General features: G+C 61.7%; 50 protein-coding genes, 1 other RNA gene and 3 pseudogenes (1 of these 54 cut by a window edge). 25 read left to right on the plus strand and 29 right to left on the minus strand.

The features are described from left to right. The 7 genes and pseudogenes from ACF8FB_RS08890 to ACF8FB_RS08920 all read left to right on the plus strand — a co-directional run. Positions 1–203 (plus strand): annotated as a pseudogene (locus ACF8FB_RS08890) (hypothetical protein); the annotation flags it as partial. Positions 204–241: 38 nt separating this feature from the next. After that, complete coding sequence (locus tag ACF8FB_RS08895) at positions 242–1,180, plus strand: 2-hydroxyacid dehydrogenase (RefSeq protein WP_392511222.1); 939 nt, start codon at positions 242–244, stop codon at positions 1,178–1,180. A gap of 52 nt (positions 1,181–1,232) precedes the next feature. Further along, positions 1,233–2,021 (plus strand): PhzF family phenazine biosynthesis protein, encoded by a 789-nt coding sequence (locus ACF8FB_RS08900; RefSeq protein WP_392511223.1) that lies wholly within the window; start codon positions 1,233–1,235, stop codon positions 2,019–2,021. Positions 2,022–2,088: 67 nt separating this feature from the next. Next, positions 2,089–2,496 (plus strand): GFA family protein, encoded by a 408-nt coding sequence (locus ACF8FB_RS08905; protein WP_392511224.1) that lies wholly within the window; start codon positions 2,089–2,091, stop codon positions 2,494–2,496. Between the two features lie 127 nt (positions 2,497–2,623). Then, positions 2,624–2,962: an FKBP-type peptidyl-prolyl cis-trans isomerase gene (locus tag ACF8FB_RS08910; RefSeq protein WP_392511225.1), complete on the plus strand. Its 339-nt coding sequence runs from the start codon at positions 2,624–2,626 to the stop codon at positions 2,960–2,962. 234 nt (positions 2,963–3,196) lie between these two features. Next, entirely contained in the window at positions 3,197–3,859 is a 663-nt protein-coding gene (locus ACF8FB_RS08915; RefSeq protein ID WP_392511226.1) for a histidine phosphatase family protein, read from the plus strand. 44 nt (positions 3,860–3,903) lie between these two features. Further along, on the plus strand, positions 3,904–5,100 hold the full coding sequence (locus ACF8FB_RS08920) for an FAD-dependent oxidoreductase (RefSeq protein ID WP_392511227.1): 1,197 nt from the start codon (positions 3,904–3,906) through the stop codon (positions 5,098–5,100). Between the two features lie 112 nt (positions 5,101–5,212). Here the strand turns inward: ACF8FB_RS08920 and ACF8FB_RS08925 are convergent, their stop codons facing one another. From ACF8FB_RS08925 to ACF8FB_RS08935, 3 genes are all read right to left on the minus strand, one after another. Then, the gene (locus tag ACF8FB_RS08925; RefSeq protein ID WP_010955048.1) at positions 5,213–5,941 is read right to left on the minus strand and encodes an aspartate/glutamate racemase family protein; all 729 of its coding nucleotides are present in this window, start codon (positions 5,939–5,941) and stop codon (positions 5,213–5,215) included. 16 nt (positions 5,942–5,957) lie between these two features. Further along, positions 5,958–7,490, minus strand: a complete 1,533-nt coding sequence (locus ACF8FB_RS08930; RefSeq protein WP_010955047.1) for an NCS1 family nucleobase:cation symporter-1 — start codon at positions 7,488–7,490, stop codon at positions 5,958–5,960. A gap of 496 nt (positions 7,491–7,986) precedes the next feature. After that, the gene (locus tag ACF8FB_RS08935; RefSeq protein ID WP_003254357.1) at positions 7,987–8,424 is read right to left on the minus strand and encodes an Lrp/AsnC family transcriptional regulator; all 438 of its coding nucleotides are present in this window, start codon (positions 8,422–8,424) and stop codon (positions 7,987–7,989) included. 133 nt (positions 8,425–8,557) lie between these two features. On the opposite strand from ACF8FB_RS08935, the gene ACF8FB_RS08940 reads away from it, so the two are divergent. Both ACF8FB_RS08940 and ACF8FB_RS08945 read left to right on the plus strand, forming a co-directional pair. Then, positions 8,558–9,481, plus strand: coding sequence for a DMT family transporter (locus tag ACF8FB_RS08940; protein ID WP_392511228.1), 924 nt, complete (start codon positions 8,558–8,560; stop codon positions 9,479–9,481). Positions 9,482–9,512: 31 nt separating this feature from the next. Beyond that, the gene (locus tag ACF8FB_RS08945; protein ID WP_392511229.1) at positions 9,513–10,439 is read left to right on the plus strand and encodes a class I SAM-dependent methyltransferase; all 927 of its coding nucleotides are present in this window, start codon (positions 9,513–9,515) and stop codon (positions 10,437–10,439) included. Positions 10,440–10,497: 58 nt separating this feature from the next. Here the strand turns inward: ACF8FB_RS08945 and ACF8FB_RS08950 are convergent. Continuing rightward, positions 10,498–11,315: pseudogene (locus ACF8FB_RS08950) on the minus strand (mechanosensitive ion channel family protein); the annotation flags it as partial. An 81-nt stretch (positions 11,316–11,396) separates the two neighbouring features. Here ACF8FB_RS08950 and ACF8FB_RS08955 point away from each other — a divergent pair. Continuing rightward, positions 11,397–11,564 (plus strand): annotated as a pseudogene (locus ACF8FB_RS08955) (class I SAM-dependent methyltransferase); the annotation flags it as partial. Positions 11,565–11,759: 195 nt separating this feature from the next. Further along, positions 11,760–13,271, plus strand: coding sequence for an MFS transporter (locus ACF8FB_RS08960; protein ID WP_392511230.1), 1,512 nt, complete (start codon positions 11,760–11,762; stop codon positions 13,269–13,271). Positions 13,272–13,597: 326 nt separating this feature from the next. Here ACF8FB_RS08960 and ACF8FB_RS08965 read toward each other — a convergent pair whose 3' ends face one another. The 8 genes from ACF8FB_RS08965 to gcl form a co-directional block, all read right to left on the minus strand. Further along, the gene (locus tag ACF8FB_RS08965) at positions 13,598–14,596 is read right to left on the minus strand and encodes a sulfate ABC transporter substrate-binding protein (RefSeq protein ID WP_392511231.1); all 999 of its coding nucleotides are present in this window, start codon (positions 14,594–14,596) and stop codon (positions 13,598–13,600) included. Positions 14,597–14,813: 217 nt separating this feature from the next. Continuing rightward, on the minus strand, positions 14,814–15,635 hold the full coding sequence (locus tag ACF8FB_RS08970; protein ID WP_392511232.1) for an ion transporter: 822 nt from the start codon (positions 15,633–15,635) through the stop codon (positions 14,814–14,816). 45 nt (positions 15,636–15,680) lie between these two features. Then, a complete protein-coding gene (locus tag ACF8FB_RS08975) occupies positions 15,681–16,553 on the minus strand; it encodes an urea transporter (RefSeq protein ID WP_392511233.1) in 873 nt (290 codons plus the stop codon). A 206-nt stretch (positions 16,554–16,759) separates the two neighbouring features. Further along, positions 16,760–18,175: a pyruvate kinase gene (gene pyk, locus ACF8FB_RS08980; protein ID WP_003254349.1), complete on the minus strand. Its 1,416-nt coding sequence runs from the start codon at positions 18,173–18,175 to the stop codon at positions 16,760–16,762. After that, on the minus strand, positions 18,172–19,446 hold the full coding sequence (locus ACF8FB_RS08985; RefSeq protein ID WP_003254348.1) for a glycerate kinase: 1,275 nt from the start codon (positions 19,444–19,446) through the stop codon (positions 18,172–18,174). Before ACF8FB_RS08985 ends, pyk begins: the two co-directional genes overlap by 4 nt. 233 nt (positions 19,447–19,679) lie before the next feature. Next, the gene (locus ACF8FB_RS08990; RefSeq protein WP_010955040.1) at positions 19,680–20,573 is read right to left on the minus strand and encodes a 2-hydroxy-3-oxopropionate reductase; all 894 of its coding nucleotides are present in this window, start codon (positions 20,571–20,573) and stop codon (positions 19,680–19,682) included. Between the two features lie 152 nt (positions 20,574–20,725). Continuing rightward, positions 20,726–21,508 carry a hydroxypyruvate isomerase gene (gene hyi / locus ACF8FB_RS08995; protein WP_010955039.1) on the minus strand — a complete coding sequence of 261 codons (783 nt, stop codon included), beginning with the start codon at positions 21,506–21,508 and terminating at the stop codon, positions 20,726–20,728. Positions 21,509–21,562: 54 nt separating this feature from the next. After that, positions 21,563–23,338: a glyoxylate carboligase gene (gene gcl / locus ACF8FB_RS09000; protein WP_010955038.1), complete on the minus strand. Its 1,776-nt coding sequence runs from the start codon at positions 23,336–23,338 to the stop codon at positions 21,563–21,565. Between the two features lie 257 nt (positions 23,339–23,595). On the opposite strand from gcl, the gene ACF8FB_RS09005 reads away from it, so the two are divergent. Further along, a complete protein-coding gene (locus ACF8FB_RS09005; RefSeq protein ID WP_010955037.1) occupies positions 23,596–24,036 on the plus strand; it encodes a heme-binding protein in 441 nt (146 codons plus the stop codon). Between the two features lie 122 nt (positions 24,037–24,158). Here the strand turns inward: ACF8FB_RS09005 and ACF8FB_RS09010 are convergent, their stop codons facing one another. Further along, positions 24,159–24,770, minus strand: a complete 612-nt coding sequence (locus tag ACF8FB_RS09010) for a TetR/AcrR family transcriptional regulator (RefSeq protein ID WP_010955036.1) — start codon at positions 24,768–24,770, stop codon at positions 24,159–24,161. A gap of 132 nt (positions 24,771–24,902) precedes the next feature. Between ACF8FB_RS09010 and ACF8FB_RS09015 the strand changes: the two genes are divergently transcribed. After that, complete coding sequence (locus ACF8FB_RS09015; protein WP_350298135.1) at positions 24,903–25,817, plus strand: DUF808 domain-containing protein; 915 nt, start codon at positions 24,903–24,905, stop codon at positions 25,815–25,817. A 128-nt stretch (positions 25,818–25,945) separates the two neighbouring features. Here the strand turns inward: ACF8FB_RS09015 and ACF8FB_RS09020 are convergent, their stop codons facing one another. The 7 genes from ACF8FB_RS09020 to puuE form a co-directional block, all read right to left on the minus strand. Beyond that, positions 25,946–26,728 carry an outer membrane protein OmpK gene (locus ACF8FB_RS09020; RefSeq protein WP_003254339.1) on the minus strand — a complete coding sequence of 261 codons (783 nt, stop codon included), beginning with the start codon at positions 26,726–26,728 and terminating at the stop codon, positions 25,946–25,948. A 353-nt stretch (positions 26,729–27,081) separates the two neighbouring features. Further along, positions 27,082–27,867, minus strand: a complete 786-nt coding sequence (locus tag ACF8FB_RS09025) for an outer membrane protein OmpK (RefSeq protein WP_003254337.1) — start codon at positions 27,865–27,867, stop codon at positions 27,082–27,084. A gap of 139 nt (positions 27,868–28,006) precedes the next feature. Further along, on the minus strand, positions 28,007–29,362 hold the full coding sequence (locus ACF8FB_RS09030) for a nucleobase:cation symporter-2 family protein (RefSeq protein ID WP_010955033.1): 1,356 nt from the start codon (positions 29,360–29,362) through the stop codon (positions 28,007–28,009). Between the two features lie 186 nt (positions 29,363–29,548). Next, positions 29,549–30,877, minus strand: a complete 1,329-nt coding sequence (locus tag ACF8FB_RS09035) for a urate hydroxylase PuuD (RefSeq protein WP_392511234.1) — start codon at positions 30,875–30,877, stop codon at positions 29,549–29,551. Between the two features lie 44 nt (positions 30,878–30,921). Next, positions 30,922–31,425: an ureidoglycolate lyase gene (locus ACF8FB_RS09040; RefSeq protein ID WP_003254333.1), complete on the minus strand. Its 504-nt coding sequence runs from the start codon at positions 31,423–31,425 to the stop codon at positions 30,922–30,924. Positions 31,426–31,474: 49 nt separating this feature from the next. Continuing rightward, positions 31,475–31,990 carry a 2-oxo-4-hydroxy-4-carboxy-5-ureidoimidazoline decarboxylase gene (gene uraD, locus ACF8FB_RS09045; RefSeq protein WP_010955031.1) on the minus strand — a complete coding sequence of 172 codons (516 nt, stop codon included), beginning with the start codon at positions 31,988–31,990 and terminating at the stop codon, positions 31,475–31,477. Next, complete coding sequence (puuE, locus tag ACF8FB_RS09050) at positions 31,990–32,916, minus strand: allantoinase PuuE (protein WP_010955030.1); 927 nt, start codon at positions 32,914–32,916, stop codon at positions 31,990–31,992. The genes uraD and puuE overlap by 1 nt, the downstream gene beginning before the upstream one ends. 399 nt (positions 32,917–33,315) lie before the next feature. On the opposite strand from puuE, the gene uraH reads away from it, so the two are divergent. Beyond that, the gene (uraH, locus tag ACF8FB_RS09055) at positions 33,316–33,669 is read left to right on the plus strand and encodes a hydroxyisourate hydrolase (protein WP_003254328.1); all 354 of its coding nucleotides are present in this window, start codon (positions 33,316–33,318) and stop codon (positions 33,667–33,669) included. Between the two features lie 302 nt (positions 33,670–33,971). Here uraH and ACF8FB_RS09060 read toward each other — a convergent pair whose 3' ends face one another. Further along, the gene (locus tag ACF8FB_RS09060; protein WP_010955029.1) at positions 33,972–35,321 is read right to left on the minus strand and encodes an NCS2 family permease; all 1,350 of its coding nucleotides are present in this window, start codon (positions 35,319–35,321) and stop codon (positions 33,972–33,974) included. A gap of 280 nt (positions 35,322–35,601) precedes the next feature. Between ACF8FB_RS09060 and ACF8FB_RS09065 the strand changes: the two genes are divergently transcribed. Both ACF8FB_RS09065 and aqpZ read left to right on the plus strand, forming a co-directional pair. Further along, positions 35,602–36,357 (plus strand): GntR family transcriptional regulator, encoded by a 756-nt coding sequence (locus ACF8FB_RS09065; RefSeq protein ID WP_392510458.1) that lies wholly within the window; start codon positions 35,602–35,604, stop codon positions 36,355–36,357. Between the two features lie 151 nt (positions 36,358–36,508). Next, entirely contained in the window at positions 36,509–37,207 is a 699-nt protein-coding gene (gene aqpZ / locus ACF8FB_RS09070; protein ID WP_014590205.1) for an aquaporin Z, read from the plus strand. Here aqpZ and guaD read toward each other — a convergent pair. The 4 genes from guaD to xdhA form a co-directional block, all read right to left on the minus strand. Further along, a complete protein-coding gene (gene guaD / locus ACF8FB_RS09075; protein ID WP_010955026.1) occupies positions 37,204–38,508 on the minus strand; it encodes a guanine deaminase in 1,305 nt (434 codons plus the stop codon). The genes aqpZ and guaD overlap by 4 nt on opposite strands. Positions 38,509–38,518: 10 nt before the next feature. Beyond that, entirely contained in the window at positions 38,519–39,364 is an 846-nt protein-coding gene (gene xdhC, locus ACF8FB_RS09080) for a xanthine dehydrogenase accessory protein XdhC (protein ID WP_010955025.1), read from the minus strand. A 119-nt stretch (positions 39,365–39,483) separates the two neighbouring features. Beyond that, positions 39,484–41,883, minus strand: a complete 2,400-nt coding sequence (xdhB, locus tag ACF8FB_RS09085) for a xanthine dehydrogenase molybdopterin binding subunit (RefSeq protein WP_392511235.1) — start codon at positions 41,881–41,883, stop codon at positions 39,484–39,486. After that, positions 41,876–43,330, minus strand: a complete 1,455-nt coding sequence (xdhA, locus tag ACF8FB_RS09090) for a xanthine dehydrogenase small subunit (protein WP_392511236.1) — start codon at positions 43,328–43,330, stop codon at positions 41,876–41,878. The genes xdhB and xdhA overlap by 8 nt, the downstream gene beginning before the upstream one ends. Positions 43,331–43,598: 268 nt before the next feature. On the opposite strand from xdhA, the gene ACF8FB_RS09095 reads away from it, so the two are divergent. The 6 genes from ACF8FB_RS09095 (at position 43,599) to ffs (ending at position 52,909) form a co-directional block, all read left to right on the plus strand. Beyond that, on the plus strand, positions 43,599–44,258 hold the full coding sequence (locus ACF8FB_RS09095; RefSeq protein WP_010955022.1) for a GntR family transcriptional regulator: 660 nt from the start codon (positions 43,599–43,601) through the stop codon (positions 44,256–44,258). 3 nt (positions 44,259–44,261) lie between these two features. Then, positions 44,262–47,750 carry a chromosome segregation protein SMC gene (gene smc, locus ACF8FB_RS09100; protein ID WP_010955021.1) on the plus strand — a complete coding sequence of 1,163 codons (3,489 nt, stop codon included), beginning with the start codon at positions 44,262–44,264 and terminating at the stop codon, positions 47,748–47,750. Positions 47,751–47,954: 204 nt separating this feature from the next. Beyond that, complete coding sequence (gene zipA / locus ACF8FB_RS09105) at positions 47,955–48,848, plus strand: cell division protein ZipA (protein WP_049588192.1); 894 nt, start codon at positions 47,955–47,957, stop codon at positions 48,846–48,848. Between the two features lie 236 nt (positions 48,849–49,084). Continuing rightward, positions 49,085–51,415, plus strand: a complete 2,331-nt coding sequence (gene ligA, locus ACF8FB_RS09110) for an NAD-dependent DNA ligase LigA (protein WP_350298132.1) — start codon at positions 49,085–49,087, stop codon at positions 51,413–51,415. 488 nt (positions 51,416–51,903) lie between these two features. Beyond that, positions 51,904–52,626, plus strand: a complete 723-nt coding sequence (locus ACF8FB_RS09115) for a heparin lyase I family protein (protein ID WP_350298131.1) — start codon at positions 51,904–51,906, stop codon at positions 52,624–52,626. Between the two features lie 186 nt (positions 52,627–52,812). Continuing rightward, positions 52,813–52,909, plus strand: an RNA gene (ffs, locus tag ACF8FB_RS09120) — signal recognition particle sRNA small type. Positions 52,910–52,937: 28 nt separating this feature from the next. On the opposite strand, the gene ACF8FB_RS09125 is transcribed toward ffs, so the two are convergent. Then, positions 52,938–53,357 (minus strand): helix-turn-helix domain-containing protein, encoded by a 420-nt coding sequence (locus ACF8FB_RS09125; RefSeq protein ID WP_010955018.1) that lies wholly within the window; start codon positions 53,355–53,357, stop codon positions 52,938–52,940. An 83-nt stretch (positions 53,358–53,440) separates the two neighbouring features. Between ACF8FB_RS09125 and ACF8FB_RS09130 the strand changes: the two genes are divergently transcribed. Further along, positions 53,441–53,929 carry a DUF2938 domain-containing protein gene (locus ACF8FB_RS09130; RefSeq protein ID WP_049588270.1) on the plus strand — a complete coding sequence of 163 codons (489 nt, stop codon included), beginning with the start codon at positions 53,441–53,443 and terminating at the stop codon, positions 53,927–53,929. Between the two features lie 15 nt (positions 53,930–53,944). Here ACF8FB_RS09130 and ACF8FB_RS09135 read toward each other — a convergent pair whose 3' ends face one another. Both ACF8FB_RS09135 and ACF8FB_RS09140 read right to left on the minus strand, forming a co-directional pair. After that, a complete protein-coding gene (locus tag ACF8FB_RS09135; RefSeq protein WP_010955016.1) occupies positions 53,945–54,124 on the minus strand; it encodes a hypothetical protein in 180 nt (59 codons plus the stop codon). A gap of 32 nt (positions 54,125–54,156) precedes the next feature. Beyond that, positions 54,157–54,351: a hypothetical protein gene (locus ACF8FB_RS09140; protein WP_020193510.1), complete on the minus strand. Its 195-nt coding sequence runs from the start codon at positions 54,349–54,351 to the stop codon at positions 54,157–54,159. Positions 54,352–54,815: 464 nt separating this feature from the next. On the opposite strand from ACF8FB_RS09140, the gene ACF8FB_RS09145 reads away from it, so the two are divergent. Beyond that, positions 54,816–55,082, plus strand: a complete 267-nt coding sequence (locus tag ACF8FB_RS09145; RefSeq protein ID WP_392511239.1) for a hypothetical protein — start codon at positions 54,816–54,818, stop codon at positions 55,080–55,082. 195 nt (positions 55,083–55,277) lie between these two features. Here the strand turns inward: ACF8FB_RS09145 and ACF8FB_RS09150 are convergent, their stop codons facing one another. After that, complete coding sequence (locus ACF8FB_RS09150) at positions 55,278–56,084, minus strand: substrate-binding periplasmic protein (RefSeq protein ID WP_392511237.1); 807 nt, start codon at positions 56,082–56,084, stop codon at positions 55,278–55,280. 121 nt (positions 56,085–56,205) lie between these two features. On the opposite strand from ACF8FB_RS09150, the gene dnaX reads away from it, so the two are divergent. Next, positions 56,206–57,127, plus strand: partial view of a DNA polymerase III subunit gamma/tau gene (gene dnaX, locus ACF8FB_RS09155; RefSeq protein WP_392511238.1) — the 5' end (the start) only. The gene runs 1,154 nt beyond the window's last position; the window shows 922 of its 2,076 coding nt (coding positions 1–922); its start codon is at positions 56,206–56,208; the stop codon falls past the right edge of the window.

Here is a 57,127-nt window from a genome sequence, read left to right on the forward strand (position 1 = left end):
CGTTCGGCCTCCTGAAGTCGCGAAGATCAAGATCAAGATCAAGATCAAGATCAACAGCAACAGCAACAGCAACAGCAACAGCAACAGCAACAGCAACAGCAACAGCAACAGCAACAGCAACAGCAACAGCAACAGCAACAGCAACACAGTACAGTACAGTACAGTTTTGCCTTGTTATTTCCATTGACTGTACCGGCCGGTGACTCCGCATAATGACGCCTCCAATTCACCCGGAGGTGGCATGAGCAAGACAGTCCTGGTACTGGTGGAAACCGTCGACGATTACCTGCCTATGCTGGAGCAGGCCGGTTACCACCTGATCCGTGCCCCTTCGCCGCAACTGCGCGCCGATGCCATTCATCGCCACGCCGAAGAAATCGATGCGGTACTCACCCGTGGGCCGCTGGGGCTATCCGCCACCGAAATTGACGCATTACCCAGATTGCAGATCATCTGCGTGATCGGCGCCGGCTACGAGCAGGTCGACCTGGCCGCCGCCGCTGCCCGCGGCATAACCGTCACCAATGGCGCCGGGGCCAATGCCGCAGCCGTCGCCGACCACACCCTGGCCCTGCTGCTGGCGCTGCTGCGCGACATCCCCCGTGCCGATGCCAGCACGCGGCGCGGTGAATGGAACCGGGTGATCAGCCCCTCGGTGAGTGGCAAGCGCCTGGGCATTCTCGGCCTCGGCGCAGTGGGGCTGGCGATCGCCAAGCGGGCCCACTTGGGCTTCGACATGCCCGTCAGCTACCACAGCCGCACACCACGCCAGGATGTGCCCTATGCCTGGTTCGACAGCCCTCGGCACTTGGCTGAAGCCGTCGACATTCTGGTGGTGGCCACCCCCGGTGGCGCCAACACCCGGCATCTGGTCGATGCCCACGTCCTTCAGGCCCTGGGGGCTGAAGGCTATCTGGTGAACATCGCCCGTGCCAGCGTGGTCGACACCCAGGCCCTGATTGCTGCATTGCAGCGTGGCCAGCTGGCTGGCGCCGCGCTGGATGTATTCGATGACGAGCCGACAGTGCCCGATGCACTCAAGGCCTTGCCCAACACCGTGCTCACACCCCACGTGGCTGGCCAGTCGCCAGAAGCCGCGCGCGACACGGTGGACTTGGTGCTGCGCAACCTGCAGGCGTTCTTTGCCGGTGAGCCAGTTTTGACCCCGGTACGCCCTTAACCCTTTTTCCAGATATCTGCCTGGCAGCGCCCGGGCAACAAGGAGTGTGTGCATGCAACTTGAAATCTTCCAGGTCGATGCCTTTTCCACTGAACCGTTCGGTGGCAACCCGGCCGCAGTGATCCCGCTGGACAGCTGGCTGCCGGACGATGTGCTGCAGCGCATCGCTGAAGAAAACAACCTGTCAGAAACAGCCTACTTCGTGCGCAAAGGCGAAACGTTCGACCTGCGTTGGTTCACCCCCACCGTGGAAGTCGACCTGTGCGGCCATGCTACCTTGGCCTCGGCTTACGTGCTGTTCGAGCAACTGGGTGAGCAGGCGCAAGTGCTTCGCTTCAATACCCGCAGTGGCGAGTTGCGCGTCAGCCGTGGCGCTGATGGCCTGCTGGCCATGGACTTCCCCGCCAAACAACCCGTAGCGGTCGACATGCCAGCGGGCCTTTTGCAGGCGCTGGGCTTGAGCCAGGCGAAGGCGGTGTACCTTAGCGACGATTATGTCGTGGTGATCGATGACGCCATGCTGCTCGAAACGTTGAAACCAGACTTTGTTGCGCTGTCGGCCTTCGACGTCCGTGGCATTGCCGTGACCGCGGCAGGGCGTGGCTTTGACTTCGTCACCCGCTGGTTCGGCCCGCGGGTTGGTGTGAATGAAGACCCGGTAACCGGTTCGGCACACACCTCGCTGGCGCCGTTATGGGCCCAAAGGCTGGGCAAGAACGTGCTGAGCTGCGAGCAGGGCGGGGCACGCAAAGGGCAGTTGCAGTGCGAAGTGCCGGGCAATGGCCGCGTGATCATCAGTGGGCGGGCGGCGTTGTACCTGCGGGGCGATGTGTACATCTAGTACGGCGTGCGATGCCCTGGGGGGCTTCTATAATTGCAGGCCCATCTTTCCGTTCAAGGAGCCACCCATGGCCCTGGAAAAACACGGCACCTGCCTGTGCGGCGACACGCGGCTGACGGTCACCGTCGACAATACCCATATCAGCGCTTGTCATTGCAGCATGTGCCGCAAGTGGACCGGCGGCCCGCTGCTGGTGGTGCACTGCAGCAAGCCTCCGCTGATTCAAGGGCGTGCGCCCAGCGTCTATGATTCGTCCGACTGGGCCCAGCGTGCTTTCTGTGGCCGCTGTGGTACGCACCTGTACTACCGGCTCAAGGCCAACGACTTCCATGCCGTGCCGGTCGGCCTGCTTGATGGCGACCAAGCCTGGGATTTCGACCTGCAGATCTTCGTCGAAGAGAAACCCGCGTGGTACTGCTTCGCCAATCAGACCAAGGAGCTGTCCGGCCAAGAGGTGTTCGAGCAGAACAGCTGATTCAACGTCATGTCTGTACGGAGGCATTCCGTCGGCGAATGCCTCCGTACAATTCTGCGTGAACTTGCCAAACCGGTGCATTCCTGAGAAAAGGGCGGTTTTGTTTTTCAGCGTTTGGAGTGTACCCGTGAGCCAAGAACTGCAGATCATCGACCTGGTCGAGGGAGACGGCAAAGCTGCCGTCAAAGGTGCCCTGATCACCACCCAGTACACCGGCTGGCTGGCCGATGGCAGCGAGTTCGACTCGTCCTGGTCGCGCGGTAAGCCGTTCCAGTGCGTGATCGGTACCGGCAGGGTAATCAAAGGCTGGGACCAAGGCCTGATGGGCATGCGCGTTGGCGGCAAGCGCAAGCTGCTGGTACCGGCGCACCTGGGGTATGGCGAACGCAGCGTAGGGAAGATCCCGCCGAATTCGGACCTGACCTTCGAGATCGAACTGCTGGAAGTGCTCACGCGGGATGATTGAGTGGTCACGTTGCAACCCGAGGTTCTTGCACCTTACACAATTGCGCAACACCCAGCCCCTAACCTAGGCCTTGCCTAGGGAACGGCATCCACCTCCAGGGAGGAACCAAACGGGTTCGGGGCACTCTGACCCTCACGCGTTGCCAAGGATGGCATTCACTGCACGGGCGCCCTGCAACTGGCCGGGCGATGTGGCGGGTAAACCCGATATTCTCTGCCACACGAGCCTGCCTTGATGAAGTTGCCAACATTCTTTCGCCGTCGCCGTCACTTGCTGCTGAGCCTGGTGCTCACTGCCATCGCCGCGCCGTTGGCGCTGGAGGCTGTCGAAAGCCGGGCACGACCGGTGGATGGCACCCAGACCCTGGTGTTTCTGCGTCATGGCGAGAAGCCGGGCGAGGGGCTCGGGCAGTTGAACTGCCAAGGCCTCAACCGTGCGCTGGACCTGGCCACTGTACTGCCCGAGCGCTTCGGCAAGGCCGACTATGTGTTTGCCGCCAACCCCACGCGGCATGTCGAGGAAGGCAGCCGGGACGAAAGCTACAGCTATATCCGCCCATTGATGACCATCACCCCCAGTGCCATCCGCCTCGGCTTGCCGGTGAATATCGACTACGGCGCCAACGACACCGCTGAACTGGCCGATGAGTTGCTGAGCGACAAATACCGCAATGCGACCATCTACACGGCCTGGTCCCACGGCTACCTGCCGGAACTGATCAACACCGTGGCCGGCAAGGCCCTGGGGGAGGAGCGGGTGATCACCGAGGACTGGAGCGGCGAAGACTTCGACACCCTCTACGTATTGACCCTGACCTGGCGCGATGGCAAAGCCAGCCTGCTGAGCCGCAATGTGCGCCAGGGCCTGAATGACGGTGCGCATAGCTGCCCGACCTGATCCGCTGGTACTGTTTGGCAAGGAAGCCGGAACAGGGATGAGCGATGAAGCAGCGGGTAACGGTGATCGGTGGTGGAGTGGTGGGCCTGGCGACGGCTTACGCGCTGGTTCGGGAAGGGTGGTCGGTTGACCTGATCGAGGCCCGCGACAGCCTGGCGTCGGCCACCAGCTTCGCCAATGGCGGGCAATTGTCCTATCGCTATGTGGCGCCGCTGGCTGATGCCGGGGTGCCGTGGCAGGCGCTGGGCTGGCTGTTGCGGGGCGAGTCGCCATTGCGCTTGCGCTTGCGCATGGACCCGGCCCAGTGGCGCTGGCTGCTGGCATTCACCCTGGCTTGTAGGCGTAGCGTCAATCGCCGTAATGCCGGGCAATTGCTTGAGCTGGCGCTGTGCAGCCAGGCCGTTCTGGCGCAATGGCGCGAAGACCATAACCTGGGAGATTTCGGCTGGCGGCGCAATGGCAAGCTGGTGGCTTTTCGCAGTGAACGGGCCTTTGCCCAAGGCCGGGAACAGTTGACGGACCCGGCCAGTCAGCAGGTGCTGGCGGCTGCCGAGCTGCGCGGGCTGGAGCCTGCCCTGGATGGCGCACCGTTTGTGGGGGGCGTGTTCACGGCGGGCGAAGAGGTTGGCGATTGCCACGTGTTTTGCTTGCGGCTGGAGGCGCTGTTGCGCGCGTCGGGCCAGTGCCGTTTCCTGCTTGGCCGGCCGGTGACGCAATTGGTTCAGCGCCAGGGCCAGGTCGTGGCACTGCAACTGGGCGATCAGCAGCTGGACGTGGAGCAGTTGGTGCTGTGTGCCGGGCATCGCGGCCCAGGCTTGGCATTACCGGGGGTGCAGATACCGGTTTACCCGCTGAAGGGCTACAGCCTGACCGCACCGATCAGCGCCGGGCACCTGCCCCCGGAGGTGAGCCTTACTGACTATGAGCGCAAAATCGTCTATGCACGCCTGGGGCAGCAGCTGCGGGTAGCGGCGATGGTGGACATTGTCGGCTTCGACGAGTCGGTGGACATGCGCCGTTTGCAGAGCATGCGGCGGCTGGCGCTGGAGACGCTGCCGAGGGCGGCGGATTATGGCCAGACGGTGGAGTGGGCGGGGATGCGACCAGCGACACCTACCGGGGTGCCGATCATGGGTGGGACGGTGTACCGCAACCTGTGGCTGAACCTGGGGCATGGCGCATTGGGGTTTACATTGGCGTGCGGCAGTGCGCAGCGCCTGGTCAAGATGATGGGTTGTTAGTTACGGCCTCTTCGCGGGCACGCCCGCTCCCACAGGGACCCCACGGTATTCAGGCTTGTGGTGGTCCTGTAGCGGCTTTAGCCGCGAAGAGGCCGGTACAGGCGAAGGCTGTCTAGCGGCCGAAGCGCATCGGCCAGCCCACCACTTTCTTCGCCCGTGGCGTCGCATAGGTGCGCACTTTGGACGTGCTCAAACCCATGCGCACCAGCGATTCGGCAATGGTCACCGCTGCACTCACACCATCCACCACCGGCACGCCGGTGCGTTGGCGAATCTGCTCGTCCAGCCCGGCCATGCCGCCACAACCCAGGCAGATCACCTCGGCCTTGTCGTCGCGCACGGCGCGTTCGGCCTGCTCGACAATCGCCTCCACGGCCCGCAGCGGGTCGGCTTCCAGTTCCAGCACCGCCAGCCCGCTGGCTCGCACCGAGGCGCAGCGGTCATACAGGCCCGAGAGCTTCAGGCGGTCCTCGATCAGTGGCACGGTGCGGTCGAGCGTGGTTACTACGGAATAGGCGTGGCCCAGGTACATTGCCGTGCTGGCGGCGGCGTCGGTAATGTCCACCACAGGCACGTTGAGCAGTTCCTGCAGGCCTTCGCGGCCATGTTCGCCATAACCGGCCTGGATCACGGCATCGTAAGGCCCTTCAAAGGCCAGTACCCGGTCCATCACCGCGATGGCCGCCAGGTAGCTCTCGAAATTGCCCTCCACCGATTCGGCGCCAAACCAGGGTGTCAGGCCGACGATTTCGGTACCGGGTGCGGCTACCGCACGGGCCTGTTCGGCAATGGCGTGGGTGATGGCTTCGGTAGTGTTGACGTTGGCGATCAGAATACGCATGGGCAGTCCTCCTTGATCAATGGCCGCTGTGGTCGACGGCGATGCACTCGCCGCTGACGTCGTGGTAATGGCGGTTACGTGGCGCGATAAGCAGGTACAGGGCGGCGGCGATGCCGGCACCAATCAGCCAGGAGAACGGCGCGATGCCCTGGAAGTTGGGCACCAGGGCCAGCACGATGGCCAGCAGTGCGGCCGGCACGAAGGCGGCCACGGCGCGCAGGTTGATGCCCTTGCTGTAGTGATAGGCGCCGGCCGGGTGCTCGGTATACAGCTCCGGCACGTTGATGCAGCCTTTGCGCAGCAACCAGTAGTCGGACATGATCACGCCGTACAGCGGGCCTAGCAGGGCGCCCAGGCCCGACAGGAAGTACACGATCACCAGCGGGCTGTTGTACAGGTTCCAGGGCAGGATCAGCACCGCCAGGGTGGCGCTGATCAGCCCGGCACGGCGGAAGTTCAGGTGGCGCGGCGCCAGGTTGCTGAGTACGAAAGCCGGGGCGACGAAGTTGGCCATGATGTTCACCGCTACGGTGACGATCAGGAAGGCCAGGCAGCCGAGCACCAGGAATGGCGTGCTGGGTATGGCGGCAACGATCTGCGTCGGGCTGTCGATGATCTGGCCGTTGATCTGGAATTGCGCGCCGCACAGCACCACGGTGATCACGGCGAATACCAGGATGTTTACCGGCAGGCCCCAGAAGTTGCCCACGCGGATGGTCTTGCGGCAAGGCGAGGAGCGGGCGAAGTCACAGAAGTTCAGCACCAGGGTGCCGTAGATCGCCAGCCACAGTGCGCCGCCGGCAAAGATGTTGCGCCACATCTCGTAGCCGGTCAGCGGCGTAGCCACCGACCAGGCAATGCGCGCATCGGCCTTGAAGTACATGAACACCGCCAGTGCGGCGACGGTCAGCAGGATCACAGGCCCGGCAAAGGCCTCGTAACGGCGCACCATCTCCATGCCGTAGGCCAGGATCACCAGCTGCACCAGCCAGATCGACACGAAACACACCCAGCCCAGGCTCGACAGGCCGAGGATGCTGTCGTGGTCGTAGGCTGCTATTTGCGGCCAAACGGCGGTGAGCAGCACCCGCAGCACCACCGATGCCAGGTAGGTCTGGATGCCGAACCAGGCGATGGCGATGACGGCACGGATCAGCGCCGGGATCTGCGCGCCGTGGATGCCGAAGGCAATGCGGCTGATGACCGGGAACGGTACCCCGGTTTTCTGCCCCATGTAACCCGACAGGTTCATGAAGAAGTACACCAGTGCCGCGCCGATGGCCAGCGACAGCAGAATTTGCCAGCCACCCAGGCCGAGGGCGAACAAGCCCATGGCGAACGAATAGTTGGCGATATTGTGCACATCGTTTGTCCACAGCGCGAAGATGCTGTAGCCGCCCCAGCGACGGCCTTCCATACGCGTTGGCGCCAGGTCGCGGTTATGCAGGCGCGGGCTGAGAACAAGGTCCGGCTGGTGGCCGGCAAGCGTGGACGCGGGGTGTGTGCTGGCGACGGATAGTTCAGGGGCAAGGTCGAGGCTGCTACTCATTCCGGCGGGCTCCTGATGCACTTGGACTGCGATGAGCGGGCATGCGCACGGGCTCGCCATCTCGTCGGTGCAGCGTTGGCATCACAGGGTTGTGGGCGCGGCGGCTGACATTGGGTCGGCGTCGCGGATTCTTGTGTATCTATGTTTTGTTTAAGTTGTATACAAAACACGAACACACAAAAGCGAGTTCCATGCCAAAGGAAGAGCAGGTTTCAACAGGCGATCATTTCGAACTTATCTTGTTAAAAGGTAAGTTAATGAAATACAGAGCATATAAGTTGACCAAATGAACAAGTTTAAATTTTTGAAAGATTGATTAGTTGATCAATTGGTCAAAATAACGGGAGGGAAGTGTGTAACGAATTGGGGCGCTACTGAAGAAAGTGCACACAAAAATGGCACCTATGGTTACGTTTTTGTGTACAAAAAATAGTCAGCTTTTCCTGTGCTGGCCTCTTCGCGAGCACGCCTGCGAGGAGGCCAGTACAGGGGCCGATCAATCCATTGGCGGCAACCGCCGCTTGACCGGGGTCTTCTTGATGATCGCGGTATTGGTCTCAGCCAGCACATTCATGAGGTCGAGCAGCGTGTCCAGCTGCTCCATCGAGCGCACATGCAGTCGGGCGACGAAACAGTCTTCGCCAATGACCTTGTCGCATTCGGTGAACTCAGGGATGGCAATGATCTGGCGCTCCACCTCCTGCAGTTTTCCCGGCAACGGACGGATACGCACGATCGCCTGCAACTGGTAGCCAAAGGCGCGTGGGTCGACCTCCACGGTATAGCCGCGCAGCACGCCACGCTCTTCCAGCCGGCGCAAACGCTCGCTGACGCTAGGTGCGGACAGCCCGCTGACCTGCGCCAGCGCCTTGAGCGAGCGGCGCGAGTCCTCCATCAGTGCGTTGATCAATAATTGGTCGATGGCATCGGTCATATCCACCTCATCAGGTGATTCGTGTTATTTGCCTTGATAGTAAAGGCAGGTTGGCGAAAATGCCTTGGTTATCCGCTGGATGGCCAGGCTGCCGCCTTTGCATACTGTGGCCATCATCAACGGGAGGTTTGAGATGGACAGTTCATTGCGCCGTGGCTCGCTGGAAATGGTCGCTGCCATGCTGATTTCCGGGACCATTGGCTGGTTCGTGCTGGTGTCCGGCCAGCCGGTGCTGGATGTGGTGTTCTGGCGCTGCGTGTTCGGTGCCGTGACCTTGCTGGCGATTTGCGCCGCGTTTGGCTTTCTGCGACCGGGCGTGATCAGCCGCACGGCATTTTTGCTGGCGATTGCCAGCGGGGTGGCCATTGTCGGCAACTGGCTGCTGTTGTTCGCTTCGTACGCACGGGCGTCGATTGCCATCGGCACGGCGGTTTACAACGTGCAGCCGTTCATGCTGGTGGGGCTGGCGGCGCTGTTTCTGGGCGAAAAGATCACCTTGGCCAAGGTGACCTGGCTGAGTGTGGCGTTCCTCGGCATGCTGGCCATCGTCAGTGCCCACGGCGCTGGGCAAAGTAATGGCGAGGACTATCTGCTGGGGATTGCCCTGGCGCTGGGGGCGGCGTTTCTGTATGCGATCGCGGCCTTGATCATCAAGCGCCTGAGTAGCACGCCCCCGCACCTGATTGCGTTGATTCAGGTAACCACGGGTGTGTTGCTGCTGGCGCCATGGGTCACGCTTGGCGGGTTGCCGGTTGAAGTGCCCGCGTTGGCCAGCTTGTTGACACTGGGTATGGTGCACACCGGCCTGATGTATGTGCTGTTGTACAGCGCCATCCAGCGTTTGCCCACGGCCTTGACCGGTGCGCTGTCGTTCATTTACCCGATTGCGGCAATTCTGGTGGACTGGGTGGCGTTCGGGCACCGCCTGGCGCCGCTGCAGTGGCTGGGGGTGGGGTTGATCCTGCTGGCGGCGGCGGGGATGCAGCAGGGGTGGTGGTTCCGCTCGGCGCGGCATCCTGTAGGCGCGGGTTTACCCGCGAAGAGGCCCGCAAGGTAGAATGCCGCTTTTTGCCAGCCTGCGATCCGCCATGACCTTGCCCATCGACACCCTTGAGCAACACCTGCTTGCCGCCCTCGACCCTGCCCCACAGGAAACCCGCCGCCTGTTTCACGGCCGCGGCCGCTGCTGGCAGGGCCTGGAGCAGGTGACCGTCGACTGGCTGCAGGGCGTGCTGTCGGTCGCCTTGTTCCGTGAGCCGGCCGGAGGCCAGCTCGCCGAACTGGAAGCCATGCTGCGCAGCTTGGCCGCGCGTCCGCAGTGGACGGGGCAGGCGGTCATCATCCAGCACCGCTACCTGCCCGACAGCCCGGGCCAGTGGCTGCTGGGCGAGCCGTGCCAGCAACGCGAAGTGATCGAGGACGGCCTGACCTACCTGCTGGACTTGGGCGTGCGGCAAAACAATGGCCTGTTCCTCGACATGCGCTATGGCCGCCGTTGGGTGCGCGAGCAGGCGGCGGGCAAGCGTGTGCTGAACCTGTTCGCTTATACCTGCGGCTTTTCCGTGGCAGCGATTGCCGGTGGCGCTGAGCAGGTGGTGAACCTGGACATGGCCAAGTCGGCCCTGTCGCGGGGCCGGGACAACCATCGCCTCAATGGCCACGATGCATCACGGGTGGCGTACCTGGGGCATGAACTGTTCAAGTCGTGGGGCAAGGTGCGCAAGTACGGGCCTTATGACCTGATCATCATCGACCCGCCTACCTTCCAGCGTGGCAGCTTTGTACTGACCCAGGATTACGCAAAGATCCTGCGGCGTTTGCCGGAGTTGTTGAGCGAAGGCGGGACGGTGCTGGCGTGTGTCAACGACCCGGGGATCGGGCCTGAGTTTCTGATCGAAGGCATGGCAGCGCAGGCGCCTTCGTTGGCTTATGTCGAACGCCTGGAAAACCCGCCAGAGTTTCCGGACGTTGACCCGGCTGGCGGGCTGAAGGCCTTGGTATTCCGTCAGGTTTGATGCTGCCCTTGCTGGAAGCTTCGCGGGCGAGCCCGCGAAAGGGCCGGTGCAGGCGAATTCAAGCACCCAGGGCCTGCAGCGGCAGCGGGTACACCTGGGCAAAGCGGTCCACCCCGGATACCTGTAACGGCCCTTGCAGGTTGATGCGCAGCAGCGGGTCTTCGCTGATCGACTTGCCCACCTCATGGATCAGCGCGAGTGACGCATCCACATCACTGTCGTAAGTGAACTGCACCGAGAAGAACGCATAGGCGAACTGCCGCGACTGGTTGGTAACCGCCTTGATCTGGCCAAACGGCACCGAGTGCACGAAGCCTTTGCCATCACGCAGCCGCTACGGATCGTCAGGCTTTCGACTGTACCGGTATGGCCGGAATCGAGCACTACCCAGTCGCCGATGGAAATGGAATCCTCGATGAGGATGAACAACCCGGTAATCACATCGTGCACCAGCTGCTGCGAGCCGAAGCCGATGGCCAGGCTGATCACCCCGGCACCGGCCAGGAACGGCGCGACGTTGGTGCCCAGGTTGGCCATGGTGGTGATGGTGTAGATGACGATCAGGACCACTTTGATCGCATTGTGCAGCATCGGCAGGATGGTCCGCACCCGGGTGCTCGGCTGACGCGCGCTGCGGCGGCCGACGGGGGGCTTGAGTGCTTCCTGGATGGCCGTATCGAGTACCACCCACAGCAGCCAGGTGACCAGCAGGATCAAGCCAATGCTCGACAGCGAGTTGCTGATCGCCTGGCCCAGGCTGTTGCTCAGGGCGAAATCGACCACCGAGAAGCCCCAGATGCGCCCCAGCAGCTCGATGAAGGTGACGGCCATGTCGATGCGCAGTAGCGCGTGGGCGAGGCTGCGCAGCAGCTCCTTACAGGGGCGTACCCGCGCATCTCTTGTATGAGCCGAGGTGAACGGCACGCTGTTGTCCGGCAGGCGGGTTACCAGTTGTTCGGCACCTTACTGGCCTGTGCCAACGACCCAGGCATCGGGCTGCAGTTCCTTATCGAAGAGTTGTCCTTGCATGCCCCGGCGCTGGCGTTCGCCGAGCGGCTGGCGAGTCCGCCGATTTTTCGGATGCGGGCGTGGAGGAGCACTCAAGGTGATGGAGTTCTATTTTAAATACGCCATTATTCCTCTGTTAATGTAGGATTTATCTTACGGGCATGATTTATTTATATTCATTGTGTGGAGATTAATTGTTTTTACAATTTTTAATATTTGCAATGAAGTTGGTCGTCTACTAGGATCCGAGTTCCTATTTGGATACGGCACCGACAATTAGTGATCGGCTTGATCAAGGCAGGGAGAATGCCAATGTTCAACACTTACCAGCGATGGCTCGTATTGGCCGTCCTGTCCTTCGCCTTGCTATTGGTTGCGATCGACATGACGGTCCTTTACATCGCCTTGCCCACACTTACCCATGCGCTCGGGGCATCTACCTCCGATAAGCTGTGGATCATCAACATGTATCCCCTGGTCGTCGCCGGCCTGTTGCTGGGTGCTGGCACCTTGGGTGATCGCATCGGGCACCAGCGATTGTTCGTGATCGGCCTTATGCTGTTCGGTGCGGCGTCGCTTCTGGCTGCATTCGCGCCATCTTCCGCGCTGCTAATCCTGGCTAGGGGCGCGCTGGGCGTCGGTGCGGCGGCCATGATGCCGGCCACGCTGGCGATCATCAGTCTGACCTTCGAGGATGAGCGTGAGCGTGGTTTTGCCATCGGCGTCTGGACGGCCGTGGCTTCCGGTGGTGCAGCGATTGGTCCGCTGATAGGGGGGGCGCTGCTCGAGCATTTCTGGTGGGGTTCCGTGTTTCTGATCAACGTGCCAATCGTGCTGGTGGCCCTGGTGTTGTCCTTGCTGCTGATCAGGAACACGCAACAGGCCAACGCCGGGCGATGGGACTTGCTTGGCTCCCTTCAGGCGATGGTAGGGCTCATCAGCCTGACGTACCTGATCAAGGAATTCGCCAAGCCCGAGCCCTCGCTGGTGGCGGCGCTGGGGGCGTTGGCCATCTGCGCGGGCTTCGGTTGGATGTTCGTGCGCGGGCAGCGCAAGCGTGGTTTTCCGTTGATCGACCTGCAGATTTTCCGCAGCCCCGCGTTCTCCTCTGCGGTCATCGCCAGCCTGGCCGCGGCCGGCTGCCTGATGGGCATCAACCTGGTACTGAGCCAGCGCCTGCAACTGGTTGTCGGGCTATCCCCGCTCGAGACCGGCCTTTATTTCCTGCCCCTTTCCGTGGGAGCGATCGTGGCCGGTCCGTTAAGCGGCTGGTTGCTGCCCAAGGTTCGTTGTGATCGGTTCCTGGTGCTCGCACTGTTGATCTACGCCGGTGCCATTGGCCTGTTCATGTACAGTTTCAGCCAGTCGGTCGCCCTGCAACTGCTGCTGCTGTTCGTCATGGGTGCTTGCGTAGGGGCGAGTATGACCGGGGCGTCCACCACCATCATGGCCAGCGCGCCGCCGGAGCGAGCGGGGATGGCCGCTTCGGCCGAGGAAATTTCCTACGAGCTGGGAGGAGGGTTGGGCATCGCCTTCATGGGTAGCCTGATGTCGGTGGTGTACAGCCGCTCGCTGGTTGTGCCCGAGCAGGTCGCCGACGCGGCGCGCCTGCAGGACGGGATCGACAGCGCGCTGGCCGCTGCCGCGCAAATGCCCGCCCCGCTGGGGCAGGAAATCGCTGTGAATGCGCGATTGGCGTTCGACCAAGCGGTGTCCTCGGTAATGATGGCCACCGTGGGGGTACTCGTGGTCATCGCACTGTTGGTGTTTGTGAACTTTCGAAGGTATTCGACAGTTTCTGCCGAACAGCAAGTTTCTTCTTGATTTAGTCAAATAATGCTCGGCCCGGAACTGTTCAGTTGAATAGTTCCGGGTCTGGATTTGTGCTGCTTTAAATTTGGAGAGGTGGCATGCGCCTACTATTGGGGCAATTGTATGATCAGCGTGCGGCCTTGCATCTGGAACAGCGTTATGTCGGCGAAGTCCTGATACCGCAGGAGCATCTAATGTGGTGTTTCAGAGAGAGGGCTTTTGACAGGCGCATAAAAAATCCGATGCTCGTTTCCAAGCATCGGATTTTGCGGCCTACAGGCTAAAGGTCAATGAGTCTGTCTTAACTGACTGGCATTCGGCCAGATGCCCCCTTACGGCTATTGGTTGGTATAGATCTGGTCAAACACCCCACCATCATTGAAGTGGGTCTTCTGCACGGTACGCCAGTCACCGAAGGTTTTCTCCACCGACAGGAAGTCCACTTTCGGGAAGCGGTCGGTATACTTGGCCAGTACCGTCGCATCACGCGGGCGCAGGTAGTTGTTGGCGGCGATCTCCTGGGCTGCGGGTGACCACAGGTACTTCAGGTATTCCTCGGCCACGGCCTGGGTGCCTTTCCGGGCCACTACCTTGTCGACCACCGTCACCGGTGGCTCGGCTTCGGCCGATACGCTTGGGTAAACGACTTCGAACTGGTCGCGGCCAAACTCGCGGGCGATCATCTCGGCTTCGTTCTCGAAGGTGACCAGCACGTCACCGATCTGGTTGGTCATGAACGTGGTGGTGGCGGCACGGCCACCGGTGTCCAGTACGGGTGCCTGCTTGAACAGCTTGCCGACGAAGTCGCGGGCTTTGCTTTCATCGCCGCCTTGCTTGAGTACGTAGCCCCAGGCCGACAGGTAGGTATAGCGGCCATTACCCGAGGTTTTCGGGTTGGGCACGATCACCTGCACACCGTCCTTGAGCAGGTCGGGCCAGTCTTTGAGGGCTTTCGGGTTGCCCTTGCGCACAATGAACACAGTGGCCGAGGTGAACGGCGCGCTGTTGTTCGGCAGGCGGGTTACCCAGTCGTCGGGCACCAGCTTGCCGTTGTCGGCCAGGGCGTTGATGTCGGTGGCCATGTTCATGGTGATGACATCGGCCGGCAGGCCATCGATCACCGCACGGGCCTGCTTGCTCGAGCCGCCGAAGGACATCTGCACGTTGACCTTCTCGTTGTGCTCGGCTTCCCAGTGTTTCTGGAAGGCCGGGTTGTAATCCTTGTAGAAGTCGCGCATCACGTCGTAGGAAACGTTGAGCAGGGTAGGGGCGGCCTGGGCGAGGTTGCCCAGGGCCAGGCCTGCGGCGAGCAGCGAGGCGGTGAAGAGTTTTTTCACGTTGCTTCCTTGTTCTTGAAGGGCGTTGGGGCAGATTGCCAGCGACTATAGCGGGTGGGTTTATACGGGTTAAAGAACAAAAAATGCTTTGGTTATGCTTCTGCCTGTGCCGGCCTCTTCGCGGGCATGCCCGCTCCCACAGGTACGGTGTAATGCTCGGGCCTGTGGTGATCCTGTGGGAGCGGGCGCGCCCGCGAAAGGGCCTGTACAGGCACCGTCATTGCTTGGGAAACAACCCATTCCCACAGCGAGAACAGAACGCTGCCCCATGCTCGTGGGTCTTCTTGTGGCAGGTCGGGCAATCATGCTGCAGCTGCTCCCCACGCATGGCATTGGCCAGCTCGGCGGTAAAGATGCCGGTCGGCACGGCAATGATCGAGTAACCGGTAATCATCACCAGCGACGACAGCACCTGCCCCAGCGGGGTCTTGGGCACGATGTCGCCAAAGCCCACGGTGGTCAGGGTAACGATGGCCCAGTAGATGCCTTTGGGGATGCTGGTAAAGCCATGCTCAGGCCCTTCGATCACGTACATCAGCGTGCCGAACACCGTTACCAGCGTCGATACCGTCACCAGGAACACGATGATCTTCTGCTTGCTGCCGCGCAGTGCCTCCATCAGGTAATGGGCCTGCTTGAGGTACGGGCTGAGCTTGAGTACACGGAAGATCCGCAGCATCCGGATGACCCGGATGATGAGCAGGTACTGGGCGTCGCTGTAGTACAGCGCGAGGATCCCCGGCACGATCGCCAGTAAATCGACCAGGCCGTAGAAACTGAAGGCATAGCGCAACGGCTTGGGCGAGCAGTACAGGCGGGTGATGTATTCGGCCAGGAAGATTGCGGTAAAGCCCCACTCGATGCCGGCCAGCAGGCCGGCGTAGCCTTGGTGCACCTCATCGATGCTGTCGAGGATCACCGTGACCAGGCTGGCCAGGATGATCAGTAGCAGGATCTTGTCGAAGCGGCGACCGGCTACGGTGTCGGTCTGGAAGACGATGACGAAGAGCCGCTCGCGCAGGCTCGCTGGGTTGTTCATTGGCCCGTTCCACAAAAGCGATGGGCTGAGCCTAGGGGTTGCGTATCAGCCGTGCAAGCGGCTGGCGTTGCGCTGCCTGGGTTGCGCCAGGTGACTGCCCAAATGCATCAGCCAGCAGGCGGCAACGAAGGGGGCGGTCAGGCCAGGCACTGGCAGCAGCTTGACCAGCGGTTGCAACAGCAGGGCCAACGCTATCGCCAGCAGCGTTACCCAAGGTTTTTCACCTTGCCTGCTGAAGGCCAGTGCCGCCAGTGCGCCATTGAAGCCATACAATCCCAGCCACGCTCCCTGTGCCTGGTCGGCGAGCAACGCCACCCCGCCGCCAATGGCCGAGCCGATCACCGCCCACAGCGCCGCATAGGGGTTGGCGATGAACATACCGACGATGATCAGCAACCCGGCCAAGGGCTGGTCGAGCAGGAAGATCTGGCCTATGCCGCGGGCCAACGCATACAGCGGGTCAGCTTCGACGAAGCCGCTGGGCGAGGGGCTGGCGATTAGCAGTGTGGCCCAGCCGAGCATGACGAAGGGGGCGGTGTAGGCGACCAGCAACTTGCCGCCACGCTTGCGCCACTGGTGGGTGATGATGCTGGACAAGCCGCCGGCGGCGATGATCAGGGGGGGCAATATGGCCGACCAGGGCAGCACGGCGCTGATCAGGATGCCGATCAGTACGCCGTTGTAGCAGTACAGCCCGGCCTGGCGGTCGGCACGGTCATAGCCGCGTGCCTGGGCGGTGAGCAAGCCGGCCAGGGCGCCAAGCAGTGCACCGCCGACCAGGTTGGGTGCGGTCAGCAGGATGGCCAGCAGGCAGCACAGGCCGCACAGGGGGTTGCGCAGCAGCAGCACCTGGCTGAAGCCGTTGAGTAACGCCGTGGCCCAGTCGGGGCACGGGTTGACGAAATTTTTGGTGTACATGGGGCAGTCAGTGAGGTTGATGGGGGAGCGGTGGGCCTCTTTGGGCCTCGGTTTTCCGCGGTCAGGTAGAGCGGTATTCGGGGAGGGCTTTGCCCTCCAATCGCGAAACAAGGCCGCTGCCACAGGGACTGCATTCCCTTGTGCCAGCGCGGCCCTGTGGGAGCGGCCTTGTGTCGCGAAAGGGGCGCAACGCGCCCCCGGCAATCTCAGATCAAAGTCTCGATCCGCAGCGTGTTAGTCGTACCCGGCTTGCCGAAAGGCACGCCAGCGGTGATCAGCAGCGTGTCGCCACGGCTGGCCATGCCTTGCGCCTGGGCAATCTCCAGGGCGGTGGAAACCACCTCGTCGACCTGACGCAGGCGGTCGTTGACCACCGAATGCACACCCCAGGCCACGCTCAGGCGCCGTGCGGTGTTCAGGTTCGGCGTCAGGTTGAGGATCGGTGCCCGTGGCCGCTCGCGTGCAGCCCGCAATGTCGAGGCACCCGACTCGCTGTAGTTGACCAGCACCGCCACCGGCAGGATGCCGCTGATGCGGCGGATGGCGCAGCTGATGGCATCCGACACGGTCGCTTCGGCCTTTGGCCGGCCGACGTCGAGCTGGGCCTGGTAGTCCGGGCCGTTCTCCACCTGGCGGATGATCTTGCTCATCATCTGCACAGCTTCCAGCGGGTAATCGCCCGAGGCCGTCTCGGCCGACAGCATCACAGCGTCGGCACCTTCGGCCACGGCGTTGGCCACGTCAGTGACTTCGGCACGGGTTGGCGCTGGCGAGAAACGCATGGATTCGAGCATCTGCGTGGCCACCACCACGGGTTTGCCCAGCTGGCGGCAGGTGCCGATGATGCGCTTCTGGATCTGCGGCACGCTTTCGGCCGGTACTTCCACGCCCAGGTCACCACGGGCCACCATGATCGCGTCTGCCAGCTCGGCGATGGCTTGCAGTTGCTCGACGGCCGATGGCTTCTCGATCTTGGCCATCAGGTAGGCGCGGTCACCGATCAGCTGGCGCGCTTCGACGATGTCTTCAGGGCGCTGAACGAACGACAGGGCGACCCAGTCCACACCCAGCTCCAGGCCAAAGGCCAGGTCGCGGCGGTCTTTTTCGGTGAGCGGGGAGAGGTCGAGCACCGCTTGCGGTACGTTGACGCCCTTGCGGTCGGAAAGCTCGCCACCATTCAGCACCTCGGTGTCGATGGCGTCGCTGTGCTTGGCGGTCACGCGCAGGCGCAGCTTGCCGTCGTCCAGCAGCAGGTCCATGCCGGGTTCGAGGGCGGCGATGATTTCGGGGTGCGGCAGGTTGACCCGGCGGCTGTCGCCCGGGGTCTTGTCCAGATCCAGGCGCAGGGCCTGCCCGCGTTGCAACTGCACCTTGCCTTCGGCGAAGCGGCCAACGCGCAGCTTCGGCCCTTGCAGGTCCATGAGGATGCCCAGCGGGTAGTTCAGCTGTTGCTCGACTTCGCGGATCCACTGGTAGCGCAGGGCGTGGTCGGCATGTTCGCCGTGGCTGAAGTTGAGGCGGAAGATGTTCACCCCGGCTTCGACCAGCTGGCGGATATCGTCGATGCCGTTGATCGCAGGGCCAAGGGTGGCAAGGATCTTAACTTTTTTATCAGGCGTCATGATTGGGCAGTCTCAAGGATCAGGATGGCGCGGAAGTCGTTGACGTTGGTGCGGGTCGGTTCGGTGACGATCAGCGCATCCAGCGCGGCGAAGTAGCCGTAGCCGTTGTTGTTGTCCAGCTCGTCGCTGGCCGACAGGCCCAAGGCTTCGGCGCTGGCGTAGCTGGCCGGGGTCATGAAGGCACCGGCGTTTTCTTCCGAGCCATCGATGCCGTCGGTGTCACCGGCCAGGGCGTACACGCCCGGCAGGCCTTTCAGGCTTTCGGTGAGGCTGAGCAGGAACTCGGCGTTACGCCCGCCACGGCCATTGCCGCGCACGGTCACGGTGGTTTCGCCACCCGACAGGATCACGCAGGGCGCTTTGAGCGGCTGGCCGTGTTGAACGATTTGCCGGGCGATACCGGCATGCACCTTGGCCACTTCGCGCGATTCACCTTCCAGGTCGCCGAGAATCAGCGGGCTGAAACCGGCCTGACGGGCTTTGACCGCGGCAGCCTCCAGCGACTGCTGGGGTTTGGCGATCAACTGGAAGTGGCTGCGGGCCAGGGCCGGGTCATCGGCCTTGACGGTTTCCGAGGCCGGGTTGTTCAGCCAGTCGATGACCGCTTTGGGCGCTTCGATGTTGTAGCGTTTGAGGATGGCCAGGGCGTCGGCCGAGGTGCTCGGGTCGGCCACGGTGGGGCCGGAGGCGATTACCGTGGCGAGGTCGCCCGGTACATCGGAAATGGCATAGGTGTAGACCGTGGCCGGCCAGCAGGCCTTGGCCAGGCGCCCGCCCTTGATCGCCGAGAGGTGCTTGCGCACGCAGTTCATCTCGCCGATGGTGGCGCCGGATTTCAGCAGCGCCTTGTTGATCTGCTGCTTGTCGGCCAGGGTCAGGCCTTCGGCAGGCAGGGCCAGCAACGCCGAGCCACCGCCAGACAGCAGGAAGATGACGCGGTCTTCTTCGTTGAGGTTGCTGACCAGTTCCAGCACGCGCTTGGCCACAGCCAGGCCGGCAGCGTCCGGGACCGGGTGGGCGGCTTCGACCACCTCGATCTTCTGGCAGTTGGCGCCGTGGCCGTAACGGGTCACGACCAGGCCGGAGACTTCACCCTGCCAGCTTTTCTCGACCACTTCGGCCATTGCAGCTGCGGCCTTGCCGGCGCCGATGACGATAACCCGGCCGCTGCGATCGGCGGGCAGGTAGGGTTCGAGGACTTGACGGGGGTGGGCGGCGGCGATGGCTGTGTCGAACAGTTCGCGGAGAAGTTTTTGCGGATCGACCGACATGGCAGGCTCCCAATTATTGTTGTTCTGCAGAATCAAAAACGCCCCTGGAACTGCCTCCGTGCAGGCCGAACCAGGGGCGGGTGTTGCTCGGGGTCACCCCTGAGCCTGTGGTCGCAGGTTCAGCGGTGTTGGCTTCTTCGCGGGCTTGCCCGCTCCCACAGGTACTGCACAGGTTTCGAGGGTGGTGCGATCCCTGTGGGAGCGGGCGTGCCCGCGAAGAGGCCGGTAAGGTCTTACTTGTCGTCGCGGATCGAGAAGTTGGCCATGTGCTCCAGGCCTTTGATCAGCGCCGAGTGGTCCCAGTTGCCGCCGCCCAGGGCCTGGCAGGTGTTGAACACTTGCTGGGCATTGGAGGTGTTGGGCAGGTTGATGCCCAGTTCCTTGGCGCCTTGCAGGGCCAGGTTCAGGTCCTTCTGGTGCAGGTTGATGCGGAAGCCTGGGTCGAAGGTGCCCTTGATCATGCGCTCGGCGTGCACTTCGAGGATTTTCGACGAAGCAAAGCCGCCCATCAGTGCTTCGCGCACCTTGGCAGGGTCGGCGCCGTTCTTGGCGGCGAACAGCAGGGCTTCGGCCACGGCCTGGATGTTCAGGGCGACAATGATCTGGTTGGCGACCTTGGCGGTCTGGCCGTCACCGTTGCCACCGACGCGGGTGATGTTCTTGCCCATGGCTTCGAACAGCGGCAGGGTGCGCTCGAAGGCGTTCGGGCAGCCACCGACCATGATGCTCAGGGTCGCCGCCTTGGCGCCGACTTCACCACCGGACACCGGGGCGTCCAGGTAGGCGGCACCGGTAGCCTTGATCTTCTCGGCGAAGGCTTTGGTGGCGGTTGGCGAGATCGAGCTCATGTCGATCACCACCTTGTTCGGGCCAACGCCCTCGGCCACGCCGTTTTCACCGAACAGGACGCTTTCGACCTGCGGGGTGTCGGGGACCATGACGATGATGAATTCGGCTTCCTGGGCAACCTCTTTCGGGTTGGCCAGGGCCACGGCACCGGCAGCGATCAGGTCGGCTGGCGCGGCGTCGTGGTGGGTGGAAATGAACAGGCTGTGACCTGCCTTTTGCAGGTTCTGAGCCATGGGCTTGCCCATGATGCCGGTGCCGATGAAACCGATTTTAGCCATGAGAAATTACCTCTTTGTAATTGTGATATCTCAAGCAAGCTTTGGCCCCCTGTGGGAGCGGGCTCGCCCGCGAAGCAGACAACTCGGTGGATGGCACCGGCTTTGCCGGTGTTCGCGGGCGAGCCCGCTCCCACAGGGTCCCGAGTTGTTCCTCAGATTGCGTTGTGGGTTTTCAGCCAGCCCAGGCCCGCTTCGGTGGTGGTCAGCGGCTTGTACTCCGCGCCCACCCAGCCCTGGTAGCCAATGCGGTCCAGGTGTTCGAACAGGAAGCGGTAGTTGATCTCGCCGGTGCCTGGTTCATTGCGGCCTGGGTTGTCGGCCAGCTGGATGTGGTTGATCAGCTTCAGGTTGGCTTCCATGGTGCGAGCCAGGTCACCTTCCATGATCTGCATGTGGTAGATGTCGTATTGCAGGAACAGGTTGTCGCTGCCCACTTCGGCCTGGATTTCCAGGGCCTGCTGGGTGGTGTTCAGGTAGAAGCCGGGGATGTCGCGGGTGTTGATCATTTCCATGACCAGGCGGATCCCGGCGCCCTTGAGCTTGTCAGCGGCGTAGCGCAGGTTCTCGACGAAGGTCTTACGCACGGTGGCGCAGTCCGGGCCTTGTGGGCGGATGCCGGCCAGGGCGTTGACCTGAGTATTGCCCAGCACCTTGGCGTACTCGATGGCCTTGTCGACACCGGCACGGAACTCTTCGATGCGGTCGGGGTGGCAGGTGATACCGCGCTCACCTTTGGCCCAGTCGCCGGCCGGCAGGTTGAACAGCACCTGGGTCAGGCCGTTGGCCTCCAGCTGCTGCTTGATGTCGGCAGCGCTGAAGTCGTACGGGAACAGGTATTCGACGCCGCTGAAACCAGCATCGGCGGCAGCCTTGAAGCGGGCCAGGAAGTCCTGTTCGGTGAACAGCATGGACAGGTTGGCAGCGAAGCGAGGCATGAGTTGTCTCCTTGCGATGAAGGCCCCCAGGGCGTGCCTGGGGGCGTCAGGCGATCAGTCCAGCAGCGAGATGGCGGTTGGCGCGTCGTTGCCGACCAGGGCCAGGTCTTCGAATTCGTTGACCGCGTTGATCTCGGTGCCCATGGAAATGTTGGTCACACGCTCGAGAATCACTTCAACCACCACCGGCACGCGGAACTCTTCGGCCATCTTCTGTGCCTTGATCAGGGCAGGGGCGATTTCTGCTGGCTCGAACACACGGATGGCCTTGCAACCCAGGCCTTCGACCACAGCGACGTGGTCGACACCGTAGGTGGCAGCGTCGGTCGAGTTGATGTTCTCGAACGCCAGTTGTACACAGTAATCCATGTCGAAGCCACGCTGCGCCTGGCGGATCAGGCCCAGGTAGGCGTTGTTCACCAGTACGTGGACGTACGGCAGGTTGAACTGTGCGCCTACCGCCAGTTCTTCGATCATGAACTGGAAGTCGTAGTCACCCGACAGCGCCACAACCTTGCGCTTCGGATCGGCTTTGACCACGCCCAGCGCAGCAGGGATGGTCCAGCCCAGCGGGCCGGCCTGGCCGCAGTTGATCCAGTGGCGAGGCTTGTACACATGCAGGAACTGCGCGCCGGCAATCTGCGACAGGCCGATGGTGCTGACGTAGCAGGTGTCCTTGCCGAATACCTGGTTCATTTCTTCGTAGACGCGCTGCGGCTTGACCGGCACGTTGTCGAAGTGGGTCTTGCGCTGCAGGCTCGACTTGCGCTCCTGGCACTCTTCCAGCCAGGCCTTGCGGCATTTGAGCTTGCCGGCGGCTTTCCACTCGCGGGCCACTTCCAGGAACACGTCCAGTGCCTTGCCAGCATCGGAAACGATGCCCAGGTCCGGGGTGAACACGCGGCCGATCTGGGTCGGTTCGATGTCGACGTGCACGAACTTGCGGCCTTCGGTGTAGACATCGACGGAACCGGTGTGGCGGTTGGCCCAGCGGTTACCGATACCGAACACCAGGTCGGATTTCAGCAGGGTTGCGTTGCCATAGCGGTGCGAGGTCTGCAGGCCGACCATGCCGACCATCTGTGCGTGGTCGTCCGGGATGGTGCCCCAGCCCATCAGGGTCGGGATCACGGGTACGCCGGTCAGTTCGGCGAATTCGACCAGCTTGTCACTGGCGTCGGCGTTGATGATGCCGCCACCGGCTACCAGCAGTGGGCGCTCGGCGTCATTGAGCAGGGCCAGGGCTTTTTCGGCCTGTACGCGTGTGGCGGACGGTTTGTGCACGGGCAGCGGTTCGTAGGCGTCGATGTCGAATTCGATTTCGGCCATCTGCACGTCGAACGGCAGGTCGATCAGCACCGGGCCTGGGCGGCCGGTACGCATTTCATAGAAGGCCTTCTGGAAGGCGTAAGGCACCTGGCCTGGCTCCAGAACGGTGGTCGCCCACTTGGTTACTGGCTTGACGATGTTGGTGATGTCGACAGCCTGGAAGTCTTCCTTGTGCAGGCGGGCACGTGGCGCCTGGCCAGTGATGCACAGAATCGGGATGGAGTCGGCCGAGGCACTGTACAGGCCGGTGACCATGTCGGTGCCGGCAGGGCCGGAAGTGCCGATGCACACACCGATGTTGCCCGGGTTGGCGCGGGTGTAGCCCTCGGCCATGTGCGAGGCACCTTCGACGTGACGAGCGAGGACGTGATCGATGCCACCGACTTTCTTCAGGGCCGAATACAACGGGTTGATGGCAGCCCCCGGGATGCCGAACGCGGTATCTACACCTTCACGGCGCATGACCAGAACGGCTGCATCGATTGCTCTCATTTTGCTCATGGTTTGTGCCTCATCGATTTTGTAATTGTATACAACTTGCTTTGCGACAGAGTGTATTCACGCCTGGCGGCTTAGGTCAATGGGTTTTCATCGGCTAAGCTGGCTTTCGTCAGAGCGCCCGTGAAAACGAGGGTTTGCGCCATCGCATACGATCGTTTCAAAATATTGTATACAAAAATATCTCTCGTTGTGTTCTATTTGTTCGATCGGTTTTCAACTGCCCTTAGGGCTTCTCACAACAAGAAGAGGACCTTTCCATGAACGTTCTTAACCTGAAAGTCGCCGTCAGCCTGGTGAATGCCGCGCTGGTGGCGGGCCGCAAGATCAATGCCGCGCCGCTGACCGTGGCGGTGCTGGATGCCGGCGGGCACCTGCTGGCGCTGCAGCGCGAGGATGGCGCTAGCCTGATTCGGCCTGAAGTGGCCACTGGCAAAGCCTGGGGTGCGATTGCCCTGGGCAAGGGCTCGCGCTTGCTGGCGCTGGATGCGCAGCAGCGGCCGGCTTTTTTTGCCGCGTTGAACGGGATGGGTGAGCGGCCGGTGGTGCCGGCGCCGGGTGGGGTGCTGATTCGTGATCAGGACGGCAAGGTGCTGGGTGCCGTGGGGATCAGCGGCGATACGTCGGATATCGACGAGCAGTGTGCGATCAGTGCGATCGAGGAGGTGGGGCTGCGGGCAGATGCCGGGGTAGCGGCCTAAATCTCTATTGCCTGTTCTGGCCCATTCGCGGGCAAGCCCGCTCCCACAGGGACTCCACAACCTTCAGGCATGTGGTGATCCTGTGGGAGCGGGCTTGCCCGCGAATGGCCCTTCGAGATGGTTCAGGCTGCCTCAGGCTCACAACCTTTCAAGACCATACGAATGATGGTCTCGGCCGCCGCGTCATAATCACTGTCGGCCAGCTTGGCCTTACCGGTCACCGCAGAAATCTGCCAGTCGAAGTCGGCATAGGTCTGGGTCGCTGCCCAGATGCTGAACATCAGGTGATGCGCGTCCACATGGGCGATCTGCCCGCGGTCGATCCAGCGCTGGATGCACTCGATGTTGTGTCGGGCCTGTTCGTTCAACTGCTCGACCTGGTTCGGAGACAGGTGCGGCGCGCCATGCATGATCTCGCTGGCGAACACCTTGGACGCATGGGGCAGATCACGCGAAATGCGAATCTTCGAACGAATGTACGCACTCAGCACTTCCTTCGGGTCGCCGTCTGCATTGAACGGCGTGGATGCCTGCATGATCGGCGCGATGATGCTTTCAAGGACCTCGCGGTAGAGATTGTCCTTGGACTTGAAGTAGTAATACACGTTCGGCTTGGGCAGGCCGGCCTTGGCCGCGATATCGCTGGTCTTGGTGGCGGCGAAGCCCTTGTCGGCGAATTCCTCGCTGGCCGCGCGCAGGATCAATTCCTTGTTGCGCTCGCGAATGGTGCTCATGGTCAGGGATCTTCCTCGTGTCTGGCCACCTCTAAGAGGGATCGGGCATGGTAGCACCGGCCTCGACGGGCGCTCAAGGCAGCGGCTTTGGGCTAGAATCCGGCACATTGACTTATTTGGATACAAGCAAACATGGCAGGAAGCAGTCTACTGGTACTGATCGACGACATCGCCACGCTGCTGGATGACGTCTCTCTGATGACCAAGGTGGCGGCAAAAAAAACCGCGGGCGTGCTGGGTGATGACCTGGCGCTGAATGCCCAGCAGGTCACCGGCGTGCGTGCCGATCGCGAACTTCCGGTCGTCTGGGCGGTGGCCAAGGGGTCGTTCGTCAACAAGGCGATCCTGGTACCGGCCGCGCTGCTGATCAGTGCGTTCATACCGTGGGCGGTTACGCCATTGTTGATGCTGGGTGGCGCGTTCCTGTGCTTCGAGGGTTTCGAGAAGCTGGCGCACAAGTTCTTGCACAGCAAGGAAGAGGATGAGGCACAGCACGAGGCGCGCAAGGAGGCCGTTGCCGATCCCAGCGTTGACCTGGTGGCTTTTGAAAAAGCCAAGATCAAGGGGGCGGTGCGTACCGACTTCATCCTGTCGGCGGAAATCATCGCCATTACCTTGGGTATCGTGGCTGACTCGCCGCTGACCCAGCAGATCATCGTGCTTTCCGGCATTGCGGTGGTGATGACCATTGGTGTGTATGGGTTGGTAGGCGGGATCGTCAAGCTCGACGACCTTGGGCTGTGGATGGCCCGCAAAACCTCAAGGCTGACTCAGGCAGTGGGTAACGGCATCCTGCGGGCGGCGCCGTACATGATGAAAAGCCTGTCGGTGATTGGTACTGCGGCGATGTTCCTGGTTGGCGGTGGGATCCTGGTGCATGGCATCGAGCCGCTGCATCATGCCATCGAGGCGTTCAGCGAAGGGCGTGGTGGGGCGCTGACCAGTGCGTTGCTCAACGGCGGGGTCGGAGTCCTCGCAGGTGCTGTGGTGCTGGCGGTGGTAAGCGTTGCGGGGAAATTGTGGCGGGCGGTTCGGCCGGCCAATTGAGGCGCTTTGCCCCGGTTCGCGCGTGAACCCGCTCCTACCAGGTACCGCGTTTGCCTCGCACCCGGCGCGTCCCCTGTAGGAGCGGGTTTACCCGCGAATGGGCCGCAAAGCGGCCCCGCTAACTCAGGTCAGAAGTGAACCTTGACCAAGAAGCTCATGGTGTTCTGGTCGGTAGTGAAGGCATCGCTGTCCTTGATGCCGTACTTGTTCTTCCAGTAGTCATACTCCACACCCACGTACAGCTGTTTCTCACCCAGGTGCAATGCCTTGCCCAGGTCGTACTTGATCTGCGGGTTGAAGTGCAGGTTGGCCTGGTAGGTGCCGCGGCGGTTCTCGTCGTTGTCCACCACCCAGTCCATGAAACCGTCGATCAGCACGTCGGAATCGCCGACCGGAATGGTGTACGACCACACCGGGGTGATCTGCCACACGTTGTCACCGGCGCGGCTGCCGTCGGTGGTGCGGTTGTAGAAGTTCAGCTGGAAGTAGTCGAAGCCCGGGATGGCCAGGTCGAAGCCCGGGCCGATCAGGTAGGACTCGGTGTCACCCTCGCCAAACTCGTAGGTCATTGCCAGCAGCACGTCCTTGACCGGGCCAAACTCGATCTTCTGGTCGAAAATCTTGCCGAACGACAGGCGTGGGCTGATCTCACCGTAGTAGGTGTTCGGGCCGTTGCCGGCGTCTTTCTGGCCCTGGTAGAAGATCTTGTCGACGAAAATGAAGTTGTCGCCATACTTCCAGCCATCGGCGTGCTCGAAGGTGACGGTTTGCTGAATCGCCGGGTTGACCTTGAAGTTCTTGCCCCACAGGTAGGTCAGGCTGTTGTTCTGCCATTGCAGCAGGTCGCCGCCGAAGGTGGTGCCGCAGGCCAGCAGGCCGCCGGCGAGGATCAGGCTCTTGATAGTACGCATTGCGAGTGTCGCTCCCTTGATTGATCTGTTGTCAGCGCTCGGTGTCGGCGCTTTTTTTGTCTTTTGAGTCAGCTTTTTTCGATAGGCCACAGCTGTTTGGCAAGGGTTGGGCCAACTTTTCCGGGTTGGCAAAACCTTCCTGCTCGACTTCGTTCTGAACGGATGAAAAGGGTATTTCAGGCTGGCAACACGTTGGCCAACCGCCCGAATTCATTGACTGAGCGGTCAGTAAACGCAGGCAGAATCCGTTCTGCCCTGATCGAGGGGGCGCGCAGATTACTGGCTTGCGCGCCGCGCCTCAAGTGCTCCGTCCTGGAGCGGGGTGATTCAAACTTGTGCGTTTGGTCAACTTCCTAGAAGTGCACCTTGATCAGCGCACTGGCGACGCTTTGGTTGCTGTCCAGGTTGCCACGGCTGTCAATGCCGTACTTGTCTTTCCAGTAGCTGTATTCAAAGCCGACGTAGAGCTGCTTGGCGCCCAGGTTCAGCGCCTTGCCCAGGTCGTATTTGACCTGCGGGTTGAAGTGCAGGTTGGCGTGATAGGTGCCACGGCGGGTTTGGTCGTTGTCGGTAACCCAGTCCATGTAACCGTCGATCAGAATGTCTGACCGGCCTACAGGGAGGGTGTACGACCAGCCGGGGGTAATCTGCCAGACGTTGTCACCGGGGCGGCTGCCTTCGGTGTTACGCACGTAGAAATTGAGGGTGAAATAGTTGAAGCCGGGGATGTTCAAGTCGAAGCCGGGGCCGATCAGGTAGGCCTCGTTGTCGCCTTCACCGCGCTCGTAGGTCATGGCCAGCAGCACGTCCTTGATCGGACCGAAGGCAAGCTTGCGGTCGAAGATCTTGCCCAATGACAGGCGTGGGCTGAACTCGCCGTAGTAGGTGGTCACACCTTTGCCGGGGTCGGCCTTGCCGTTGTAGAAGATCTTGTCGACGAACATGAAGGTGTCGCCGTACTTCCATTTGTTGGCGTGCTCGAAGGTGATGGTCTGCTGGATATCAGGGTTGACCTTGAAGTCCTTGCCGTACAGGTAGGTCAGGCTTTCGCCGTGCCATTGCAGCCATTCGCCTGCGTGCGAGGGTAGGGTGGCCAGCAGGCTGCTGCCCAACAACAGGGACGTGGTGATGCGCTTCATGTTGTGATTCCCGGACTTATTGTTTTTGTTGGCGTTTTTTTGGCGCGCAGGCGCCCCGGGCGACCCATTCCGGCGGGTCGACGGCGTAGCGGTTACTGCAGAGGTGAACGAGGGGCAGCCATGCACCGCCCCCCTTGGCTCAATGCTGGTGACAGACGTCGTTGTGCATTGCGCGGTCGGCACCGCCAAGGATGTTGAACAGTACGTTCAACACCAGGGCACAGACCGTGGCCATGGCGATACCGCTGTGGGTGATGGGCTCCATCCACTGTGGCATCTGGGCAAAGAACTCCGGACGCACCACGGGGATCAACCCGAAGCCGACGCTCACGGCAACCAACAGCTGGTTGCGGCGGTCGCCGATGTCCGCCTCCTGAAGAATCTTGATCCCGGTGGCGGTGACCATGCCGAACATGGCGATGGACGCGCCGCCCAGTACTGCGGGCGGGATCGAGGCAATCAGGAAGGCCGCCTTGGGCAGCAGGCTGAGCAGGATCAGCAGTGCACCGGCCACGATGGTGACATAGCGGCAGCGCACCCCGGTCATCTGCACCAGGCCGATGTTCTGGGCGAACGAGGAGTGGGTGAAGGTGTTGAAGAAGCCCGCAATGAACGACGCACCGGCATCGCACAGCAGGCCGCGACGCAGCATGCCAGGGGTTACTTCACGATCAGTCACCTTGCCCAGGGCCAGGAACATGCCGGTGGACTCGACGAAGATGATCACCACTACCAGGCACATGGACAGAATCGGCGCCAGGCTGAAGGTCGGCATGCCGAAGTGCAGTGGGGTGACCACCTGCAACCACGGTGCTTCATTCAGGCCCGACAGGTCGACCATACCGATGGAACCGGCCAGGATGTAGCCAAGGCCCATGCCCACCAGTACCGACACGTTTACCCAGAAACCGCGCATGAAGCGGTTGATCAGCAGGATCACGGCCAGTACCAGGCCGGCCACCAGCAGGTAGATCGGCGAGCCGAACGTTTCTGCTTCATGGCCGCCACCGGCCCAGTTGACAGCCACCGGGAACAGCGACAGGCCAATCGAGGTGATCACCGTACCGGTGACCAGCGGTGGGAAGAAGCGGACAACCTTGGACATGAACGGCGCGATCAGCATGCCGAAGAACCCGGCAGCGATGGTCGCGCCGAAGATCCCCTGCAGGCCCACGCCGGGCATGCCGGCCATGGCCACCATGCTGCCGACGGCAGCGAAACTGGCACCCATCATCACCGGCATGCGGATGCCCACCGGGCCGATACCGAACGACTGGATGATGGTAGCGACGCCAGCGACAAGCAGGTCGGCGTTGATCAGGAAAGCGACTTCTTCACGGGACAACCCGGCGGCCTGGCCAATGATCAACGGCACGGCGATCGCGCCACCGTACATCAGCAGAACGTGTTGCAGGCCAACCAGGATCAGTTGGAACAGGGGCAAGGGTTCGCGCGGCGGCGCAATGGGGATATACGCCTTGCGTGACTCGGACATGCAGCACCTCGAGTTTTGTTTTTATTCTCGGATCCAAGCGGCAGGCTTCATGCCTGCGCGCTCGATGCTTGCTTGTTGCGTAACACATGGAGCTTGAGGCTGGGGCTATCGGCCTCTTCGCGGGCAAGCCCGCTCCTGCAGGGGAAGGTGATTCCCTTGGGGGGCGGGTTGCCTGGCGAGGTGCTGTCAGTTGACCTGGGCGCCTTTGGCGATCCAGTCGCCGACGAGCTTGCGCTCTTCGGTGGTCATCTGGGTGATGTTGCCCAGCGGCATGATCTGGCTGGCAACCGCTTGCGCCTGAATGCGCGCGGCCTGGGCCTGGATCTGCTGTGGAGTGTCGAACATCACGCCGGCAGGGGCGGTGCTGAACAGTGGGCTGGTCGGCTTGGACGAGTGGCACACAGTGCAGCGTTCCTGGATGACATTGTGGATCTTGTCGAATTCGCCACCTCCGGCCTGGGCAGCGGCCTGGGCCGGTGCTTGCGCAGGTGCGGCGGGTGCTTCGGCAGCCTTGGCGGCGTCCTCGGCACGCTGCTCGGCAGCCGTCTTGCCGCCTACCGCAGTTGCCGGCAGCGGCTGGTACTCGATCTTCGCTGCGGCTTGCTCAGGGCTTACGGCAATCGGTTTCGGGCCGGTAACGTAAGCCAGGCAGATCATCGCCAGAGCGCCGACGGGCAGGGTCCAGGCGTACTTGTTGCTGTCGTGGCGGGTGTTGAAGTAGTGGCGGATCAGAACCGCGGCTACTGCGATACCGGCCAGGATCAGCCAGTTGTACTGGCTACCGTAGGTGCTCGGGAAATGGTTGCTGATCATGATGAACAGCACCGGCAGGGTGAAGTAGTTGTTGTGACGCGAGCGCAGCAGGCCCTTGGCCGGCAGGACCGGGTCGGGCGTCTGGTTGTTCTCGATCGCCGCCACCAGCTGGCGTTGGGCCGGCATGATGATGCGGAACACGTTACCGACCATGATGGTGCCGATGATCGCGCCGGTGTGCAGGTAGGCGCCACGGCCGCTGAACACCAGGCTGAAGCCCCAGCAGGCAGCGATGATCAGCACGAACAGCACAGCACCGAGCAGCGCTGGCTTCTTGCCCAGGGGCGAGTCGCACAGGAAGTCGTAGATGAACCATCCCGCGATCAGCGAACCGATACCGATGGCCACGCCTTCGGCACCGCTCAGGGTGCTGCCAGGTGCCAGCAGGTACAGGGTCGGGTTCCAGTAGAACACCACGCACAGCAGGGCGATACCGGACATCCAGGTGAAGTAGGCTTCCCATTTGAACCAGTGCAGGTTCTCGGGCATTTTCGGGGGGGCGAGCTTGTATTTCTCCAGGTGGTAGATACCACCGCCGTGAATCGCCCAGAGATCACCTGACAACCCATCGCGCGGGTTGCTTCGGTTCAGGTGGTTCTCCAGCCAGACGAAGTAGAACGATGCACCGATCCAGGCGACGCCGGTGATCATGTGAACCCAGCGAATGCTCAGGTTCAGCCATTCGTGAAGGTGTGCTTCCACAGTATGTACCTCTGCCAGTCACCGAGAAGATGACTGACCTTTTCTTATTGGTGGGGATTGAGGATCAGCATCTGTTCCTCGGTGAAGTAATGCTCATCGCAGTTGTTGCCAGAACCACTGCGATCAACCACCAGGAAATCATCCCGCTTTTCGATCGTCAGCACCGGGTGGTGCCAGACGCCGCGATGGTAATTAACGCCCTGCCTGCCATTACTGCGGAAGGCTCGGACCAAGCCTGATACAGGTGCATCGCCAACGGGCGCGACCACGATCAGAAAGGGGTTGCCGAGCAGCGGGATGAAAGCCTGGCTGCCCAGCGGATGGCGTTCCAGCATGCGCACGGTCAGCGGCATGTCCTGCGCGTCGGCGCGGAAGATGCTGATGATCGCCTTGTCTTCAGGCTCGGCGGTTTCGACCGTGGCGAGCTTGTGAAAGCGCATGGTCGAGCCGTTGTTGATCATGAAGTGGTCGCTGCCGTCGGTTTCGATCACGTCTCCGAACTGGGCGAAGGCTTCTTTGGTCAAGGGCTCGATCATAAGGGTGCGCATGCGGTTATCTCTTCTATTGTTCGTTTTCTGAATAAGGTTCGGCTGTTGCTTACAGCTGCAGCAAGCGGAACAGGGCGATCAGGTTGATCTGTGCCAGGGCTTCCTTGAACTCGGCATCGGCATCGTTGTGGATGCGCTTTTCAAAGGCGGCGAGAATCTGGTGCCGGTTGCTGCCCTTCACCGCCATGATGAACGGGAACTGAAACTTGGCTTTATAGGCATCGTTCAGCTCGGTGAAACGGGCGAACTCCTCGGCGGTGCACTGGTGAATGCCGGCGCCGGCCTGTTCGTTGGTGCTCGATTCGGTCAGCTCGCCCTGGATGGCTGCCTTGCCGGCCAGGTCCGGGTGAGCGTTGATCAGCGCCAGCTGGTCGGCGTGGTTGGCGCTGAGCAGGATGTCGCTCATGCGCTGGTGCAGCGCCTCGATCTCGTCCAGCTCGCCCAGTTGGCCCAGGTCGTAGGCTTTTTCGGCAACCCACGGCGAGTGCTCGTAGATGTCGGCGAAGGCCTTGACGAAGGCGTCACGGTCCAGGGTGGATGGTTTGAGGGTATTGAAGGCGGTCATCAGGCGTTCTCATTCTTGTACGGGTGGGTGGCGTGCCAGTGGCGGGCGATATCCACGCGACGGGCGAACCAGACCTGGTCATGACTTTTTGCGTAATCGACGAAGCGCTTGAGTGCAGCCAGGCGTGCCGGGCGGCCGACCAGGCGGCAGTGCAGGCCGATGGAAAGCATTTTCGGTGCGTCGGCGCCTTCGGCGTACAGCACATCAAAGGCGTCTTTCAGGTACTGGAAGAACTGCTCGCCGCAGTTGAAGCCCTGTACCTGGGTGAAGCGCATGTCGTTGGTGTCCAGGGTGTAGGGGATCACCAGGTGCGGCTTGCCGGTGGGGTTGTTCGGCTCCCAGTAGGGCAGGTCGTCGTCGTAGGTGTCGCTGTCATAGAGGAAACCACCTTCCTCCATCACCAGGCGGCGGGTGTTCGGGCCGGTACGGCCGGTGTACCAGCCCAGCGGGCGCTCGCCGGTGAGTTCGGTGAGGATACGGATGGCTTCGAGCATGTGCTCGCGCTCCTGGGCCTCGTCCATGTTCTGGTAGTCGATCCAGCGGTAGCCATGGCTGCAGATCTCGTGGCCGGCTTCGACCATGGCGCGGATCACGTCGGGGTGGCGCTGGGCGGCCATGGCCACGGCGAAGATGGTGAGTGGCACGCCGCTGTCCTTGAACAGCTTCAGCAGGCGCCATACACCGGCACGGCTGCCGTATTCATACAGCGACTCCATGCTCATGTTGCGCTGGCCCTGCAGGGGTTGGGCAGCGACCATCTCGGACAGGAAGGCTTCGGATTCCTTGTCACCGTGCAGGATGTTGCGTTCGCCACCTTCCTCGTAATTGAGGACGAAAGACAGCGCGATGCGGGCGTTGCCCGGCCATTGCGGGTGAGGAGGGTTGTTGCCGTAACCGATCAGGTCGCGAGGGTAATCAGCGCTCACTGCAGTCTTCCTTCTTGTGCGTTAGTGCGGGGGGTGGGCGGGCCGCGTCGGTATGTCGCACCACCGGATGGGCTGATTGTATACAACTTCTGAAATCTTTTGTAAGCCTGTTTTTCCGCATTTCTTCCCTTTTGTCGCCTCGCAGCGACCTGGAAATACAGCGCAAGAAACCTGCCTGTTTGGTCAGCTAATGAGGTTGGCATCGTTATGGTGCGTGTATTTGCGACCGATGGGTCGTTTATGGGCAGCAAATGGAGGGTGTGACAGAAGGGATCAAAAAATTGTGTACAATCCTTGGATGGAATGTCTTAATAACGTCATTCCCGCCTGCCGCAGGCGCTAAGCTGGTGCGATGGCTGAGTATTTTTTGCCCACAGATTGAACAAGAGGCGACACGCAATGGGACGTTTGACCACACACGTACTGGATGCCGCGCATGGCTGCCCGGGTAGCTCGATCAAGGTCGAGCTGTACCGCGTCGAAGGCCAGCAGCTGGAACTGGTGAACACCGCCCTGACCAACAGCGATGGCCGTGTCGACGCGCCGCTGCTGCAGGGGGACGATTACCGCACTGGCGTTTACCAGTTGCAGTTCAGCGCTGGGGATTACTACCGCGCCCGTGGCGTGCAATTGCCGGCCCAGGCGTTTCTGGATGTTGTCGTGCTGCGCTTTGGCATCGACGAGTCGCAGGAGCACTACCACGTGCCGCTGCTGATTTCGCCGTACAGCTATTCGACCTATCGTGGAAGCTAGTTGGTCGCTAGAAGAATCTTCGTAGGTCCTTTGGCCCGCTCTCACACTGGCGGGCTTTTTTTCGTCTGCTGTTTTTTGCGTTGCCTGTGCCGGCCTCTTCGCGGGTGAACCCGCTCCTACGACGGGCTGTATCCAACTGTCCACCACCGTTGTAGGAGCGGGTTTACCCGCGAATACGGTGGCGGCAGCAACGGTGAACGGCGGGTGGGGATTGGTCAGCAGGGCCGGCCCTTTCGCGGGTGAACCCGCTCCTACGACGGGCTGTATCCAACTGTCCACCCCCGGGGTAGAAGCGCCCTCGGTCAGAGGAACACGAACTTGGCAATGAAGATCGCGCACAGCACCCACAGGCTGGCCGAGATTTCCTTGTACTTGCCGGTACCCGCCTTCAATGCCACATAGCTGATGAAGCCCAGGGCAATACCATCGGCGACCGAGAACGTCAGCGGCATCATGATCACTGTGACGATCGCCGGAATGCTGTCGGTGGCCTCATCCCAATGGATGTGCGCCATGCTGCCCATCATCAGCATCGCAACGTAGATCAGTGCACCTGCTGTCGCATAGGCCGGAATCATCCCGGCCAGCGGCGCGAAGAACATCGCGGCGATGAACAGCAGGCCTACCACCACAGCCGTCAGGCCAGTTCGGCCACCTGCGGCAACCCCCGCAGCACTCTCCACATAGCTGGTCACCGGCGGTACACCGACCACCGCGCCGAACACACTCGAGGCACTGTCAGCCTTCAACGCCTTCGACAGGTTCTCGATCCGCCCGTCCGGCGCCACCAGGTTGGCCCGTTGCGCGACGCCCATCAGGGTGCCGGCAGTGTCGAACATGTGCACGAACAAGAACGCCAGCACCACGCTGATCATGCTGACGTTGAACACGCCAGCCACGTCCATGGCCATCCAGGTGGGCGCCAGGCTCGGCGGCATCGACATCACCCCGCCAAACTTGACCAGGCCCAGGCCCCAGCCGGCCAGGGTGACACCCATGATGCTGATCAGGATCGCGCCGAATACCCGCTTGTAGCTGAGGATGGCGATCAGCAGGAAGCACACGGCCGCCAGCAGCGGCCCCGGCTCATGCAGCGAGCCCAGCTTGATCAGGGTGGCGGGGCTGTCGACGATGATGCCTGCAGTCTTCAGGCCGATCAGCCCGAGAAACAATCCGACGCCGGCCCCCATGGCATGGCGCAGGCTGACCGGAATGCTGTTGAGCAGCCATTCGCGCACTTTCGACAAGGTCAGGAACATGAACAACACGCCCGAGACGAATACCGCCCCCAGCGCCGTTTCCCAGTTGTAGCCCATGGTGCCGACCACGGTGTAGGTAAAGAAGGCATTGAGCCCCATGCCCGGCGCCAGGCCCACCGGCCAGTTGGCGTACAGGCCCATCAGCAGGCAGCCCAGCGCGGCGGCGATGCAGGTGGCGACAAAAGCGGCACCATGGTCGATGCCGGCGTCGGCCATGATGTTGGGGTTGACGAAGATGATGTAGGCCATGGTGATGAAGGTGGTCACCCCAGCGATCATTTCGGTTCTGACGGTGCTGCCGTGTTGCTTGAGTTTGAAAATCCGCTCCAGCCAGCTCGTTTCGAGCGGTGGGGCAAGATCCAGCGTAGGGGCTTCGGATTTGCGGCTTTCCACAGCGAGTACTCCTCAAGTCGTTCTTGTTGTTATGGAGCCAGTTTCCTGAGCGATGCACTTGGCGGCTCCGCGGGAAGGCAGACGTCTGACCGTTTGTTGACTTATGGGTCAAGAAGTTGCTCGGTGGATTATGCTTTTGTGTACAAATAAAGCAAATAATGTTTTATGTTTTGTGTGCGCAATGTGTCGTACAACGGCTATATAGGTAAAACGCCCCCTGCGGAATCGCCTCAGCCTGTGTACAATGGCGCCATACTTTCTCTTCGTGCCTCGAGAGCCCATGAACGAACAGCTGCAACCTCTGAAGAAACCTGCACGAGTCGGCAAGGCCGGCCGCAGCGGTACCCAGGACGACATCGTCTACGCGCATATTTTCGAGGCGATCCTCGAGCAGCGTCTGGCTCCGGGCACCAAGTTGAGCGAGGAAGCGCTGGGCGAGATCTTTGGCGTCAGCCGCACCATCATCCGCCGCGCCTTGTCGCGCCTGGCCCACGAAAGCGTGGTGCTGCTGCGACCGAACCGCGGTGCGGTGGTGGCCAGCCCGACCGTCGAAGAGGCGCGCCAGGTGTTCTTCTCGCGGCGCATGGTCGAACGCGCCATCACCGAGCTGGCGGTGCAGCATGCCACCCCCGAGCAGCTCAACGAGCTGCGGCAGATGGTGCGCGAAGAGCGCGACAGCTTCTCGCGCGGTGACCGGGGTGCCGGTATCCGCCTTTCCGGTGAGTTCCACCTCAAGCTGGCCGAAGCGGCGGGCAATGCGCCGCTGGTGAGTTTCCAGCGCAGCCTGGTCTCGCAGACTTCGCTGATCATTGCCCAGTACGAAAGCGGCAACCGCTCCCACTGCTCTTACGATGAACACATGCAGCTCATCGATGCCATCGAGGCACGCGATGCCGAGCAGGCGGTGAGCCTGATGATGCATCACATGGACCACATCGACAGCAAGCTGAATCTGGACGAGGAGAGCGCCTCGGACGATTTGCATGCCGTGTTCTCGCATCTGTTGAAAAAAACCAAGGTTTCCATCAAGGGTTGATCGTTTGCCTGCGTGATCGAGGGGCTGCAAGGCAGCCCTTCCAGCCACTACTGGCCATAACCCAAAGGTCTGCTAAATTCTTGTGAGCAAACCTTCATCAAGCAGTTGGGCTTGCGCATTCGTTGCGTTCAACTTCTTGAGGAATGGATTCATGAGCATGTCCCTGGGTAAACGCATGGGGGCCGAACTGATCGGCACCTTCTGGCTGGTCCTTGGTGGCTGTGGCAGTGCGGTACTCGCAGCCAGTTCCCCTCTCGGCATCGGTGTGCTCGGTGTCGCCTTCGCCTTCGGCCTCACCGTACTGACCATGGCCTTCGCCATCGGCCATATTTCTGGTTGCCATCTAAACCCTGCCGTGTCGTTTGGGCTGGTGGTGGGCGGGCGCTTCCCGGCAAAAGAGCTGCTGCCTTATGTGATCGCCCAGGTGATCGGTGCCATCCTGGCGGCCGGTGTGATCTACCTCATCGCCAGCGGCAAGGCCGGTTTCGAGCTGTCTGCGGGGTTGGCTTCAAACGGCTACGCCGACCACTCGCCCGGTGGCTATACGCTGGGTGCGGGCTTTGTCAGTGAAGTGGTGATGACGGCGATGTTCCTGGTGGTCATCATGGGGGCGACCGACGCCCGCGCGCCGGCAGGTTTTGCACCCATCGCCATCGGCCTGGCCCTGACCCTGATCCACCTGATCTCGATCCCGGTGACCAATACCTCGGTCAACCCCGCGCGTAGCACGGGGCCGGCCTTGTTCGTCGGTGGCTGGGCCCTGCAGCAGCTGTGGCTGTTCTGGGTGGCGCCGCTGATCGGTGCTGCTATCGGCGGCGCGCTGTATCGGGGCCTGGCGAAAGAACCTTAACGCTGGTGCACGCAGCGCCCGGCGGCGTAGGTTTCACGGACGGTACGGTCATCGCCCAGGGTGGTGAGCACGAACAAGGTTTCTTCGATGCTGTTGGACTGCTGGATGCGGTAGTCCAGCAGTGGCGTGGCCTTGTAGTCCAGCACCACGAAGTCGGCATCGTTGCCCGGGCGCAGGCTACCGATACGGTCGTCCAGGCGTAGTGCGCGGGCGCCGCCGAGGGTGGCCAGGTACAGCGATTTGTACGGATGCAGGCGCGCGCCTTGCAGCTGCATCACCTTGTATGCCTCGTTCAGGGTGTTCAGCAGAGAAAAGCTGGTGCCGGCGCCAACGTCGGTACCCAGGCCCACGTTGACCCCGAACCGCTCGGCCTGGGGCAGGTTGAACAGGCCGCTGCCGAGGAACAGGTTGGAGGTGGGGCAGAAGGCCACGGCCGAGCCGGTTTCGGCCAGGCGTTGGCACTCTTCGTCGCACAGGTGTACGCCGTGGGCAAACACCGAGCGCTCGCCCAGCAGCTCGAAGTGATCGTAGACGTCCAGATAACCCTTCTGCTCGGGGAACAGCGACTTGACCCAGTCGATTTCCTTGAGGTTTTCCGACAGGTGCGTGTGCATGTACACGCCGGGGTGTTCCTTGAGCAATTGGCCGGCCAGGGTCAATTGTTCCGGTGTGCTGGTTGGGGCGAAGCGCGGGGTGACTGCATAGTGCAGGCGGCCCTTGCCATGCCAGCGCTCGATCAGTGCCTTGCTTTCGGCATAGCCCGATTCGGCGGTGTCGGTCAGGTAGTCCGGCGCGTTGCGATCCATCATTACCTTGCCGGCGATCAGGCGCAGGTCCAGGCGTTCAGCCTCTTCGAACAGGGCATTCACCGACTCTGGGTGCACGCTGCCGAATACCAGCGCAGTGGTGGTGCCGTTGCGCAGCAGTTCCTTGAGGAAGATCTTCGCCACCTGGTCGGCGTGGCCTTTGTCGGCGAACTGTTTTTCGCAGGGGAAGGTGTAGGTATTGAGCCAATCCAGCAGCTGCTCGCCGTAGGAACCGATCATGCCGGTCTGCGGGAAGTGGATGTGGGTATCGATGAAGCCCGGGGTGATCAGCGCGTCCTGGTAGTGCTCGACCGGGATGCCGGCATCCAGCGTCGGCAGCAGTTCACTGGCGTGCCCCACGGCGCTGATGCGGCCATCGTCGACCACCAGCAGGCCGTCTTCGTAGTATTCATGGGAAGCCTCCAGGCCCACCTCGGCCGGGTCGGCAATGCTGTGCAGGATGGCGGCACGGTAGGCTTTGCGGGTAACGGTCATAACACACTCGTCAAATGGCTTGGCTGCGCCGGGAGGGCGGCAGCAACTGGGCAATGGGGCCGGCATTGGCGGCAGCGTCGTGCTGGCCGAAGCAGGCGTTGTAAGTGGCAATGATTTCACCGGCGATGGACACGGCGATCTCGATGGGCAGCTTGCCTTTGACCTCGGCCAGGCCCATCGGGCAGCGCATGCGGGCCATCACGGCCTCGTCAAAGCCTCGTTCGCGCAGGCGGTGCTCGAACTTGACCCGTTTGGTCTTCGAGCCGATCAGGCCGAACCAGGTGAAATCGTTGCGCTTGAGAATGGCGGCAGTCAGTTCCAGGTCGAGCTGGTGGTTGTGGGTCATGACGATGCAGTAGCTGCCGGGCGGCAGGTCCGCGACTTCGTCGACCGGTTCCTCACTGACGACCTTGGTCACCCCATTGGGGATGAGTTCGGGGAATTCCTGTTCACGCGAGTCGATCCAGCGCACCCGGCAGGGGAGCGCGGCGAGCAAGGGTACCAGAGCCCTGCCGACATGGCCCGCGCCGAACACGGCGATCTGCGCCTGCACCGCGGCCATCGGCTCGAACAGCAGCACGGTGGCGCCGCCGCAACACTGGCCCAGGCTGGCACCGAGGCTGAAGCGCTCCAGGTGCGGGGTGGTGCGCTGCTCTTCGAGCATTTGCCGGGCGATGTGCAGCGCCTTGTATTCCAGGTGGCCGCCGCCGATGGTGTCGAACAGGCCGCTGGCGCTGACCACCATCTTCGAGCCTGCGTTGCGCGGGGTAGAGCCGCGCTCTTCGATGATGGTCACCAGCACGCAAGCTTCGCCACGGGACTGGTGGTCGGCGAGGGCGTTGATCCATTGGTGCATGATGCAACCTCTCTAAGCCATGCTGCCGACCCTTGTAGGAGCGGGTTTACCCGCGAATGTAGCGCTGGAGCTGATATCGCATTCGCGGGTAAACCCGCTCCTACAAGGGCCTTGCGTTGTCAGGGGGTGATGGTTTCCAGTTCCCGTTCGCGCGACTGTGTTTCAGCCACTGCCTTGCGCATCTGCTCGCAGCCCCAAAGCACCCGCTCTGGCGTTGCCGGCGCATCCACCTGCGGCTGCACGCGGTAATCAGCCAGGCTGGCCACGGCATCCTTGATTGCACACCAGGCAGCAATGCCGAGCATGAACGGGGGCTCGCCCACGGCCTTGGAGTGGAACACGGTGTCTTCCGGGTTCTTGCGGTTCTCCACCAGCTTCACTCGCAGGTCCAGTGGCATGTCGGCCACAGCCGGGATCTTGTAGCTGGCCGGGCCGTTGGTCATCAGCTTGCCTTTGGCGTTCCACACCAGCTCTTCGGTGGTCAGCCAGCCCATGCCCTGGATGAAACCGCCCTCCACCTGGCCGATGTCGATCGCAGGGTTCAGCGAATCGCCCACGTCGTGCAGGATGTCGGCGCGCAACATCTTGTATTCGCCGGTCAGCGTGTCGACGATCACTTCCACGCAGGCAGCGCCAAAGGCGAAGTAGTAGAACGGCCGGCCGCGGGCCTGGCTGCGGTCGTAGAAGATCTTCGGCGTGCGGTAGAACCCGGTGCTGGACAGCGACACCTGGGCGAAGTAGGCCTGCTGCACCAGTTGCTCGAAGCTGACGATCTGGTCGCGCACCCGCACATGGCCGTTGCGGAACTCGACGTCTTCCTCGGTCACCTGATAGTGCCGTGCGGCAAACTCGGTCAGGCGTTTCTTGAGGATTTCGGCGGCGTTCTGCGCCGCCTTGCCGTTCAGGTCGGCGCCGCTGGAAGCAGCCGTAGGCGAGGTGTTAGGCACCTTGTCGGTGTTGGTAGCGGTGATCTGGATGCGGCTGAAATCCACCTGGAAGATCTGCGCCACCACCTGGGCCACCTTGGTGTTCAGGCCCTGGCCCATTTCGGTGCCGCCGTGGTTCAGGTGAATGCTGCCGTCGGTGTAGATATGGATCAGTGCACCGGCCTGGTTGAGGAAGGTGGCGGTGAACGAAATGCCGAACTTGACCGGTGTCAGTGCCAGGCCTTTCTTCAGGATCGGGCTGTTGGCGTTGAAGCGGCGGATCGACTCGCGTCGCTCGGCGTAGTCGCTGCTGGCCTCCAGCTCGGCGGTCATCTCTTCGAGCATGTTGTGCTCGACGGTCTGGTAGTAGTGGGTGACGTTGCGTTCGGTCTTGCCGTAATAGTTGGCCTTGCGCACGGCCAGCGGGTCGCGGCCCAGATGACGGGCGATATGGTCCATCACCTGCTCGATGGCGACCATGCCCTGTGGGCCGCCAAAGCCGCGGTAGGCGGTGTTGGAGGCGGTGTTGGTCTTGCAGCGGTGGCCATGGACGGTGGCATCGCCCAGGTAGTAAGCGTTGTCGGAGTGGAACATGGCACGGTCGACGATCGAACCGGACAGGTCGGGCGAATAGCCACAGTTGCCAGCCAGGTCGAAATTGATACCGTGCAGCCGGCCGTTGTCGTCGAAGCCCACGTCATACTCGACGTAGAACGGGTGGCGCTTGCCGGTCATGGTCATGTCTTCGACCCGCGGCAGGCGCATCTTGGTTGGCTGGCCGGTCAGGCGCGCAATTACCGCGCACAAGCATGCCGGGCTGGCGGCCTGGGTTTCCTTGCCGCCAAAACCGCCGCCCATGCGGCGCATGTCCAGCACCACCTTGTTCATCGGCACGTCGAGTACTTCGGCGACCAGTTTCTGCACTTCGGTGGGGTTCTGTGTGGAGCAGTAGACGATCATGCCGCCGTCTTCGGTAGGCATGACCGAGGAAATCTGCGTTTCCAGGTAGAAGTGCTCCTGGCCGCCGATGTGCAGGGTGCCCTGAATGCGATGCGGGGCGCTGGCCAGGGCGGCAGCCGAATCGCCGCGCTGATGGGTGTGGCTATCGAGCACGAAGTGCTTCTTGCGCAGCGCCTCGACCACGTCCAGCACCGGTTCCAGGTCTTCGTACTCGACGATGGCGGCCATGGCCGCTTTGCGTGCGGTTTCAAGATCGCGGGCAGCGACAGCGAGCACCGGCTGGCCGAAGAACTCGACCTTGTCGATGGCCAGCAGCGGGTCGCCGGCCACCACCGGGCCGATGTCCTTCAGGCCGGGGATGTCTTCGTGGGTGATGGCGATACGCACACCCTCGAAGGCATAGCACGGCGTGGTGTCGATGCGCAGGATGCGCGCATGGGCGCGGTCGGCGGTACGTGCATACACATGCAACTGGTTAGGGAATTCCAGGCGATCGTCAATGTACACAGCCTCCCCCGATACATGCTTGTCGGCGCTGTCGTGCTTGACGCTGCGGCCGACCCCGGTGGTCAGGTCCTGGCTGAACAGTTCGGCCATCTCGGCCTGGCTCTTGGCTACGTGATGGTTAGACATAAGCGGTCACCCGGGTTTCGATGTACGGTGTTTGCTGTTCGATGAAATACTTGCGCAGCAGGTTCTGCGCGGTCAGCAGGCGGTATTCCTTGCTGGCGCGGAAGTCGCTGAGCGGGGTGAAGTCCTCGGCCAGGGCCTGGCAGGCGCGCTCGATGGCAGCCTGGTCCCACGGCTTGCCGCGCAGCGCCGCCTCACAGGCGCGGGCGCGCTTGGGAATCGCCGCCATGCCGCCGAAGGCGATACGCACACCGCTGACCACACCGTCTTCGATGCTCAGGTTGAAGGCTGCGCACACGGCGGAGATGTCATCGTCCAGGCGCTTGGACACTTTATAGGCGCGGAACGCCCAGTCACTGGAGGCGCGCGGTACGATGATCTTCTCGATGAACTCGCTGTCCTGGCGAGCCGTGATGCGGTAGTCGATGAAGTAGTCTTCCAGCGGCATCACCCGTTGGCGTTCACCCTGGCGCAGCACCACCTGCGCGTCCAGGGCGATCAGCAGGGGTGGCGAGTCGCCGATTGGCGAGGCGTTCCCGATGTTGCCGCCGAGGGTGCCCTGGTTGCGGATCTGCAGCGAGGCGAAGCGGTGCAGCAGTGCCCCGAAGTCAGGGTACTCCTCGTTCAGCGCGGCGTAGCAGTCAGTCAGTGGCGTGGCGGCGCCGATCTCCAGGTGGCTGGCGGTTTTCTCGATGCGCTTGAGTTCTGCCACATGGCCAACGTAGATCATCACCGGCAAGGTCTTGTGGAGCTGGGTGACTTCCAGCGCCAGGTCGGTACCACCGGCCAGCAGTCGCGCTTCGGGGTGCGAGCTGTACAGGTCGGCCAGATCCGCCACGGTCAGCGGCACCAGGCAGCGCTTGTCGCCGCTGTTCAGCTCGCCGGTCTGGGTCGGGGCAATGGCCTTGAGGCGGCTGATGGTTTGCGCCTGCTGGGTATCGAACTGGTCGCGGCAGGGCTGGCGGCAGCTCTGCTCGGCGGCGTCGAGGATCGGTCGGTAACCGGTGCAGCGGCACAGGTTGCCAGCCAGGGCTTCCTGGGCCTGATGCAGGTCGGGGCCGCTGCTGTTCTTTTGCAGGGCAAACAGTGACATGACGAAGCCGGGCGTGCAGAAGCCGCATTGCGATCCGTGGCAGTCCGCCATCGCTTGCTGAACGCTGTGCAGTTGACCCTGTTGTTTGAGCCCCTCGACGCTGATCAGTTGCTTGCCGTGCAGCGACGACACAAAGGTCAGGCACGAATTGAGGCTGCGGTAGCGCAGGCTGTCGTTACCCTGGTCGTCCTGGATCAGTTCGCCGACCACCACGGTGCAAGCGCCGCAGTCTCCACTGGCGCAGCCCTCCTTGGTGCCGGTTTTGCCCAGGTGCTCGCGCAGGTACTGCAGCACCGTCATGTTAGGGTCCAGGGCGTGCTCACTACGCAGCTCCTGGTTGACGAGAAACTGGATCACGGGGAAGGCCTCGCAATGGTTTTATTGTTGTTGGGCGGACTCTAAGCAAGACCTGTCTAGCAGGTCAATATTTTTCTGACTCAAGGGTCAAGAAAATGCACATGTCCATGCCCAGCCGCACACACTGCCTCTATTACAAGCATAGATCGCGCCGGGCGCGCGGCTGTCTGACAGGTCAAATAAACCACCTGGCCCCTCTGCGCGATTACCGCCCAAGTACGCTACAATTCGCCCCTTGTGCCCAGTTCAATGATTTTGAAGGAAAACCATGACGTTCAAGGCCCCGGACAGCCTCTCCGAGCAGATTGCCGATTACCTGGCCGAACGCATCATCCGCGGCGAGCTGGCGCCAGGCGAACGTATCCAGGAGCAGAAAGTTACCCAGGCGCTCAACGTCAGCCGCGGCTCGGTGCGCGAAGCACTGCTGATCCTCGAGCGCCGCCATCTGGTGGCGATCCTGCCGCGCCGGGGCGCCCATGTGACCCAGCTGGACGAACGCAGCGTTCGCAGCCTGTGCTCACTGATGGGCGAGTTTTACATCCTGCTGGGCAATGCGGTTGCGCAAAAATGGCGCACCGAAGCCGACCTGCGCCCGTTTCTGGAAATCCAGCAGCGGCTGCAGCGTGCCCATGACCAGCTCGACATCAAGACCTTCGTCGCCGACAGTTTTGCGGTCATGCGTGCGGCCTATCCGTTCGCCGACAACCCGTTCCTGCAGGAAACCGTGGAAAACCTGCAGCCGGCCATGAGCCGTGCCTATTACCTGTCGCTGGACCAGCGCCAGGCCAACATGATCGACTATCTCGACCTGTTCGCCCGCTTGCTCGAAGCCGTGGTCTCGCGTGACCTGCCGCGCATTCGCGAGGTGCTCACCGCCTATGGCCAGCGCAGCTGCGAACTGGTGCTGGCGGCACTGGCCAGAGGCTGACCGATGCGCCTGAAGTGCATTCGCCTGGCCGGGTTCAAGTCGTTCGTCGACCCGACCACGGTCAACTTCCCCAGCAACATGGCGGCCGTGGTCGGCCCAAACGGCTGCGGCAAGTCCAATATCATCGACGCGGTGCGTTGGGTGATGGGCGAGAGTTCGGCGAAGAACCTGCGCGGCGAGTCGATGACCGACGTCATCTTCAACGGCTCCAGTGGCCGCAAGCCGGTCAGCCAGGCCAGTATCGAGCTGGTGTTCGACAACAGCGAAACCACCCTGGTCGGCGAGTATGCCGCCTACGCCGAGATTTCGATCCGCCGCAAGGTTACCCGCGACGGGCAGAACAGCTATTACCTCAACGGCACCAAGTGCCGCCGGCGTGACATCACGGATATTTTCCTTGGGACGGGTCTGGGGCCGCGCAGCTACTCGATCATCGAGCAGGGCATGATCTCCAAGCTGATCGAGGCCAAGCCCGAGGAGCTGCGCAATTTCATCGAGGAAGCGGCTGGCATTTCCAAATACAAGGAGCGCCGCCGCGAAACCGAGAACCGCATCCGCCGCACCCAGGAAAACCTGGCGCGCCTGACCGACCTGCGCGAAGAGCTCGAGCGCCAGCTGGAGCGTCTGCATCGCCAGGCCCAGGCAGCCGAAAAGTACCGTGAGTACAAGGCTCAGGAGCGGCAGCTGAAAGCGCGCCTGTCTGCCTTGCGCTGGCGAGACCTGGACGAACAAGTACGCCAGCGCGAATCGGTGATCGGTGATCAGGGCGTTTCTCACGAGGCACTGGTGGCCGAGCAGCGCAATGCCGATGCCAGTATCGAACGCCTGCGCGACGGTCATCACGAACTGTCCGAACGCTTCAACCAGGTGCAGGGCCGTTTCTACTCGGTTGCCGGTGACATCGCCCGGGTCGAGCAGAGCATTCAGCACGGCCAGCAGCGCCTGCGGCAGTTGCAGGACGACTTCAAGGAAGCCGAGCGCACACGCCTGGAAACCGAATCGCACCTGGGGCACGACCGCACCCTGCTGGCGACTTTGGGCGAAGAGCTGGCCATGCTCGAACCCGAGCAGGAAATGACCCTGGCTGCTGCCGAGGAAGCCGCTGCCGCGCTTGAAGAGGCCGAGCTGGGCATGCACGGCTGGCAGGAACAGTGGGACAGCTTCAACAGCCGCTCCGCCGAACCGCGCCGCCAGGCCGAAGTGCAGCAGGCGCGCCTGCAGCAGCTGGAAACCAGCCTTGAGCGCCAGGCCGAGCGCCAGCGCAAGTTGGTCGAGGAGCGCGAGCAACTGGGCAGCGACCCGCAGGATGCCGCCATGCTCGAACTGGCCGAGCAACTGGCCAGCAGCGAAATGCTGCTGGAAGAACTGCAGCTCTGCGAAGAGCAGGTGATCGAGCGCCTGGAAAGCGCGCGCGAGCAACTGCAGCAGGCCACCCAGGCGCAACAGCAGGCACAGGGCGACCTGCAGCGCCTGGGTGGGCGCCTGGCCTCGCTGGAAGCCTTGCAGCAGGCCGCCCTGGAGCCGGGCGCAGGTGCTGCGCAATGGCTGCACGGCCAAGGGCTGGAGCAACAGCCGCGGCTGGCCGAAGGCTTGCGGGTGGAGCCGGGTTGGGAGCTGGCGGTAGAGACGGTGCTTGGCGCCGATCTGCAGGCTGTGCTGGTGGACGATTTCAACGACCTCGATTTTGCCGGCCTGGAACAGGGTGAGCTGCGCTTGTTGCTGGCCGTCGGCGCGGGGGCGACGTTGCCCGGCAGCTTGCTGGAGAAGGTCGAGGGCCGTATCGACCTGGCGCCCTGGCTGGGCCAGGTCAGGCCTGTGGAAGACCTGGCTCAGGCACTGGAGCAGCGCGGATCGCTCGGCGAAGGGCAGAGTCTGGTCAGTCGCGATGGCTACTGGGTCGGCCGGCACTTCCTGCGGGTACGCCGGGGTGGCGAGGCCGAAGGCGGCGTGCTGGCGCGCGGCCAGGAAATCGAACGCCTGGGCCAGGAACAACTGGAACAGGAAGCGGCGCTGGAGCAACTCGATCAACAGTTGCAGGCCCTGCGCGAGCAGCAACTGGACCTGGAGGAGCAGCGCGAACAGTTGCGCCGCCGCACCCAGGATGAAAACCGCCTGCACGGCGAACTGAAGGCCAGTCTTTCGGCCAGCCGCGCGCGCGCCGAGCAGGTCGAGCTGCGCCGCCGCCGCCTGCAGGAAGAGCTGAGCGAGCTGGAAGAACAGCGCGCTCTGGAACACGAGCAACTGGGCGAAGCGCGCCTGCTGCTGCAAGAGGCTTTGGAGCTCATGGCCCAGGACACCGAGCAGCGCGAACAGTTGATGGCCCGCCGCGATACCTTGCGCGAAAGCCTTGACCGGGTGCGTCAGGAGGCCCGCCAGCACAAGGACCACGCTCACCAGCTGGCGGTGCGCCTGGGGTCGCTGCGTGCCCAGCACGACTCTACCCGCCAGGCGCTGGAGCGTCTGGAGCAGCAAGCTGCGCGCCTGACCGAACGCCAGGAACAACTGAGCCTGAACCTGGAGGAGGGTGAAGCCCCGCAGGAAGAACTGCGTCTGAAGCTGGAGGAGCTGCTGGAGCGGCGCATGAGCGTCGACGAGGAAATGCGCCTGGCTCGCCTGCACATGGACGAAGCTGACCGCGAACTGCGCGATGCCGAAAAACGCCGCACCCAGGCCGAGCAGCAGGCCCAGCTGCTGCGTGGTCAACTGGAGCAGCTGCGCCTGGAGTGCCAAGGCCTGGATGTGCGGCGCAAGACCTTGCAGGAACAGTTGCTGGCCGACGGCTATGACCTGCAAGGCGTGCTCGCCACCCTGGAAGCCGAGGCCAGCGAGCAGGGCACCGAGCAGGAGCTGGAACAGCTTGAAGCGCGCATCCAGCGCCTGGGGGCGATCAACCTGGCGGCCATCGAAGAATACGAGCAGCAGTCCGAGCGCAAACGTTACCTGGACGCCCAGGACGCCGACCTGGTCGAAGCGCTGGAGACCCTCGAAAACGTCATCCGCAAGATCGACAAGGAAACCCGCAACCGCTTCAAGGATACCTTTGATCAGATAAATGCCGGATTACAGGCACTTTTCCCAAAAGTTTTCGGGGGTGGCAGCGCTTATCTGGAACTGACGGGCGAAGATTTACTCGATACAGGGGTGACGATCATGGCGCGCCCACCGGGCAAGAAGAACAGCACCATCCATTTGCTGTCCGGCGGCGAGAAGGCACTGACCGCCTTGGCGCTGGTGTTTGCCATCTTCAAGTTGAACCCCGCACCGTTCTGCATGCTCGACGAGGTCGATGCGCCGCTGGACGATGCCAACGTCGGGCGCTACGCGCGTCTGGTCAAGGAAATGAGTGAAAGCGTGCAGTTCATCTACATCACCCATAACAAGATTGCCATGGAGATGGCGGACCAATTGATGGGGGTGACCATGCATGAACCAGGTTGTTCACGCCTTGTTGCGGTTGATGTGGAGGCGGCCATGGCCATGGTCGACGCTTGATGCACGACGATAGGGGCACATTCTACAGCGAAATGCCCCGCCGTGTGCGACAGACGGTGTAAAGTTGTCTTTGGTCGTGCTAGCTTAATGTCACTCGTTTTTTGCGTGGGTAAAACGCCTGTCAGAACATAGAGTTGGCGCCACGTGTTAAAGGGCTTTGAACCCTTTGTTTTCAAGCATATTTTTATAGAGGCACGGGATTACATGGAAATCGGTCTGCGCGAGTGGCTGATCCTCATCGGCATCATTGTTATCGCCGGGATTCTTTTCGACGGCTGGCGCCGCATGCGCGGCGGGAAAGGCAAGTTGAAATTCCGTCTGGATCGCAGTTATTCCAACCTGCCGGACGAAGAGGGTGGCAGTGCCGAAGTGCTCGGCCCGTCGCGAGTGCTCGATACCCACAAGGAGCCTGAGCTGGACGAAAGCGACCTGCCGTCGCTCAGCGCGTCTGCGCGTGATCGCGAGCGTGAGCCCAAGCCGGTCAAGGCCAGCAAGCGCGGCAAGCGTGCCAGTGCGGCTGCCGATGTGCACCAGGGTGACCTGAACCTGAGCGCCGAGCCGCGCGAGCCCGACCTGTTTTCCGACAGCGATGACGACTTTGCCGCCGACAACAACCGTAGCAGCGGCGCAGCGCCTGCCAGCAACAGCGTCAAGGAGTTGCCGCCTGCCGAAGAGGTGCTGGTCATCAGCGTGATCTCGCGCGACGAGGGTGGCTTCAAGGGCCCGGCGCTGCTGCAGAACATCCTGGAAAGCGGCTTGCGCTTCGGCGAAATGGACATCTTCCACCGCCACGAGAGCATGGCTGGTCACGGCGAGGTGCTGTTCTCGATGGCCAACGCAGTCAAGCCTGGCGTGTTCGACCTGGACGACATCGATCACTTCAGCACTCGCGCTGTGAGCTTCTTCCTCGGCTTGCCGGGCCCACGTCATCCGAAGCAGGCTTTCGACGTGATGGTTGCCGCGGCACGCAAGCTGGCCCACGAACTGAACGGTGAGCTCAAGGACGACCAGCGCAGCGTGCTGACCGCCCAGACCATCGAGCACTACCGCCAGCGTATCGTCGAGTTCGAGCGCCGTGCGCTAACCCAGAAGCGCTGACAGATCCAGACGAAAGAGCAGCCTGAGGGCGTGCTGGCCGGTTCGGGTATCGTCGTTGCCTGTGCCGGCCTCTTCGCGGGTAAACCCGCTCCTACAGGTACATCACCGCCCTAGGGCATGTGACGCCCTTGTGGGAGCGGGTTTACCCGCGAAGAGGCTGGCACAGTCAACAGACACCTGGAACCCCACGCACCACCCCAAGCTGCTCTTTTGCTTTGCAAGAGAAGACAAATCCCATGACCGCCGAAACCCGTATCCTCGAACTGCGTGCCGAGCTCGATCAGCACAATTATCGCTACTACGTGCTCGACGAGCCCAGCGTGCCTGATGCCGAATACGACCGCCTGTTCAACGAGCTCAAGGCGCTGGAAGCTGAACACCCGCACCTGGTAACCCCCGACTCGCCCACCCAGCGTGTGGGTGGAGCTGCCTTGGCGGCGTTCAGCCAGGTACGCCACGAAGTGCCCATGCTCAGCCTGGGCAACGCCTTCGAAGAAGCCGACCTGCGTGAGTTCGGCCGTCGCGTGGTAGAAGGCCTCGATCAGCCGGGCGCGGTCGACTACAGCTGCGAACCCAAGCTCGATGGCCTGGCCGTGAGCCTGCTGTACCGCGACGGCCAGCTGGTGCAGGGCGCCACCCGTGGCGACGGCACCACTGGCGAAGACATCAGCGCCAACGTACGCACCGTGCGCAACATCCCGCTCAAGTTGCAGGGTAAGGGCTGGCCGGCAGTGCTGGAGGTGCGCGGCGAGGTGTACATGAGCAAGGCCGGCTTCGACCGGCTCAATGCCGCCCAGGCCGAGGCCGGTGGCAAGACCTTCGCCAACCCGCGCAACGCTGCCGCTGGCAGCCTGCGCCAGCTGGATTCGAAAATTACCGCCAGCCGCCCGCTGGAGTTCTGCTGCTATGGCGTTGGCCAGGTGTCCGAGAGTATCGGCGACAGCCACATCGGCATCCTCGAACAACTCAAGGCCTGGGGCCTGCCGATCAGCCGCGAGCTCAAACATGCGGCGGGCATCGAAGAGTGCCTGGCCTACTATCGCGACATTGGCGAGCGGCGTAACAGCCTGCCGTATGAGATCGACGGGGTAGTGTTCAAGGTCAACAGCCTGGCCGCCCAGCGCGAGCTGGGCTTCCGCGCCCGTGAGCCGCGCTGGGCGATTGCCCACAAGTTCCCGGCCATGGAAGAGCTGACCGAGGTGCTGGATGTCGAGTTCCAGGTTGGCCGTACGGGTGCAGTAACGCCTGTGGCGCGGCTGAAGCCGGTCAAGGTGGCCGGTGTGACGGTGTCCAACGCCACCCTGCACAACATGGACGAAATCGCCCGCCTGGGCCTGCGTATCGGCGACACGGTGATCATTCGCAGGGCCGGCGACGTGATCCCGCAGGTGATGCAGGTGGTGCTGGAGCGTCGTCCGCAAGGCGCCCGCCCGGTAGAGGTGCCAAGCGCATGCCCGGTCTGTGGCTCGCAGGTCGAGCGTACCCGGCTGGTAAAGCGCAGCAAGGGCAAGGAAACCACCAGCGAAGGTGCGGTGTACCGCTGTGTCGGCCGCCTGGCCTGTGGCGCCCAGCTCAAGCAGGCGATCATTCATTATGTGTCGCGCCGTGCCATGGACATCGACGGTCTGGGTGAGAAGAGCGTCGAGCAGTTGGTGGATGAAGGCCTGATCGGCTCGCCGGCTGATTTGTACAAGCTGCAGTTCGAGCAGGTCGTCGGCCTGGAAGGCTTCGCCGAGGTGTCTACCCAGAAGCTGCTGGATGCCATTGAAGCCAGCAAGCGCCCGAGCCTGGCGCGCTTCATCTACGCGCTGGGCATCCCGGATGTCGGCGAGGAGACCGCCAAGGTGCTGGCCCGCTCGCTGGGCAGCCTGGCGCGCGTGCAGCAGGCATTGCCGCAGGTGCTGACCTATTTGCCGGACATCGGTCTCGAAGTGGCCTACGAGATCCACAATTTCTTTGAAGACGAGCACAACCAGAAGGTTATCCAGCAGCTGCTCGACAGCGGTATGCAGTTGCAGGACGAAGGTGAGCTGGCTGCCGAATTTGCCGCCAGCACCACCTTGGCCGGGATGATCGCCAAGCTCGACATTGCCTCCGTCGGCCCGACCGGTGCCGAGAAGTTGGTGGCCAGGCTCGACAGCCTGGACAAGATCATCGCCGCCGACGGCATTGACCTGCGCCAGGCCCTGGCGGCCAAGCAGGCCGACGCAGTGCGTGAGTTCTTCAAGGATGAAGCGAACCAGAAACTGGCCCGGGACATCGAAGCCCAGCTGCTGGCGTTCGGCATGCACTGGAGCAGCGAGAAGAAGGTGGCCGAAGGCTTGCCGCTGGCCGGCCAGACCTGGGTGCTGACCGGTACGCTGGAGCGCATGAGCCGCGACATTGCCAAGGACAAGCTGGAAAGCCTTGGGGCCAAGGTTGCCGGCTCGGTGTCTGGCAAGACCCATTGCGTGGTGGCTGGGCCTGGGGCAGGCTCGAAGCTGGCCAAGGCGGCCGAGTTGGGTGTGAAGGTGCTGGACGAAGATGCCTTTGTCACCTTCCTGGCCGGGCAGGGCATCACTGTCTAGAGCCCTGCGCGCGTCCCTCGTGTCGACAAGGGGCTGCAAAGCGGCCCCTGAATTTCAGCGTCACCACCTACATTGCCGTGGCCCCTTGGCGGCCTGACCGTGGCACAGTTCACCTGCCTGTCAGTCAAATACTTACTGCTGTCTGCCTCGGATATTTGAAAAGGCATGGTTTAACCGCTCTTGAATTGCTGCGTTTACGTAATTAGAGAGTGTGGATGCGTATTATCTGTTTGCGCGGCCCTTGCAAATCTATGGGTATCTGTCCTGGTATCCGCTTTCGCCAAAATTACCTGAAGCGTTGTTTTCTGAGTTTGGATTGTACATAGGGGGCTAGTGGCGATTCGCGCCAGGGCTGGGCTATATGGAATCTAGCTGTCGTGTCGGTCCTGGTAATTCTGCTAGTTGTGAGGTGCTTCAGCGCAGTGCTAACGTCCACTTGTGCTTTGATCCAAGGCGCTGTTTTTTCAATGCTAGGTGGGTGTGCTTATATGAATGCCAACACAAGTCAATTGTTTTCCTGGTGTGCTGGGCCTGAGAGGGTTGGGCAGTCTCCAGATGATAAGTTCTATTCATTTGAAACTATGTCCGGAAGTCTGAGCGCCGTCGACCTTGGCGAGGGGCTGGTATGGCGATTCGACAAGCCGTCTACACCATCAGACCCAGATGACTATCGTTGTGAGGCCAATGGAGTGGTGAGCAATGGGGCCAGGCATAATTTTTTTGATGGGGAGCGTTACACTTTTTCGTGGTCGAGCAAGTTCTCCTCCGTGGATAACGTAGCAGGCAGGCCTTTCGTCATTTTTCAATGGAAATCTTTCAGCGGTGGTCATCAGAACTACCCTTTTCTCCTGAGGGTGAATAATGGTCGGCTGGAACTTATCCATGCCACACCAGGTGATGATCCGACCAATGTCGAGAAAAAGTGGTTGTTCATATGGTCGACTCCTGTCCAGGCTGATGTTTGGCAGCGCATTCAACTGGCCGTCCAGCTTTCAACGGATCGGGAGCTAGGTTATTTGCTTTTGAATTTTAATGGCTACCCACAGGCCTTCGCCATTGATCAGGATGAGGCGCCAGACCCTGGGTACATCTTCAAGTGCCGTACCCTGGATACCACAGGCAATACGCCAAAATGGGGATTCTACAATCGTGGAGTTACGGAACATGCCTTGATTCACCAGGTCCGTGGTTTGAATGTCAGGCAGTCGTAAGATCACCACCGATTTGCTTTCAATCCCGGTAGCCGGTCTGTCGGAGCCGTAAAGGTGTGTGCGAACACCTCGGACAGGACAAGTCATTGAGAAATGATGATTTTTTCCAACCTAGAGGTTGTATCTGCGCCCAAGACCGGTACAATGGCGCCACTCGCTGCTCAGCGAGACATGTAGTGGTGGCCCCATCGGTCCCCCCGCATTGATTACCCGTTAACCTGGTCAGGCCCGGAAGGGAGCAGCCATAGCGGGAACATCGAGTGCCGGGGTGTGGCTGGTGGGGCCGCCTCCATTTCTGGGGTCGGAAAACCTCAATCTGTAACGAACGCCTTCGTTCTTGCCTGCTTTTCGCCCAATGCTCCCGCCGCCGACAGCTTCATCAGCTGCTGGAATTTCGGGCATGCCAGATGATCTTTCTCAGGGCATTGCGCGGCATGCCGCAACCCCTTGCTCATCGCCTGCAACCGCTTGATCCGCGCATCCAGCTCGTCCGCCTTGGCCATCAGCATCTGCCGGTCGACCTGCAGGTCCACCAGCATCGCCCCCACTTCATCCAGCGAAAACCCCGCAGCCTGCCCCAGGGCGATCAGCGCCAACCGGTCTGCCACATCGGCTGCAAACTGTCGACGCTGGCCGCGCCCGGCCAAGGACTTGAGCAAGCCTTTCTTCTCGTAGTAACGCAGTGTCGATGCAGGTACGCCAGTGCGTTTGGCGACGTCGGCAATGTCCATTTCGGGCCCTTGACTTGAAGTTGACTTCAACTTCTATGCTGCGCGGCATGGTAATGACCGTCAACCTTCGAGGGCTTGTTCAAATGACGTTTACTGCGATGTTTCTAGCTGCATTGCCGATTGGCATTGGTGCCACTGTAGTGATGGACCTGTGGGGGTTGCTGCTGAGGCGGTTAGGTATCGCAACGCTGAATTTCGCCATGGTCGGACGTTGGGCGGGGCACCTGCTAGGCGGGCGTGTTTCTCATCAGGCGATTGCCAAAGCGGAACCGGTGCAAAATGAGTTGGCGTGGGGATGGGTGATTCACTACGCCACCGGCGTGCTTTTCGCGATGCTGCTGGTTGTGATCGTAGGGGAGGGCTGGTTGCGGTCGCCTACTCTTTTACCTGCAGTAGTTGTGGGTGTGGGTACAGCCGTGGCGCCGCTGTGCTTCATGCAGCCAGCGATGGGGGCAGGGTTCTTTTCGTCCAGGACGCCGACGCCTGCGCGTAACTGCCTGAAGAGCCTGGCCACGCATTTTGTGTTTGGTGTGGGGTTGTTCTTGAGTGCGGGTTTACTTGCTTTGGTGTGACGGCAGGGAGTTGGGTCAGAGCGAGCGCAAAATCAGCATGCCTGCTAACAGCAGTACCCCTGTAGAGATTGCGCCGATGTAAAAAAGGAGCACACCCGTCCATGGCGAAGACGCTCGAAGGTTGCGCATTTCTTCGGCGAACGCTTCTGCTTCATTCAGTGCTGTTCTGGTGTGATCCTGGGCGGCGCGGTGCATTTGTTACTCCTTGTGGCTGGATTAATCGAAGCTCAGAGCTTGCTGGCCAGTGCCATTACGCCAACTATGGTCGTGACAACTGCTGAACCCGTTGCGATTGGGTACCAGAACGCCTCCTGCCGGAGCTTACGCGCTTCCGCTACAAATTTCTGTGCCTCGGCCCTTAACTTGCGGCCTTCATTTTGTAACTTCTCAAGTTCGAGATGTTCACGATCATCCTGATGCATCGGGCTGTCTATTCTGTTGCGGCGAAGGTGCTGGGGGGCGGGCTTGATTGTGTGCGGTTTGGTTCGGTCGCGAAACCGCCGTCTTCCAGTGAGTGTTGTAGTCCAATTGCGATCAAGATCGTCATGTATGTCACGTCGGAGTAATTTTAGACGGATCTGATATCAATCGAAGAAAGCTCCTACATGTCAGGTAGGTATAGCGAATTATCCTACGATCTCCGTCGACTCCCGTCTGATTGTCCCGGTCAACCTCGCCCACTAGGCTTTTTCGGTCGCTGTCAGTTCAGCGATCGGGTGTGGAAGCCTGGGTGGTTTGGCGGCTGTCGATATGACGGTTGTGCGTGGGAGGCCTTCGGGCCTGCCGGGTTTGCCATACCCCTGGTCTTCCACCCCGCGTACAACTGTCACCCTAAGTGTGGAAGCGAAAGGGTGCTATCAGCCCGGTATGGTGAACTCATGAAAAACTGGTCCCCGATCCGCCCCACGTCTTCGATCTTCCCCAAGGCAAATCCCTTTCCCGCGCGATCAGCGAAGGCATCGTCCCGATGGAGTTCGCGTTGATGAATGTTTCCCACTACCTGATGTTCGCCTACAGCGATAGCCGGCGGGCGCTTGAGCGTATTCAGGACGAAGAAACCAGGCAGTTATTGGAGCATGGGTTGCGGGCCATGCAGATTGCCTGGGGGCAGGCGGATGCTGTCAGCGTGGCGTTTGAACGTAAAGGCCGGTGACGTTGAGTTTGTGATAGAGATTGTGAATGTGCCGCACAATGCTGTGGGAGCGGGCATGCCCGCGAAGAATATAGCGCGGTGGATGGCACGGGCTTCGCCCGTGTTCGCGGGCAAGCCCGCTCCCACAGGGATCGCGCCAGCTTTTAGAAATTGAGCAAGACAGTTGCGCAAGCGGTCGCGAAATGAGCAGGGTCGTTAGTTGCGCTGGCTGTGTGCCGGCATTTTGCTGGGTATTTCGGGGCGGGCCACAGACATACTGTCCGGCTCGCCCGTCGCTTCATACCGCTGCAAAATCCGCTCTATCTCCCCCGACTGCTTCATCCTTACCAACGCCCGCAACAGCCCTTGTGTCGGTATCGCCGGATCGTTGCGCACCATGCACCCCAAATCCTGTTCGTCCAGCACCGCCAGCGCTTGCAATTGCTGCTCCGCTGGCAACCCTTGGTTGAACCACTGCAACGACAACTGGTTGCTCACCGCATGGCGGTACCGGCCGGCCTGCAGCTTTTGCAGCACCAGCAACTGGTTGCGGCTGTCCTCACGGTGCAGCTGGCCGTTGTCCAGCAGTGGTTGCAGGGTTGAATAGGTGTAGCCCAGCACCGTGCCGATCGCCTGGCGTGGCAGTTGCTCCGGGGGCATCGGGGTGCTGTCGCCGGGGCGGCCAACCAGTACGTCGCGCTGATGAATCAGCGGGATACTCCACACAAAATCCCTTGGACGGTCGTTGAGCCACTGGGTACTGACGTAGCAACGCACATCAATATCGCCGCTGCTCATGGCCTCCTCCAGGCGCAGGCGGGCCATGACGTGGAACTCGGGGCGAGCGCCCACTTGCCTGGCAACGGCTTGCATCAGGTCGTAAAGCAATCCCTCCACTGGCTGATCGCCTTCGATGCGTACCAGGGGCATGCTCCAGCTCTCGGCTACGGAGAAGCGCAGCACCGGCTGGTCAGCCAGGCTGTTTGTAGACCACAGCAGTAACAGGGCCAGCAGTCTTCGCAAAGGCAATCCTCCCTGGACAATGCGCCATTCCAAGCTTAGACGAGTTGCGCAGGGTGCAATTTTGCCCCCGCTCCGCTAGCATTAGCGATCTTCCGCTCGATCAGGCTACGATGGTTTTTCGATGAGTTATCAGGTTCTTGCACGAAAATGGCGTCCGCGCTCGTTCCGCGAAATGGTCGGCCAGACCCATGTGCTCAAGGCCTTGATCAATGCCTTGGACAACCAGCGCCTGCACCATGCCTACCTGTTCACCGGTACCCGCGGGGTGGGCAAGACGACCATCGCCCGTATTATCGCCAAGTGCCTGAACTGTGAAACCGGCATCACCTCCACGCCCTGTGGCACCTGTTCGGTGTGCCGGGAAATCGACGAAGGCCGTTTCGTCGACCTGATCGAGATCGACGCCGCCAGCCGTACCAAGGTAGAGGACACTCGCGAACTGCTCGATAACGTGCAGTACGCCCCTAGCCGTGGGCGCTTCAAGGTCTACCTGATCGACGAAGTGCACATGCTCTCGACCCACTCATTCAACGCCTTGCTCAAGACGCTGGAAGAGCCGCCGCCCTACGTCAAGTTCATCCTCGCCACCACCGACCCGCAGAAGCTGCCGGCCACCATCCTGTCGCGCTGCCTGCAGTTCTCGTTGAAGAACATGAGCCCGGAGCGGGTGGTGGAGCACCTCAGCCACGTACTGGCCGCCGAGAACGTGCCGTTCGAGGAAGATGCCCTGTGGCTGCTGGGGCGGGCGGCCGACGGCTCCATGCGTGATGCCATGAGCCTGACCGACCAGGCCATCGCCTTCGGTGAAGGCAAGGTACTGGCCGCCGATGTACGTGCCATGTTGGGTAGCCTCGACCATGGCCAGGTGTATGGGGTCTTGCAGGCACTGCTCGAAGGCGATGCCAGGGCTTTGCTGGAGGCCGTGCGTAATCTGGCCGAGCAAGGGCCGGACTGGTCGGGCGTTCTGGCCGAAATGCTCAATGTGCTGCACCGTGTAGCCATTGCCCAGGCGCTGCCCGAAGCGGTAGACAACGGCCAGGGTG

Origin of the sequence: Pseudomonas sp. yb_2 (genome assembly GCF_043103905.1) — a bacterium.
GTDB lineage: Bacteria > Pseudomonadota > Gammaproteobacteria > Pseudomonadales > Pseudomonadaceae > Aquipseudomonas > Aquipseudomonas alloputida.

Coding starts and splice junctions, on each gene's coding strand:
- ACF8FB_RS09095 (WP_010955022.1), top strand. CDS start 43,599: ATGACGTTCAAGGCCCCGGACAGCCTCTCCGAGCAGATTGCCGATTAC.
- guaD (WP_010955026.1), bottom strand. CDS start 38,508: ATGACCGTTACCCGCAAAGCCTACCGTGCCGCCATCCTGCACAGCATT.
- uraH (WP_003254328.1), top strand. CDS start 33,316: ATGGGACGTTTGACCACACACGTACTGGATGCCGCGCATGGCTGCCCG.
- ligA (WP_350298132.1), top strand. CDS start 49,085: ATGACCGCCGAAACCCGTATCCTCGAACTGCGTGCCGAGCTCGATCAG.
- ACF8FB_RS09140 (WP_020193510.1), bottom strand. CDS start 54,351: ATGCATCAGGATGATCGTGAACATCTCGAACTTGAGAAGTTACAAAAT.
- ACF8FB_RS08990 (WP_010955040.1), bottom strand. CDS start 20,573: ATGGCTAAAATCGGTTTCATCGGCACCGGCATCATGGGCAAGCCCATG.
- ACF8FB_RS08975 (WP_392511233.1), bottom strand. CDS start 16,553: ATGTACACCAAAAATTTCGTCAACCCGTGCCCCGACTGGGCCACGGCG.
- xdhC (WP_010955025.1), bottom strand. CDS start 39,364: ATGCACCAATGGATCAACGCCCTCGCCGACCACCAGTCCCGTGGCGAA.
- ACF8FB_RS08925 (WP_010955048.1), bottom strand. CDS start 5,941: ATGCGTATTCTGATCGCCAACGTCAACACTACCGAAGCCATCACCCAC.
- ACF8FB_RS09030 (WP_010955033.1), bottom strand. CDS start 29,362: ATGTCCGAGTCACGCAAGGCGTATATCCCCATTGCGCCGCCGCGCGAA.
- hyi (WP_010955039.1), bottom strand. CDS start 21,508: ATGCCTCGCTTCGCTGCCAACCTGTCCATGCTGTTCACCGAACAGGAC.
- ACF8FB_RS09010 (WP_010955036.1), bottom strand. CDS start 24,770: ATGAGCACCATTCGCGAGCGCAACAAGGAATTGATCCTGCGCGCGGCC.
- ACF8FB_RS08940 (WP_392511228.1), top strand. CDS start 8,558: ATGGACAGTTCATTGCGCCGTGGCTCGCTGGAAATGGTCGCTGCCATG.
- ACF8FB_RS09025 (WP_003254337.1), bottom strand. CDS start 27,867: ATGAAGCGCATCACCACGTCCCTGTTGTTGGGCAGCAGCCTGCTGGCC.
- ACF8FB_RS08935 (WP_003254357.1), bottom strand. CDS start 8,424: ATGACCGATGCCATCGACCAATTATTGATCAACGCACTGATGGAGGAC.
- ACF8FB_RS08985 (WP_003254348.1), bottom strand. CDS start 19,446: ATGTCGGTCGATCCGCAAAAACTTCTCCGCGAACTGTTCGACACAGCC.
- ACF8FB_RS08905 (WP_392511224.1), top strand. CDS start 2,089: ATGGCCCTGGAAAAACACGGCACCTGCCTGTGCGGCGACACGCGGCTG.
- gcl (WP_010955038.1), bottom strand. CDS start 23,338: ATGAGCAAAATGAGAGCAATCGATGCAGCCGTTCTGGTCATGCGCCGT.
- ACF8FB_RS08945 (WP_392511229.1), top strand. CDS start 9,513: ATGACCTTGCCCATCGACACCCTTGAGCAACACCTGCTTGCCGCCCTC.
- pyk (WP_003254349.1), bottom strand. CDS start 18,175: ATGACGCCTGATAAAAAAGTTAAGATCCTTGCCACCCTTGGCCCTGCG.
- ACF8FB_RS09115 (WP_350298131.1), top strand. CDS start 51,904: ATGAATGCCAACACAAGTCAATTGTTTTCCTGGTGTGCTGGGCCTGAG.
- ACF8FB_RS08920 (WP_392511227.1), top strand. CDS start 3,904: ATGAAGCAGCGGGTAACGGTGATCGGTGGTGGAGTGGTGGGCCTGGCG.
- ACF8FB_RS08915 (WP_392511226.1), top strand. CDS start 3,197: ATGAAGTTGCCAACATTCTTTCGCCGTCGCCGTCACTTGCTGCTGAGC.
- ACF8FB_RS09125 (WP_010955018.1), bottom strand. CDS start 53,357: ATGGACATTGCCGACGTCGCCAAACGCACTGGCGTACCTGCATCGACA.
- ACF8FB_RS09040 (WP_003254333.1), bottom strand. CDS start 31,425: ATGCGCACCCTTATGATCGAGCCCTTGACCAAAGAAGCCTTCGCCCAG.
- ACF8FB_RS09065 (WP_392510458.1), top strand. CDS start 35,602: ATGAACGAACAGCTGCAACCTCTGAAGAAACCTGCACGAGTCGGCAAG.
- aqpZ (WP_014590205.1), top strand. CDS start 36,509: ATGAGCATGTCCCTGGGTAAACGCATGGGGGCCGAACTGATCGGCACC.
- ACF8FB_RS08895 (WP_392511222.1), top strand. CDS start 242: ATGAGCAAGACAGTCCTGGTACTGGTGGAAACCGTCGACGATTACCTG.
- ACF8FB_RS08930 (WP_010955047.1), bottom strand. CDS start 7,490: ATGAGTAGCAGCCTCGACCTTGCCCCTGAACTATCCGTCGCCAGCACA.
- ACF8FB_RS08960 (WP_392511230.1), top strand. CDS start 11,760: ATGTTCAACACTTACCAGCGATGGCTCGTATTGGCCGTCCTGTCCTTC.
- ACF8FB_RS09130 (WP_049588270.1), top strand. CDS start 53,441: ATGACGTTTACTGCGATGTTTCTAGCTGCATTGCCGATTGGCATTGGT.
- xdhB (WP_392511235.1), bottom strand. CDS start 41,883: ATGTCTAACCATCACGTAGCCAAGAGCCAGGCCGAGATGGCCGAACTG.
- ACF8FB_RS09005 (WP_010955037.1), top strand. CDS start 23,596: ATGAACGTTCTTAACCTGAAAGTCGCCGTCAGCCTGGTGAATGCCGCG.
- uraD (WP_010955031.1), bottom strand. CDS start 31,990: ATGACCGCCTTCAATACCCTCAAACCATCCACCCTGGACCGTGACGCC.
- ACF8FB_RS08970 (WP_392511232.1), bottom strand. CDS start 15,635: ATGAACAACCCAGCGAGCCTGCGCGAGCGGCTCTTCGTCATCGTCTTC.
- ACF8FB_RS09020 (WP_003254339.1), bottom strand. CDS start 26,728: ATGCGTACTATCAAGAGCCTGATCCTCGCCGGCGGCCTGCTGGCCTGC.
- ACF8FB_RS08900 (WP_392511223.1), top strand. CDS start 1,233: ATGCAACTTGAAATCTTCCAGGTCGATGCCTTTTCCACTGAACCGTTC.
- ACF8FB_RS09015 (WP_350298135.1), top strand. CDS start 24,903: ATGGCAGGAAGCAGTCTACTGGTACTGATCGACGACATCGCCACGCTG.
- zipA (WP_049588192.1), top strand. CDS start 47,955: ATGGAAATCGGTCTGCGCGAGTGGCTGATCCTCATCGGCATCATTGTT.
- ACF8FB_RS09135 (WP_010955016.1), bottom strand. CDS start 54,124: ATGCACCGCGCCGCCCAGGATCACACCAGAACAGCACTGAATGAAGCA.
- smc (WP_010955021.1), top strand. CDS start 44,262: ATGCGCCTGAAGTGCATTCGCCTGGCCGGGTTCAAGTCGTTCGTCGAC.